At 70.6% G+C, this 50,733-nt stretch carries 54 protein-coding genes (1 of these 54 only partly in view); 35 read left to right on the top strand and 19 right to left on the bottom strand.

Annotated elements, in window-relative coordinates:
- Positions 1–122: 122 nt before the first annotated feature.
- Positions 123–1,928, bottom strand: a complete 1,806-nt coding sequence (locus ACFWQG_RS12580) for an AMP-dependent synthetase/ligase (protein WP_378507943.1) — start codon at positions 1,926–1,928, stop codon at positions 123–125.
- Positions 1,929–2,044: 116 nt separating this feature from the next.
- On the opposite strand from ACFWQG_RS12580, the gene ACFWQG_RS12575 reads away from it, so the two are divergent.
- From ACFWQG_RS12575 to ACFWQG_RS12550, 6 genes are all read left to right on the top strand, one after another.
- A complete protein-coding gene (locus ACFWQG_RS12575) occupies positions 2,045–2,437 on the top strand; it encodes a polyketide cyclase / dehydrase and lipid transport (protein ID WP_378507942.1) in 393 nt (130 codons plus the stop codon).
- A gap of 34 nt (positions 2,438–2,471) precedes the next feature.
- A complete protein-coding gene (locus tag ACFWQG_RS12570) occupies positions 2,472–2,909 on the top strand; it encodes an SRPBCC family protein (RefSeq protein ID WP_378507941.1) in 438 nt (145 codons plus the stop codon).
- A 29-nt stretch (positions 2,910–2,938) separates the two neighbouring features.
- The gene (locus tag ACFWQG_RS12565; protein WP_378507940.1) at positions 2,939–4,183 is read left to right on the top strand and encodes an ArsA family ATPase; all 1,245 of its coding nucleotides are present in this window, start codon (positions 2,939–2,941) and stop codon (positions 4,181–4,183) included.
- Positions 4,180–4,560, top strand: a complete 381-nt coding sequence (locus ACFWQG_RS12560) for a hypothetical protein (protein ID WP_378507939.1) — start codon at positions 4,180–4,182, stop codon at positions 4,558–4,560. The genes ACFWQG_RS12565 and ACFWQG_RS12560 overlap by 4 nt, the downstream gene beginning before the upstream one ends.
- Positions 4,557–5,531, top strand: a complete 975-nt coding sequence (locus ACFWQG_RS12555) for an ROK family protein (protein ID WP_378507938.1) — start codon at positions 4,557–4,559, stop codon at positions 5,529–5,531. The genes ACFWQG_RS12560 and ACFWQG_RS12555 overlap by 4 nt, the downstream gene beginning before the upstream one ends.
- A 96-nt stretch (positions 5,532–5,627) precedes the next feature.
- Positions 5,628–6,329: a lysophospholipid acyltransferase family protein gene (locus tag ACFWQG_RS12550; RefSeq protein WP_378507937.1), complete on the top strand. Its 702-nt coding sequence runs from the start codon at positions 5,628–5,630 to the stop codon at positions 6,327–6,329.
- Between the two features lie 15 nt (positions 6,330–6,344).
- Here the strand turns inward: ACFWQG_RS12550 and ACFWQG_RS12545 are convergent, their stop codons facing one another.
- Positions 6,345–7,649 carry a glycosyltransferase 87 family protein gene (locus ACFWQG_RS12545; protein ID WP_378507936.1) on the bottom strand — a complete coding sequence of 435 codons (1,305 nt, stop codon included), beginning with the start codon at positions 7,647–7,649 and terminating at the stop codon, positions 6,345–6,347.
- Positions 7,650–7,712: 63 nt separating this feature from the next.
- On the opposite strand from ACFWQG_RS12545, the gene ACFWQG_RS12540 reads away from it, so the two are divergent.
- The 3 genes from ACFWQG_RS12540 (at position 7,713) to ACFWQG_RS12530 (ending at position 10,566) form a co-directional block, all read left to right on the top strand.
- A complete protein-coding gene (locus ACFWQG_RS12540; RefSeq protein WP_378507935.1) occupies positions 7,713–8,201 on the top strand; it encodes a polyadenylate-specific 3'-exoribonuclease AS in 489 nt (162 codons plus the stop codon).
- Between the two features lie 81 nt (positions 8,202–8,282).
- Entirely contained in the window at positions 8,283–9,668 is a 1,386-nt protein-coding gene (locus tag ACFWQG_RS12535) for a class II 3-deoxy-7-phosphoheptulonate synthase (RefSeq protein WP_378507934.1), read from the top strand.
- Positions 9,669–9,807: 139 nt separating this feature from the next.
- Positions 9,808–10,566 carry a VOC family protein gene (locus ACFWQG_RS12530; protein ID WP_378507933.1) on the top strand — a complete coding sequence of 253 codons (759 nt, stop codon included), beginning with the start codon at positions 9,808–9,810 and terminating at the stop codon, positions 10,564–10,566.
- A 19-nt stretch (positions 10,567–10,585) separates the two neighbouring features.
- On the opposite strand, the gene ACFWQG_RS12525 is transcribed toward ACFWQG_RS12530, so the two are convergent.
- Together ACFWQG_RS12525 and pknB are read right to left on the bottom strand one after the other, a co-directional pair.
- The gene (locus ACFWQG_RS12525) at positions 10,586–10,987 is read right to left on the bottom strand and encodes a hypothetical protein (protein ID WP_378507932.1); all 402 of its coding nucleotides are present in this window, start codon (positions 10,985–10,987) and stop codon (positions 10,586–10,588) included.
- Positions 10,988–11,053: 66 nt separating this feature from the next.
- Positions 11,054–13,066, bottom strand: a complete 2,013-nt coding sequence (gene pknB, locus ACFWQG_RS12520; protein ID WP_378507931.1) for a Stk1 family PASTA domain-containing Ser/Thr kinase — start codon at positions 13,064–13,066, stop codon at positions 11,054–11,056.
- A gap of 123 nt (positions 13,067–13,189) precedes the next feature.
- On the opposite strand from pknB, the gene ACFWQG_RS12515 reads away from it, so the two are divergent.
- Both ACFWQG_RS12515 and ACFWQG_RS12510 read left to right on the top strand, forming a co-directional pair.
- Positions 13,190–13,555, top strand: a complete 366-nt coding sequence (locus ACFWQG_RS12515) for an Rv2175c family DNA-binding protein (RefSeq protein ID WP_378507930.1) — start codon at positions 13,190–13,192, stop codon at positions 13,553–13,555.
- A 53-nt stretch (positions 13,556–13,608) separates the two neighbouring features.
- Positions 13,609–14,496: an SDR family oxidoreductase gene (locus ACFWQG_RS12510; RefSeq protein ID WP_378507929.1), complete on the top strand. Its 888-nt coding sequence runs from the start codon at positions 13,609–13,611 to the stop codon at positions 14,494–14,496.
- A gap of 18 nt (positions 14,497–14,514) precedes the next feature.
- Here the strand turns inward: ACFWQG_RS12510 and ACFWQG_RS12505 are convergent, their stop codons facing one another.
- The 4 genes from ACFWQG_RS12505 to ACFWQG_RS12490 form a co-directional block, all read right to left on the bottom strand.
- Positions 14,515–15,423, bottom strand: coding sequence for a phytoene/squalene synthase family protein (locus ACFWQG_RS12505; RefSeq protein WP_378507964.1), 909 nt, complete (start codon positions 15,421–15,423; stop codon positions 14,515–14,517).
- A gap of 11 nt (positions 15,424–15,434) precedes the next feature.
- A complete protein-coding gene (locus ACFWQG_RS12500; RefSeq protein WP_378507928.1) occupies positions 15,435–16,988 on the bottom strand; it encodes an alpha-(1->6)-mannopyranosyltransferase A in 1,554 nt (517 codons plus the stop codon).
- A gap of 142 nt (positions 16,989–17,130) precedes the next feature.
- Complete coding sequence (gene crtI / locus ACFWQG_RS12495) at positions 17,131–18,693, bottom strand: phytoene desaturase family protein (RefSeq protein ID WP_378507927.1); 1,563 nt, start codon at positions 18,691–18,693, stop codon at positions 17,131–17,133.
- Positions 18,693–19,781: a polyprenyl synthetase family protein gene (locus tag ACFWQG_RS12490; RefSeq protein WP_378507926.1), complete on the bottom strand. Its 1,089-nt coding sequence runs from the start codon at positions 19,779–19,781 to the stop codon at positions 18,693–18,695. The genes crtI and ACFWQG_RS12490 overlap by 1 nt, the downstream gene beginning before the upstream one ends.
- Before the next feature lie 59 nt (positions 19,782–19,840).
- Between ACFWQG_RS12490 and ACFWQG_RS12485 the strand changes: the two genes are divergently transcribed.
- Positions 19,841–20,818 (top strand): methylenetetrahydrofolate reductase, encoded by a 978-nt coding sequence (locus ACFWQG_RS12485; RefSeq protein ID WP_378507925.1) that lies wholly within the window; start codon positions 19,841–19,843, stop codon positions 20,816–20,818.
- A gap of 12 nt (positions 20,819–20,830) precedes the next feature.
- Here the strand turns inward: ACFWQG_RS12485 and ACFWQG_RS12480 are convergent, their stop codons facing one another.
- A complete protein-coding gene (locus tag ACFWQG_RS12480; RefSeq protein ID WP_378507924.1) occupies positions 20,831–21,301 on the bottom strand; it encodes a MarR family winged helix-turn-helix transcriptional regulator in 471 nt (156 codons plus the stop codon).
- 53 nt (positions 21,302–21,354) lie between these two features.
- Between ACFWQG_RS12480 and ACFWQG_RS12475 the strand changes: the two genes are divergently transcribed.
- Positions 21,355–22,188 carry an alpha/beta fold hydrolase gene (locus ACFWQG_RS12475; protein ID WP_378507923.1) on the top strand — a complete coding sequence of 278 codons (834 nt, stop codon included), beginning with the start codon at positions 21,355–21,357 and terminating at the stop codon, positions 22,186–22,188.
- Between the two features lie 80 nt (positions 22,189–22,268).
- Here the strand turns inward: ACFWQG_RS12475 and zapE are convergent, their stop codons facing one another.
- Complete coding sequence (gene zapE, locus ACFWQG_RS12470; RefSeq protein ID WP_378507922.1) at positions 22,269–23,300, bottom strand: cell division protein ZapE; 1,032 nt, start codon at positions 23,298–23,300, stop codon at positions 22,269–22,271.
- A gap of 98 nt (positions 23,301–23,398) precedes the next feature.
- Between zapE and ACFWQG_RS12465 the strand changes: the two genes are divergently transcribed.
- The 3 genes from ACFWQG_RS12465 to ACFWQG_RS12455 all read left to right on the top strand — a co-directional run bounded on the left by ACFWQG_RS12465 (position 23,399) and on the right by ACFWQG_RS12455 (position 25,898).
- Entirely contained in the window at positions 23,399–23,977 is a 579-nt protein-coding gene (locus ACFWQG_RS12465; RefSeq protein ID WP_378507921.1) for a TetR/AcrR family transcriptional regulator, read from the top strand.
- 79 nt (positions 23,978–24,056) lie between these two features.
- Entirely contained in the window at positions 24,057–25,460 is a 1,404-nt protein-coding gene (locus ACFWQG_RS12460; protein ID WP_378507920.1) for an FAD-binding protein, read from the top strand.
- A 27-nt stretch (positions 25,461–25,487) separates the two neighbouring features.
- Entirely contained in the window at positions 25,488–25,898 is a 411-nt protein-coding gene (locus ACFWQG_RS12455; RefSeq protein ID WP_378507919.1) for a hypothetical protein, read from the top strand.
- Positions 25,899–25,933: 35 nt separating this feature from the next.
- On the opposite strand, the gene ACFWQG_RS12450 is transcribed toward ACFWQG_RS12455, so the two are convergent.
- Together ACFWQG_RS12450 and ACFWQG_RS12445 are read right to left on the bottom strand one after the other, a co-directional pair.
- The gene (locus tag ACFWQG_RS12450) at positions 25,934–27,379 is read right to left on the bottom strand and encodes a carotenoid oxygenase family protein (RefSeq protein WP_378507918.1); all 1,446 of its coding nucleotides are present in this window, start codon (positions 27,377–27,379) and stop codon (positions 25,934–25,936) included.
- 147 nt (positions 27,380–27,526) lie between these two features.
- The gene (locus ACFWQG_RS12445; RefSeq protein ID WP_378507917.1) at positions 27,527–28,408 is read right to left on the bottom strand and encodes an alpha/beta fold hydrolase; all 882 of its coding nucleotides are present in this window, start codon (positions 28,406–28,408) and stop codon (positions 27,527–27,529) included.
- A gap of 116 nt (positions 28,409–28,524) precedes the next feature.
- Between ACFWQG_RS12445 and ACFWQG_RS12440 the strand changes: the two genes are divergently transcribed.
- The 4 genes from ACFWQG_RS12440 (at position 28,525) to ACFWQG_RS12425 (ending at position 30,353) form a co-directional block, all read left to right on the top strand.
- Positions 28,525–29,136 (top strand): TetR family transcriptional regulator, encoded by a 612-nt coding sequence (locus ACFWQG_RS12440; RefSeq protein ID WP_378507916.1) that lies wholly within the window; start codon positions 28,525–28,527, stop codon positions 29,134–29,136.
- 82 nt (positions 29,137–29,218) lie between these two features.
- Entirely contained in the window at positions 29,219–29,410 is a 192-nt protein-coding gene (locus tag ACFWQG_RS12435) for a cold shock domain-containing protein (RefSeq protein ID WP_378507915.1), read from the top strand.
- Positions 29,410–29,985: a DUF2716 domain-containing protein gene (locus ACFWQG_RS12430; protein ID WP_378507914.1), complete on the top strand. Its 576-nt coding sequence runs from the start codon at positions 29,410–29,412 to the stop codon at positions 29,983–29,985. The genes ACFWQG_RS12435 and ACFWQG_RS12430 overlap by 1 nt, the downstream gene beginning before the upstream one ends.
- Before the next feature lie 50 nt (positions 29,986–30,035).
- Positions 30,036–30,353, top strand: a complete 318-nt coding sequence (locus ACFWQG_RS12425) for a hypothetical protein (RefSeq protein WP_378507913.1) — start codon at positions 30,036–30,038, stop codon at positions 30,351–30,353.
- Between the two features lie 66 nt (positions 30,354–30,419).
- Here ACFWQG_RS12425 and ACFWQG_RS12420 read toward each other — a convergent pair whose 3' ends face one another.
- Positions 30,420–31,181 (bottom strand): SDR family oxidoreductase, encoded by a 762-nt coding sequence (locus tag ACFWQG_RS12420; protein WP_378507912.1) that lies wholly within the window; start codon positions 31,179–31,181, stop codon positions 30,420–30,422.
- Between the two features lie 55 nt (positions 31,182–31,236).
- Here ACFWQG_RS12420 and ACFWQG_RS12415 point away from each other — a divergent pair, with 55 nt between their 5' ends.
- Complete coding sequence (locus ACFWQG_RS12415) at positions 31,237–31,590, top strand: winged helix-turn-helix transcriptional regulator (protein ID WP_378507911.1); 354 nt, start codon at positions 31,237–31,239, stop codon at positions 31,588–31,590.
- A gap of 58 nt (positions 31,591–31,648) precedes the next feature.
- On the opposite strand, the gene ACFWQG_RS12410 is transcribed toward ACFWQG_RS12415, so the two are convergent.
- Entirely contained in the window at positions 31,649–32,260 is a 612-nt protein-coding gene (locus ACFWQG_RS12410; protein WP_378507910.1) for a TetR/AcrR family transcriptional regulator, read from the bottom strand.
- A gap of 455 nt (positions 32,261–32,715) precedes the next feature.
- Positions 32,716–33,135, bottom strand: a complete 420-nt coding sequence (locus tag ACFWQG_RS12405) for a hypothetical protein (protein ID WP_378507909.1) — start codon at positions 33,133–33,135, stop codon at positions 32,716–32,718.
- Positions 33,136–33,311: 176 nt separating this feature from the next.
- On the opposite strand from ACFWQG_RS12405, the gene msrA reads away from it, so the two are divergent.
- Together msrA and ACFWQG_RS12395 are read left to right on the top strand one after the other, a co-directional pair.
- Entirely contained in the window at positions 33,312–33,824 is a 513-nt protein-coding gene (gene msrA, locus ACFWQG_RS12400) for a peptide-methionine (S)-S-oxide reductase MsrA (protein ID WP_378507908.1), read from the top strand.
- A 192-nt stretch (positions 33,825–34,016) separates the two neighbouring features.
- Positions 34,017–34,868: an alpha/beta fold hydrolase gene (locus ACFWQG_RS12395; protein WP_378507907.1), complete on the top strand. Its 852-nt coding sequence runs from the start codon at positions 34,017–34,019 to the stop codon at positions 34,866–34,868.
- Here ACFWQG_RS12395 and pip read toward each other — a convergent pair.
- Positions 34,861–35,856, bottom strand: coding sequence for a prolyl aminopeptidase (gene pip / locus ACFWQG_RS12390; protein WP_378507963.1), 996 nt, complete (start codon positions 35,854–35,856; stop codon positions 34,861–34,863). The genes ACFWQG_RS12395 and pip overlap by 8 nt on opposite strands.
- A gap of 150 nt (positions 35,857–36,006) precedes the next feature.
- Here pip and ACFWQG_RS12385 point away from each other — a divergent pair, with 150 nt between their 5' ends.
- Complete coding sequence (locus tag ACFWQG_RS12385) at positions 36,007–36,546, top strand: hypothetical protein (RefSeq protein WP_378507906.1); 540 nt, start codon at positions 36,007–36,009, stop codon at positions 36,544–36,546.
- 11 nt (positions 36,547–36,557) lie between these two features.
- Complete coding sequence (locus tag ACFWQG_RS12380; RefSeq protein ID WP_378507905.1) at positions 36,558–36,977, top strand: hypothetical protein; 420 nt, start codon at positions 36,558–36,560, stop codon at positions 36,975–36,977.
- A 17-nt stretch (positions 36,978–36,994) separates the two neighbouring features.
- Here the strand turns inward: ACFWQG_RS12380 and ACFWQG_RS12375 are convergent, their stop codons facing one another.
- From ACFWQG_RS12375 to ACFWQG_RS12365, 3 genes are all read right to left on the bottom strand, one after another.
- Entirely contained in the window at positions 36,995–37,714 is a 720-nt protein-coding gene (locus tag ACFWQG_RS12375) for an LppM family (lipo)protein (RefSeq protein ID WP_378507904.1), read from the bottom strand.
- A 70-nt stretch (positions 37,715–37,784) separates the two neighbouring features.
- Positions 37,785–39,362, bottom strand: a complete 1,578-nt coding sequence (locus ACFWQG_RS12370; RefSeq protein WP_378507903.1) for a phytoene desaturase family protein — start codon at positions 39,360–39,362, stop codon at positions 37,785–37,787.
- 31 nt (positions 39,363–39,393) lie between these two features.
- A complete protein-coding gene (locus tag ACFWQG_RS12365) occupies positions 39,394–39,984 on the bottom strand; it encodes a GNAT family N-acetyltransferase (RefSeq protein ID WP_378507902.1) in 591 nt (196 codons plus the stop codon).
- A 160-nt stretch (positions 39,985–40,144) separates the two neighbouring features.
- Between ACFWQG_RS12365 and ACFWQG_RS12360 the strand changes: the two genes are divergently transcribed.
- The 10 genes from ACFWQG_RS12360 to murD form a co-directional block, all read left to right on the top strand.
- Positions 40,145–40,546: an SAV_6107 family HEPN domain-containing protein gene (locus tag ACFWQG_RS12360; RefSeq protein ID WP_378507901.1), complete on the top strand. Its 402-nt coding sequence runs from the start codon at positions 40,145–40,147 to the stop codon at positions 40,544–40,546.
- 187 nt (positions 40,547–40,733) lie between these two features.
- Entirely contained in the window at positions 40,734–41,150 is a 417-nt protein-coding gene (locus ACFWQG_RS12355; RefSeq protein ID WP_378507900.1) for a DUF3040 domain-containing protein, read from the top strand.
- Between the two features lie 485 nt (positions 41,151–41,635).
- Positions 41,636–42,067: a division/cell wall cluster transcriptional repressor MraZ gene (gene mraZ / locus ACFWQG_RS12350; protein ID WP_378507899.1), complete on the top strand. Its 432-nt coding sequence runs from the start codon at positions 41,636–41,638 to the stop codon at positions 42,065–42,067.
- Positions 42,068–42,260: 193 nt separating this feature from the next.
- Positions 42,261–43,289, top strand: coding sequence for a 16S rRNA (cytosine(1402)-N(4))-methyltransferase RsmH (gene rsmH / locus ACFWQG_RS12345; RefSeq protein WP_378507898.1), 1,029 nt, complete (start codon positions 42,261–42,263; stop codon positions 43,287–43,289).
- 50 nt (positions 43,290–43,339) lie between these two features.
- Positions 43,340–44,077, top strand: coding sequence for a hypothetical protein (locus tag ACFWQG_RS12340; RefSeq protein ID WP_378507897.1), 738 nt, complete (start codon positions 43,340–43,342; stop codon positions 44,075–44,077).
- A 125-nt stretch (positions 44,078–44,202) separates the two neighbouring features.
- Positions 44,203–45,990 (top strand): peptidoglycan D,D-transpeptidase FtsI family protein, encoded by a 1,788-nt coding sequence (locus ACFWQG_RS12335; RefSeq protein WP_378507962.1) that lies wholly within the window; start codon positions 44,203–44,205, stop codon positions 45,988–45,990.
- A 131-nt stretch (positions 45,991–46,121) separates the two neighbouring features.
- On the top strand, positions 46,122–47,726 hold the full coding sequence (locus ACFWQG_RS12330; protein WP_378507961.1) for a UDP-N-acetylmuramoyl-L-alanyl-D-glutamate--2,6-diaminopimelate ligase: 1,605 nt from the start codon (positions 46,122–46,124) through the stop codon (positions 47,724–47,726).
- Positions 47,723–49,234: a UDP-N-acetylmuramoyl-tripeptide--D-alanyl-D-alanine ligase gene (gene murF, locus ACFWQG_RS12325; protein ID WP_378507896.1), complete on the top strand. Its 1,512-nt coding sequence runs from the start codon at positions 47,723–47,725 to the stop codon at positions 49,232–49,234. Before ACFWQG_RS12330 ends, murF begins: the two co-directional genes overlap by 4 nt.
- Positions 49,231–50,310, top strand: a complete 1,080-nt coding sequence (gene mraY / locus ACFWQG_RS12320; RefSeq protein ID WP_378507895.1) for a phospho-N-acetylmuramoyl-pentapeptide-transferase — start codon at positions 49,231–49,233, stop codon at positions 50,308–50,310. The genes murF and mraY overlap by 4 nt, the downstream gene beginning before the upstream one ends.
- Before the next feature lie 2 nt (positions 50,311–50,312).
- Positions 50,313–50,733: the 5' portion of a UDP-N-acetylmuramoyl-L-alanine--D-glutamate ligase gene (gene murD, locus ACFWQG_RS12315; RefSeq protein WP_378507894.1), read on the top strand. The gene runs 1,031 nt beyond the window's last position; only the first 421 of its 1,452 coding nucleotides appear in the window; the start codon lies at positions 50,313–50,315; the stop codon falls past the right edge of the window.

The following is a 50,733-nucleotide window of genomic DNA, read 5'->3' as shown; positions in this document are numbered from 1 at the left end:
CCCCGAGTCGTTGATCGCGTTGGCGATGCTCAGTCTCGGGGGTGACCCGCCTCGGTTGCCGACTCTGGTGGACCCACGGATGCGTCAGTAGAGCCAAAAATCACGCACGGCGGCGGAGCCGATTAGCCGTAGATGGCCTCGATCTCGGTGCCGCGGTTCTGGTGGATGATGTTGCGCTTGAGCTTGAGCGTCGGGGTGAGCTCGCCGGTCTCCTCGGTGAAGTCGAGCGGCAGGATCCGGTACTTCTTGATCGCCTCGGCATGCGAGACGAGCGTGTTGGCCTCGGCGATCGCGGCGTCCACCTCGGCGACCAGGTCGGGGTCGGCGAGCAGGTCCTCGATGCTGGATCCGGCGGGCTTGCCGTTGCGTTCGACCCAGCCCGGCCACGCCTCCGGGTCGATCGTGATCAGCGCGCCGATGAACGGCTTCTGGTCGCCGACCACCAGCGCCTGGCTGATCAGGGGGTGCGCCCGCAGGTGGTCCTCGAGACCGGCGGGGGCGACGTTCTTGCCGCCCGCGGTGACGATGATCTCCTTCTTCCGGCCCGTGATGGACAGGTAGCCCTCGGTGTCGAGGGAGCCGAGATCGCCGGTGTGGAACCAGCCGTCGACGATGGCCTCCCTCGTCGCGGCCTCGTTCTTCCAGTACTCGGTGAACACCACCGGGCCCTGCAGCAGGATCTCGCCGTCCTCGGCGATCCGGACGGCGTTGCCCGCGAGCGGCTTGCCGACGGTGCCGATCTTCTGGTGGCCGGGGGTGTTGACGGTGATCGCGGCGGTGCTCTCGGTCAGCCCGTAGCCCTCGTAGATCGTGACGCCGAGGCCGCGGAAGAAGTGGCCGAGGCGGGCGCCGAGCGGTGCCCCACCGGAGATGGCGAGCTGGCACTGGCCGCCGAGGGCCGCCTTGAGCTTGCTGTACACCAGCTTGTCGAAGACGGTGTGCTTGAGATTCAGCACGAACCCGGCGCCGCCGGTGTCCTGCGCCTGGCTCCACCGCACGGCCACCTCGGCGGCCAGGTCGAAGATCTTGCCCTTGCCCTCGTTGTGCGCCTTCTGCTGAGCGGTGTTGAAGACCTTCTCGAACACCCGCGGCACCGACAGGATGAAGTCCGGCTTGAACTCGCCGAAGGTGGCGACGATGTTCTTGGTGTCCGAGGTGTGGCCGACGGTCGCGCCCGCGTTGAACGCGGCAAGGCTGACCGCCCGCGCAAGGACGTGGGCCAGCGGCAGGAACATCAGGTTCCGCCTGCCCGGCTGCAGCAGCTCGCCGAACCCGGACGTCGCGATCGCCTGCGACTCGGCGATCAGGTTCGAGTGGGTGAGCATGCAGCCCTTCGGGCGGCCGGTGGTGCCGGAGGTGTAGATCAGCGTCGCCGGGTCGGCTGCCTGCAACGCGGCGGTCCGCGCTCGAACCTCGTCGTCGGCGATCTCGGCGCCGCGTTCGACGAGGGCGGCGACGGCGCCAGCGTCGCCGTCGGCCGGCTCGATGCGCAGGACCGCGCGCAGCGTCGGGAATTCGTCGGTGACCCCGGCGACGGTCTCGGCGTGCTCGGCGGTCTCGACGATCAGCCCGACCGCGGCGGAATCCTCGAGGATCCACCGAACCTGGTCCGCGGACGAGGTCTCGTAGATCGGTACGGTCACCGCGCCCGCCGCCCAGATCGCGAAGTCCAGGATCGGCCACTCGTAGCGGGTCGAGGACATCATCGCGACCCGGTCGCCCGCCCGAACACCGGACGCGACAAGGCCCTTCGCGACCGCGGTGACCTGCTCCGCGACCTCGCTCGCGGTCACGTCGGTCCAGGTGCCGCCCGTCAGCTTCTTGAACACCACCAGGTTCGGTGTCGCGGCGGCGTGGGCGAACACCGCGTCGACCGCGGATCCGTCCGCCGGAACGGCGAAGTTGAGCGGGACACTGAATTCACGCACGTGAGGCCTCCGAACCTGCGAATACTGACGAGTAGGTATTACTCGGGGTCCACTCTAAACCTTGCGGGATGCGACCTGCGCCACGTCCGTGGCGGCCGATATGTGAAGCTGTCCGGGTGAGCAGCATTCAGGTCGCGGACCAGACCTTCATCGCGGCGGCACCCGAACGGGTCGCGGCCTGCCTGTCGGCGCAGGCGAAATGGGGTCGCTGGTGGCCGGATCTGCGCCTGCAGGTGCAGGAGGACCGCGCGGAGAAGGGGATCCGGTGGACCGTTGCCGGCGCGCTGACCGGCACCATGGAGCTCTGGCTCGAGGCCGAACTGGACGGCACGATCGTGCACTACTTCCTGCACGCCGAGCCGGCCGGGGTGCCGCCCGAGAACGTTGCGGCACTGGACCTTGCCGGCATGAACCACGCGCGCAGGCTCGCGGGCAAGGTGGTCACCTTCGAGGCGAAGCGGGAGCTCGAGGCGGGACGCGCCGCGGGAGAGTCCCCGCTGGCCCGGTGACCCCGGAACAGCCATAGGAAAGGAACGTTCCGCCATGGCCGAGAAGACCGAGAGGTCGATCACGATCGCCGCGACAGCGGAGCAGGTGATGGACGTGATCGCGGACCACCGCGCCTACCCGGAGTGGGTGGCGGCCGCGAAGTCCGTCGAGGTCGTCGAGGCCGGTCCGGCAGGGCGGGCCCGCCGGGTTCGCTTCGAGCTGGATGCGGGCATGGTCAAGGACACCTACGTGCTCGAGTTCGCGTGGGCCGCGGACGGTCGATCGGTGTCGTGGGAACTCGTCGAGGGCGAGATCCAGCGGGCGCAGTCCGGGTCGTACACGCTCGAACCGCAGGCCGACGGTTCCACCCTGGTGACGTATCGGCTGACGGTGGACCTGACGATTCCGATGATCGGACTGTTCAAACGCAAGGCGGAGCGGGCGATCACGGACACCGCGCTCACCGAACTGAAGAAGAGAGTGGAGGGCTGACGCCGCGGGAGGACGACGCGCACCCGCGGGTGCGGTTCGTCGTCGGGAAGGGTGGGGTCGGCAAGTCCACGGTGGCGGCGGCAACTGCGCTCGCCTTGGCGCGCACGGGTTCTCGGGTGCTCGTCGTGTCGCTCGACCAGGCTCATTCGCTGTCCGAGGTGCTGGGTGTCCCGCGCAGTCCGGGAACCGCGCAGGACGCGATCCGCGACGTTCCCGGTGTCGGGGCGGTCGGCGCCGTCGAGATCCTCGAACTGGACACCCTCGCCGTGCTGGAGCAGCGGCTCGCGGTCGCGGCGGCGCTGGTGCCGTCCGGGCCCGACCACGACCATGGCTTGACGCTGCCCGAGCCGGAGGAGTTGACCGCGTTGCCCGGCGCGCAGGAATTCGTTGGGCTCGCCGAGGTCACGACGCTGGCGGGGAGCGGCGACTGGGACGAGGTGGTGGTCGACTGCCCGGCCACCGCGGACACCGTGCGGCTGTTGACCGCCGCCGATCTCGTCGCGGACGGCGTCGAGCGGATCTGGCCACGGCACGCGCGCGCCACGATCGGGGCGGGGGCCCAACAGTGGCAGCTGCTGGCGGCGTTGCTTGCGGACTGGCTCGTCGACGCGACGGCACCGATCCGGGCGCTGCTCGGCGACCCGGACCGGGCCGGGGTGCGGTTGGTGGTCGAACCGCGGGCGGTGGCGGTGGCGGAGGCGCGGCGAACCGTGACGGCGCTGGCACTGCTCGGCCTCGAACTTGACGACGTCGTGGTGAACGGTGTTGTCCCGCAGGATGACTCCGCAGGGAGTCGGATCCCGGACTCGGTGGCCGCCGAGTGGTTGGCGCGCAGGGGGGCGGCCCAGGCCGCCGCCCTCACGGGTCTGCGGGCCGCGCTCGCGGACTTACCGGTCCACGTCGTGTCCGACCGCGGTGACGACCCGGTAGGGTGGGACGCTCTCGGCGCCCTCGCCGACGACCTCGCCAAGGCCGCTGTCGGTGCCGCGACGTCGCGGGGCGGGTCCCGGGCCGAACACGGATCGAGTGTCGAACACGAATCGGGGGTGGGGGTGGACTCGGTGTACGCGTTGCGAGTGCCGCTTCCGCTCGTCGACCCGGCGTCAATCACCCTCGGCCGGATGGGCGACGACCTGCTGATCGGCGCGGCCGGGGTGCGTCGACGGATGCCGCTCGCGTCGGTGCTGCGCCGCTGCGAGGCGGTCGGCGCCGACGTCGAGGACGACCGGCTCGTGGTGCGATTCCGCCCCGACCCCGAGGTGTGGCCGCAGTGACCGACGATCACGCGGCCGTGATGGCCGAGTTGCGGGCGTTGGCGACCGCGGCCATGGACCGCATCGAACCGCTACTCGAACGCGCGCTTGAGGTCGCGGCCGCCGTCGCGGAGCCGGACCCCGACGCACCGGCGGACCCGGGCGCCGGGTGCGGCTGGTGCCCGGTGTGCGCGCTCGTCGCGCTGCTCCGCGGCGAATCGCACGAGCTGCTGACACTGGTTGCCGCGCAGGTCGCCGCGCTGCTCACGCTGGTGCGGACGCTCCTCGACGAGCACCGTCCGGAGCCGTCCGAGGAGGGACCGGCCGCCGACCCGACACCGAATCGGCGCGCATTCGTGCCGATTCGGGTGCAGACCCGGGACAATCCCGAGGCATGAGCGAGCACACACCGCGGCCGGGAACCGGCCCGACCATCGGGATCGACGTGGGCGGCACCAGCATTCGCGCCGCGGTGGTCGACGCGGCGGGGCAGGTCCTCGACACCGCGCAGGCCCCGACCTCCCGATCGGTGTCTGCGCTGCAGGACGCCCTCGACCGGACCGTGCGAGAGCTGATGTCCCGCAACGACGTCGACGCGATCGGTCTCGCCGTTGCCGGGTTCGTGTCGGAGGACCGGACGAATCTGCGGTTCGCGCCGCACCTGCCGTGGCTGGACACGCCGGTCGCTCGCGAGCTGAGCGAGCGCGTCGGCCTGCCCGTCGTGCTCGAACACGACGCCAACGCGGCGGCGTGGGCCGAACGCCGGTTCGGCGCGGCGACCGGCGCTGGCACCGTGGTCACGGTGGCGATCGGCACCGGCATCGGTGCCGCGCTGCTGATCGATGGCCGCCTCTACCGCGGCAGCTACGGGGTGGCGCCGGAGCTGGGGCACCTGCAGGTGGTGCCGGACGGCAGACCGTGCTCGTGCGGCAAACGCGGCTGCCTGGAGCGGTACTGCAGCGGAACGGCCCTGGTGGACACCGCGATCGAACTACTCGCCGCGGATCCGTCGGGGTCGACGGTGCTCGCCGCGGAGGTGGCCCGCGACCCGGGGTCGCTGACCGGGCGGCGCATCGCGGGCGCCGCGCGGGACGGCGACCGGGTGGCGATGCTGGCGATCGCCGAGTTCGCGCGGTGGCTCGGCGTCGGCCTGGCCACCGTCGCCGACGTCTTCGACCCCGAGCTGATCGTGATCGCCGGCGGCGTCGCGAGCTCGGCCGGACTGTTCCTCGACGACGCCCGCGAGCACTATGCGCGGACGCTGACCGGTGCCGGGCACCGGCCGCTGGCGCGGATCCGCACCACCCAGCTCGGTGAGGCGGCCGCGATGATCGGTGCGGCCGACCTGGCGCGCTCGGCCCGCCGGTAGCGGCCAGCGGGCCGCGGCGGCACCCGCGGGCGTCCGGTGTGGCCGGTCGCACGGCTCGTCGGTACAGTTCGCGGGACAACAGGCTCGGGAGGCGTCGTGTGGTACTGGCTGTTCAAATACGTCCTTCTCGGGCCGATCCTCATCGCGCTCGGCCGCCCCAGAATTGAAGGGGCGGAGCATCTTCCGCAGACGGGTCCGGCGATCCTGGCGAGCAACCACCAGGCGGTGATGGATTCGTTCTATCTGCCGTTGCGGGCGCCGCGGCGGATCACCTTTCTCGCCAAGAGCGAATACTTCACCGGGACCGGGCTCAAGGGTCGATTCCAGAGGTGGTTCTTCACCGCCGCCGGCCAGGTGCCGATCGACCGCACCGGCGCCGACGCGGCGGCCGATGCTCTCGCGGCGGGCCTGCGGGTGCTCGGTGACGGCCGACTGCTCGGCATCTACCCGGAGGGCACCCGGTCCCCGGACGGGCGGCTGTACAAGGGCAAGACCGGGATGGCCCGCCTTGCCCTCGCCGCGGGGGTGCCGGTGATCCCGGTCGCGATGATCGGGACCGACACCCTCAACCCGATCGGATCGCGGTGGCCGCGGCCGACGAAGATCGTGATCCGGATCGGCGAGCCGATCGACTTCACCCGATTCCACGGGATGGCGGGCAACCGGTTCGTCGAGCGCGCCGTCACCGACGAGGTGATGTACAAGCTGATGAAGCTCTCCGGGCAGGAGTACGTCGACGTCTATGCCGCGGGCCTGCGGTCGGCGCAGGCCCGGCCCGGCGGCGACCGGACCGGGTGACGCCCGACGGCACCGTCAGGCGACCGGGACCGGCGCGGCGGCGGGCCGATCGACCACCGCGGCGGCCGCGACCCGCGGAAGCCGGACGAGCGCGAGCAGCACCAGGGTCGCCACCGCCCACCACACGTACGACGACGCGAGCAGCTGGTCCACCAGCGACCACCCGAGCCCACTGGTGCGGCCCGGCGTGAGCCGCCAGTGCGGCGCGATGACCATCAGCGCGACCCCGCCGAGTGTCCACCCGGTCCACATCGCCCGCTGCCCCGGCGTCAGCGGGCCGCGGCCGAGCGCCAGGTGACCGCACGCCATCAGCAGCGGCACCACCCACACCCAGTGATGCGACCACGACACCGGTGACGCGAGCAGGCCGAGTAGCGCGGTCGCCGACAGCGCGAGCACCGGATGCCCCGCCGACAGCGCCCGACGGATCGCGACCACCGCGACCACAAACAGCACCGCGCAGCACACCAGCCACACCACGGACCGCGCGGACCCCTCCAGCCCGAGGCGGGCCAGCATGCCGGTCAGGGACTGGTTGGCCGGGTACGCGGGCCTGCCGATGCGGTTCGAATCGAGCAGCGTCTCGGTCCAGTACTGCCTGGCGTCGGAGAAGCACAGCACGAAGCCGAGCGCGGTCCCGGCGAGGAACCCGACACCGGTCATCACGGTGGCCCGAATGTCCTTGCGCAGCAGGAAGTACAGCACGAAGACCGCGGGAGTCAGCTTGACCGCCGCGACGAGGCCGACCAGCAGGCCGCGGGGCCACGGCGTGCGCGGCAGCAGGCAGTCCGCCGCCACGGCCGCCATCAGCAGGAGGTTGACCTGCCCGTAGTCGAGGGTGGAGTACACCGGTTCCAGCAGCAGGGCACCGGCGAAGATCGCCGGGACCGTCCACACCGCGACCCGGCGATCGATCACCCCGAGCGTGTGCAGGGTGAGCGCGACGGTCCCCGCGAGCGCGGCCAAGGACAGCGCGGTGAGCACGGCGCTCGCCGCCTCGAGGCTGATCGTCGACAGCGGTCCGAACACGATGGCCGCGAGCGGGGGATAGGTGAACGGCAGCGTCGATCCGAGTGCGGTCGGGGGCATCGCGCCGTACAGGGCGGCGCCGTTCGCGAACGCGGTGCCGCCGAGCCGGTACACGTCCAGGTCGATCCGGTAGTAGGCGCCAAGATCACGCAGGCCCGGCAGCCCGACCAGGTTGTACGCGATGCCCGCGGCCGCAGCGAGGAGGATGCCGATCCGCAGCGTCAGTCCCGCCGGGGTGCCCGCGTCGGGAAACCAGGTCCGGGTCGGCGGTCGCTCGGGGGTCGGCAGCACGTCAGTCCTTCGGGTCGGGGGCGGTCGTGTCACCAGTGTGCCGGGCGCATAGGGTTGCCCGTCGTGCGCTACTTCTACGACTGCGAGTTCATCGAGGATGGTCGCACAATCGACCTGGTCTCGATCGGTGTGGCGGCCGAGGACGGCCGGGAGTTCTATGCCGTGTCGACCGAGTTCGATTCGTCCCGGGCGGGGAAATGGGTGCGCAGCAACGTCCTTCCCAAGCTGCCGCCGCAGACGTCGCCGGTGTGGAAGAGCCGCGATCGGCTGCGTGAGGACCTGCTCAAGTTCCTGATCCCGCGACCCGGCGTGGTTCCCGAGCTGTGGGCATGGGTCGCCGCCTACGATCACGTCGCGTTCTGCCAGCTCTGGGGCGACATGACCGCGCTGCCGCCGTCGCTGCCGCGGTTCACCAGGGAACTCAAGCAGTACTGGGAGGACGCCGGGCGGCCCGCGATCCCGGCCGCACCGACCGACGCCCACGATGCCCTTGCCGATGCCCGGCACAACCTGGCGAAGTTCGAGGCGATCCGTCTCGCGACCCGGCGCTGACCGGGCCGGGCAGCGGTCACGGTAGGGCGTCGATCACACCCGGCCGTGACCGCCCACCCGCGGACCGAATATCCTGGATCGGTGAACTGGACCGTCGACGTGCCGATCGACCGCTTGCCCGAACTCCCGCCGCTGCCGGTGGCGCTCCGACAGAGGCTGGACGAGGCGCTGAGCAAGCCCGCCGCGCAGCAGCCGTCGTGGCCCGCCGACCAGGCGGCCGCGATGCGCACCGTCCTCGAGAGCGTCCCGCCGATCACGGTGGCCAGCGAGGTCGAGGACCTGCAGGCGCAGCTGGCGTCCGTCGCCCGCGGCGAGGCGTTCCTGCTGCAGGGCGGCGACTGCGCGGAAACCTTCGCCGACAACACCGAACCGCACATCAAGGGCAACATCCGCACCCTGCTGCAGATGGCCGTGGTGCTCACCTACGGTGCGTCGCTGCCGGTGGTGAAGGTCGGCCGGATCGCGGGCCAGTACGCCAAGCCGCGGTCCTCGGACACCGACTCCCTCGGCCTGCTGTCCTACCGCGGCGACATGGTCAACTCGCTGGTCGCAGACGAGGCCGTCCGCGTGCATGATCCGTCCCGGCTGGTCCGCGCGTACGCCAACGCCAGCGCCGCGATGAACCTGGTTCGCGCGATCACCGCCGCGGGCGAGGCGGACCTGCACCGGGTGCACGACTGGAACCGCGCGTTCGTCGCCTCGTCCCCGGCCGGTGCCCGGTACGAGGCGCTCGCCGCCGAGATCGATCGGGGCCTGCGGTTCATGGACGCCTGCGGGGTCGTCGACCCGAACCTGCAGTCCGCGAAGATCTTCGCCAGTCACGAGGCCCTCGTCCTCGACTACGAGCGGGCGATGCTGCGTCTCGACGAGACCGGGGATCACCCGAAGCTGTACGACCTGTCGGCGCACTTCCTGTGGATCGGCGACCGCACCCGCCAACTCGACGGCGCGCACATCGCGTTCGCGGAGCTGCTCGCGAACCCGATCGGCCTGAAGATCGGCCCGTCCACGACGCCGGACATGGCCGTCGAGTACGTCGAGCGCCTCGACCCGACAAACAAGCCCGGCCGGTTGACGCTGATCTCCCGGATGGGCAACGGCAAGGTCCGCGAGCTGCTGCCCGCGATCATCGAGAAGGTCCAGGCCACCGGCCATCAGGTGATCTGGCAGTGCGACCCGATGCACGGCAACACCCACGAGTCGTCGACCGGCTACAAGACCCGGCACTTCGACCGGGTCGTCGACGAGGTGCAGGGCTTCTTCGAGGTGCACAACGCGCTCGGCACCCACCCGGGCGGCATCCACGTCGAGCTGACCGGCGAGAACGTCACCGAGTGCCTCGGCGGCGCGCAGGACATCTCCGACGTGGACCTGTCCGGCCGCTACGAGACCGCCTGCGACCCGCGGCTGAACACCCAGCAGTCCCTGGAGCTGGCCTTCCTGGTCGCCGAGATGCTGCGCGGCTGATCCCGCCTCCGCCCGCGTGCGCGGCCCGCCCCGGCCTGGTCCGGGGCGGGCCGCGGTGCGTTCCCCGGTCGAAGGTGTCGCACCCCGCGGCTAGGGTCGCGGTGATCGATGAATCCACACCGAGAGTGAGGCACGCATCATGAAGATCACCGAACCGCAGCTCGGGGCGCCCTGCTGGGCCGAACTGGGCACCACGGACGTGGCGGCGGCGGGCGCCTTCTACGGCGCACTGTTCGGCTGGACCGCGGAGCAGAACCCGAATCCGGAGGCCGGCGGCTACACGATGCAGTTGCTTGGCGGCGACCCGGTCGCGGCGACCAGCCCGCTCCAACAGCAGGGCCAGCCCGTCGGCTGGACGGTGTCGATCGCGGTCGAGGGCGCCGACGCCACCGTCGCGGCGGCCACCGCGGCCGGGGCCACGGTGCTGGCAGGCCCGATGGACGTGTTCGACCTCGGCCGGTTCGCGGTGCTCGCCGACCCGACCGGGGCGGTGATCTCGCTGTGGCAGCCGCGCCGCTTCGCCGGCGCGGCCCGGTTGAACGAGACCGGCGCGCTGTGCTGGATCGAACTGCGCACCCGCGACACCGCCGCCGCGCAGCAGTTCTATACCGAGGTGTTCGGCTGGACCGTGAACGCAGGCGGCGGGTACACCCAGTTCGGGGTGGACGGCGCGGACTTCGGCGGGATGATGGCGATGGGTGCGGACTTCCCGGAGGCAGTCCCGCCGCATTGGGCGCTGTACTTCGGGGTCGACGACGTTGACGCCTCCGCGGCACGGGCCACCGAACTCGGTGGCGCCGTGCACGTGCCGGGCACTGACATCCCCGGCACCGGCCGGTTCGCGATCCTCACCGACCCGCAGGGCGGCGGGTTCGCGATCTACACCCCGGCGACCTGACCGGGGGCGGGGCGACGGCTCAGCTGCCGGTCTCCCACAGCGGGTACACGTAGTGCCCGGGGCCGCCACCCGGCAGTGCCGAACCCGAGACGTTCGGTGCGTTGAACGGCAGCCGCACCAGCTCGTGCGGGTTCCCGTCCCGGTCGGCCTGCCAGCAGCCCGTCAGCACGCCGTGGAACGCGGTGCACACGATGCGGGTGCTCGTCCCGTACGGGGAGGTGAGCCGGTCCTTCGCAACGAACGGGTTCCAGTACTCGGGGTTGTCCGGGGTGAGGAAGTCCTTCGTATCGAACGGCACCGACGGCGACGGGTAATCGGGGATCGGCGGCCAGGCATCGGCGGCGTTCGCCACTCCGGGGGCGGCGACGAGACCCGCGGCGACGACGGCGGTGACGGTGAACGAACGCAGGCGCACGGGCATCGGGACTCCTCCGCTGGGTGTGTCCTTGATGTCGCGGCCGCTGGCCGGCGCGTTACCGGCGCGGGGTCAGGGCAGCGCGGTGAGGGTCACCGTGCTGCCCGGCTCGACGCGGGTTCCGGATCCGGGGGACTGGGTGATCACCAGGGACCGGTCCGAATCGGCCATCTGCCGCACCTGCACGTCGAGGCCCAGCCGGACCAGTTCGTCCCTGGCCGAGCCGACCGAACGGCCAAGCATCGACGGCACCTTCACCCCGGTGGACACGGTCAGCGTCACGCTGGATCCGGCGCCGACGCTGGTGCCCGCCGCCGGGTCGGTGCCGACCACGTCGCCGGCGTCGACCTGCTCGTCGAACACCGTCCGGGTGTCGGCGACGACGATGCCGAGGGCGTCGAGGTCGGCGCGGGCCTGATCGACCGTCCGGCCCCGAAGGTCCGGGATCTCCACCGGCGGCGAGCCCTTGCTGCGCACCACCTTCACCTGCGATCCGACGGGGAGCACCGTCCCCGGGCCGGGGTCGAGCGCCGCGACCGCACCGACCGGTGCCTTCGTGCTGAACGCCTCGCCGCCGTCGACCGGGTCGAACGTCCGCGCCCGCAACTCGTCCTCCACACCGGCGACGTCGGCGCCGACGGCCAGCGCGGGGACCGCGGGCCTGCCGAGCGACACCAGCACCGCGACCGAGCCGTCCCGCGCGATCCGGGCCCCGCCGTCCGGGTCGGTGCCGAGCAGGGTGTCGACGGGGGCGGTGTCGGAGTACTCGCCGCGGATCTCGGTGGACAGCCCGGCCGATTCGATCGCCGCGGTCGCCGCCTCCCGGGTCATCCCGGTGACGGTCGGGACGGACGTGTAGCGCCCCGAGCCGAGCCACCACCCGCCGACGCCGACCGCGACGGTGAGCAGCGCGATCACCGCCACCCAGATCAGCATCGTGCGCCGGGATCGGGCGCGTTCGGCGGGAAAGTCCGGGAACTGGTAGTGGGCCGGGTCGCGATGGTCCCCGCCCGTCTCCGGTTCGGTCGCCTCCCGACGGGTTTCGACGGTGACGACCCGGGTCGGCTGCGGTGCGCCGTGCTCGACGGCGGGATGCGCGGGCGCGGCGGCGGTGAGCGCGGTGGTCGGCGCGGCGGCAGCGACCTCCGTCGGCGCCGCGGATGCTGCGGCGCCCGCGACCTGCCTGGCCGCGCTGAGGTGCTGGGCGGAGCGGCGGGGTGCGGGCACCCGGTACTCGGGCAGGCCGAGGGCGCGGGCCGCGCCGCGCAGCGCGGCCGCCATCTCGCCTGCGTGCGCGTAGCGGTCGTCGGGGTCGCGGGCGGTGGCCTGCAGCACCAGGCGGTCGAACTCCGCGGGCACCCCCGGGATCGCCGAACTCGGCGCAGGGACGTCGGAGTTGATCCGCTGGTAGGCGATCGACAGGGAGGTGTCCCCGGTGAACGGGGTGCGCCCGGTGAGCATCTCGAACAGCAGCACCCCGGTCGCGTACACGTCGCTGCGGGCGTCGGCGTTGCCGGACGTCACCTGCTCCGGCGACAGGTACGCCGCGGTGCCGAGGATCACGCTCGAGGACGTCGCGTTCGACCCCGCGACCGCCCGGACCAGACCGAAGTCGGCGATCTTCACGTCCCCGGCGTCGGAGATCAGCACGTTCTCCGGTTTGACGTCGCGATGCACCAGCCCGGCACGGTGCGCCACGGCGAGGGCGTCGAGCACCGGCCCGGCGACGGCCGTCGCGGCGTGTGGGGGCATCGGGCCGCGTTCGCGCAGCAGTTCGCGGAGCGTGCCGCCCGCGACCAGGTCCATCACCAGGAAGGCGTGCTCGCCGTCGATGCCCTGGTCGTGCACCGCGACCAGGCCGGGATGGCTCAGCCGGGCCACCGCCCGCGCCTCGAACTCGAACCGGGACAGGAACTGCGGATCCTGCGCGAACTTCGGGTCCATCACCTTGATCGCGACGGGCCGATCCAGGCGCAGATCCATGCCGCGATACACCATCGACATGCCGCCGCGCGCGATCGGGGCATCCACCCGATAGCGTCGGTCGAGCAGCTCGCCGATCAGCCGCTGATCACCCGGACCCACCCGCGGATACCTCGTTTCCTCGTCGTCACGATTGACCGCCACCGGAGCGGGCGGATCGCCATCGTCGGCATCGATGGTAGCCAGCGGCGGCGGCCGGTGGCCGCACCCGATACCGTTACCGGTGTGAGTGCCATTCCGTACACCGACGACGTCCTCGATCCCACCGTCTCGCTGCTGCAGTTGCCCGATGTGGCGAAGTGGCTCGGCATCGTCGTCACCAAGGTGCACCAGATGCTGCGCGACGGCGACCTCATCGCGGTGCGCCGCGACGGCATCGTCTCCGTGCCCGAGGCCTTCTTCGCGGACGGCGGTGTTGTTCGGCTGCTGCCCGGGCTGCTGATGGTGCTCCGCGACGGCGGCTACACCGACGCCGAGATCCTGCGCTGGCTGTTCACCGAGGACGAGACGCTGCCGGGGACGCCGATCGCTGCCATGCACACCGACGCGGCCCGTGAGGTGGTGCGCCGGGCGCAGGCCATGGCGTTCTGACACCGACCCGCGTTCACGACCGATCGGCGCCGCCGCCGACGTAGCCTGGGGTCATGACTGGTCCGGCGGGCAAGGCCGTGTTGATCACCGGTGGCGCGCGCGGGGTCGGTGCGGAGCTGGCCCGGCGGCTGCACCGCCGCGGCGCCCGCCTGATCCTCGCCGACCTCGACGAGGCGCCGCTGCACGACCTCGCCGCCGAGCTCGGGGACCGGGTCGTTGCCGTGGTCGCCGACGTCACCGACCTGCCGTCGATGGAGGCCGCGGTCGCGGTGGGCGTCGACGCGTTCGGCGGCATCGACATCGTGGTCGCCAACGCGGGGATCGCCAGCTACGGATCCGTCCTTGCGGTGGACCCGGCGGCGTTCCGGCGGGTCATCGACGTCAACGTCGTCGGCGTGTTTCACACCGTCCGCGCCGCCCTGCCGTCGATCATCGAGCGCCGGGGATACGTCCTGGTGGTGTCGTCGCTCGCCGCCTACACCTCGGCGCCGGGGCTGGCCGCGTATCACGCGTCGAAGGCGGGCGTGGAGTACTTCGCGAACACGCTGCGGCTTGAGGTCGCGCACCGCGGCGTCGATGTCGGGTCCGCGCACATGGCGTGGATCGACACCCCGCTGGTGCGGGACGCGAAGGCGGACCTCGGCGCGTTCCGGCGGATGCTCGACGCCCTCCCCGGCCCGCTCGGGTCGACCACATCGGTGCAGGCCTGCGGGGCACGGTTCGAGCGGGGCATCGACCGCCGCGCCACCCACATCGACGTCCCCGGCTGGGTCGGCGTGCTGCGCTGGCTGCGCCCGCTGGTGCGGACCCGGCTCGCCGAACGCGACCTGCGCAGGCTCACCCCGACCCTGCTGCCGGAGATGGACGCCGAGGTCGCCGCGCTGGGCAGGTCGGTCAGTGCCCGCACCCGCGCGCTCGGCGACGGGCACACCGCCGGGTAGCCGCGGGCGCGCCGCCGGTCAGAGCAGCGCGCGGGCCACGATCGCGGCCCGACGCCGCCGCGGCACCAGCGCCCGCCGGTCCAGCACCCGGTAGCCGCCGCGTTCGATCTCGTCGAGGATCGCCGCGTACAACTCGAACGCGGCGACCAGCCCCGGCCGCACCCGCGGGGCGAGCATCGCCAGCCCGGGCTCGGCGAGCCGGTACCAGTGCCGGTTGACGGCCACCAGATGCGCGAGGGCGCGCGCGATCCGCGGGTCCGATCGCCCCGACGCGCGGCAGGTCTGCAGCAGCGGCGCGTCAACGCCGAACGCGGCGAGCTCATCGGTCGGCAGGTACAGCCGCCCCCGGTCGAGGTCCTCGCCGACGTCGCGGAGGAAGTTCGTCAACTGGAACGCCTCGCCGAGGGCAGCCGCGGCCGGTTCGGCGTCGGCGCGGTCGGTGACGGTGCCGAGGATCGGCAGCATCTGCAGACCGATCGCGGCGGCGGACCCGCGCATGTAGCCGCGCAGCTCGGTCAGCGTCCGGTAGCTGGCACGGAACCCCGGAGCGCCGGGCACGTCCATCCGCATCGACGCGAGGAACACCGCGAAGTTGGCCGGGTCGATCCGGTACCGGCGGATGGTGTCGGCGACGGCGAGCACCACCGGCCGCGCACCCGCCGGCGATCCGGCCAGCGCACGGGTGAGTTCCGCCTCGACGGCGTCGATCTCGGCCAGGCAGTCGGCGGGTGGACGTCCCGCCAGCGCGTCGACGTCGACGATGTCGTCGACGGTGCGCGCGAAGCCGTACAGCGCGTGCACCGCAGGCCGGTCCCGGCGCGGCAGCAGGCGGGTCGCGAGGTGGTAGCTCCTGCCGTGTTCCGCGCTGAGCCGTCGGCAGTGGCGGTAGGCCGCGGCGAGGTCGCCGTCGCGCGGCGGGACGGACACGGTGGTCACGGTCAGTCGTGGGCCGCGGTGGCCAGCGGCGCCGCGGCGGGCGCACGCCCGGACCGCAGCCGCAGCGGGTCCACGGTGACCAGCGACCGCGCCGCGACGACCGCGGCGAACGTCGCGAGCAGCACGTGCGGCAGCGAGTACAGGCCGATCGACCCGTCCGGATTGAACATCAGCATCAGCCAGGTGGACAGGCCGACGAGCACCATCAGCGTCGTCGTCGACATCGCGAAACCGGCGGCGATCGCCAGCGGCCACGAGTAGTACCAGGGCAGCGCGGCGGGGGAGAGCAGCACGATCACGACCAGCGCGACGAGGATGCCGAGCACCGCCTGTCGCGGCGTTCTGCGGAACCGCCACCACACGGCGACCAGCGCGACGACCATCACCAGCGCGGAGACCGCGCGGGTGACCTCGAGCACCGGGCCGAGCCGCAGCCCGGTGAACCAGGACGTGGTGACCGTGATGACGTGCGCGACGATCGTCGGCACCGACAGCCAGTTGATGATCTTCGCCGACCCCTGCAGCGCGGTCAGCCAGCCCAGACCCACCCCGGCGACCGCGGAGCACACCGCGAACACCGCGACGAAGACCCCGAACCCGGCGCCGGCGGTGCGGGCGAACGACGCGAGCGGTGCCGGGGCGGGCCTGCCCTCGGCCTCGGCGCGTTCGCGTTCGTGGATCATCCAGATCCACACCACGAACGGCAGCGCGATCCCGGCCATCGCCTTCACCGCGACGCCGAGCGCGATCACCGCGATGCCCGCGAGATGCTTGCGGTCCAGCGCGAGGGTGATGCCCGCGACCATCAACCCGACCATCAGCAGCTCGTTGTGGACGCCGCCGACCAGGTGGATCAGCACCAGCGGGTTCAGGACGGCCAGCCACAGCGCGGTCGCCGGGTCGCCGCCGAGCTGGCGGGCCAGCCGCGGCAACGCCCACATCATCAGCGCGAGGCCGGGCAGCATCGTCAGCCGCAGCAGCATCGTCCCGGCGATCACGTTGTCGCCGCTGATCGCGGTGATGCCCTGCCCGAGCAGCAGCGAGACCGGACCGTATGGCGCGGTGGTCGTGGTCCACACGTTGCTGACGTTGTCGAGCAGCAGGCCGGGGTTGGCGACCGGGCCGACGGCGTACGGGTCGAACCCGTCGCGCAGCAGCGCGCCCTGCGCGAGGTAGGAGTAGGCGTCGCGACTGAACAGCGGCACCGACAGCAGCAGCGGCGCGGTCTGCGCGGCGATCACCCAGCGCAGCTCGCCGACCTCGACGAGCCCGGCGCGCACGTTCCTGCCGATCCGCACCCACGCCGCGACCATCAGCAGCACGCCGATCCACACGATGATCGTGGACAGGATGAAGCCGTGCCCAAACCGCAGCCACGACAGGTACATCGCCTCGAGCAACGGGTCGCTGCGGCGGACGGCGCCGGAACCGAAACCGCCGAACAGGATCATGATCGCGCCGAGGACGCCGAGGACGGTGGCATGACCGGCGTCGCTGCGCAGGAACGCGGCGACCGACCGCGGACGCGCGCCGGGCACGGGGGTGGGGGACGGCATCGGTTGCGGGTCCTCCCCTGATCGTGTGATGACGCTGCGGTGGCCCGGTCGGGTCACCGCGGCGGCGCGGTGGACCGGTGTCGGCGACCCAGTTTAGTGGTTCCGGCCGCGGACCCGGGCAACGAGCCCGCGGTGATGCTGTTCACCTGCCGTTCGCCGCCCGGACGGGCGCCCGGCCGAGGACCCGTTCGGCGGCGAGCCTGCCGGACAGCAGCACCGTCGGCACCCCCACCCCCGGGGTGGTCCCGGACCCGGCGAGGACCACGTTCTCGGCGCCGGTATCGAGGTTGCCGCGCCGGAACGGCCCGGTCTGCACGAACAGGTGCGCGGGACCGAACGGCGACCCGTCCGCCATTCCGCGGGCCGCCCAGGTGTGCGGTGTGTCGACGACGTCGACCCGGAAGTGGTCGACGATGCCGCGGTAGCCGCGCCGCTCCAGCACCGTGAGCAGCTCCCGGACGTACGGGTCGCCGAGCGCGGGCCAGTCCAGCGGCGCGCTGCGCAGGTTCGGGCACGGCGCCAGCACCGACAGCGGCTCGTGGTCGATACCGTCGCGGACCAGCCGCAGCCCCGGGTCGGTGCACGCGGGCCGGGTCAGCAGCAGCGACGGATCGCTCATCAGCCTGCCCCGCCCGCGGCGCGCGGTGATCTCGGTGAAGGTGCGGTCCCATGCGGCGCCGAAGTCGATGGTGTGGTGGCCGCTGTCGGCCCAGGTCCGCGTCACCGACGTCGGGATGGTGCCGTGCGCGACGACCGCCGACGGCGAGTGCCGCACCGGGCGGCGGGGGAGGCGGCGCCGCGGCAGCAGCGCCTCACCGGATCCGAGGTCGGCGGTGACCACGACGACGTCGGCGTCGATCACGGCGCCGTCCGCGGTCCGCACCGCCGTGGCGCGGCCGCCGTCGTGGTCGATGCCGGTGACCTCGACGGCGAGGCGCACCGTCCCGCCCGCCGCGGTGAGCGCCGCCGCCATCGTCTCCGCGACCCGGTGCATCCCACCGTCCGGGAACCACACCCCCATCGAGGTGTCCATGTGCGCGATCGCGCCGTACACCCCGAGCGCCCGCGCAGGCGCGACCCCGGCGTACAGCGCCTGGAACGTGAAGATCCGCTGCAGCCGCGGGTCGTTGACGTGGTGCGCGACCGCGGGGCCGAGCCTGCCGAATCCGCCGTTGCGCAGCAGCGTCCACAGGTCGCGGCGCGCGGCGCCGGTGCGGACCAGGTCGAGCGGGGAGTCGAAGTTGGCGTCCATGAAGCTGTCGAAGTCGGCGGTGAAGATCGTCGCCAGCCACTCCCGCAGCCTGCGGTACCGGACGGCCTCCTCCGGGCCAGCGACGCGGGTGATCTCGGCGGCCATCGCGTCCGGGTCGGCGAACACGCGGAGCGCGGTGCCGTCCGCGAACCGGGCGTGATACGACGGGTCCAGTCGGCGCAGGCGCAGCGGCGGGGTGAGCGTCTCGGCCCGCGCGCCGACCGCCGCGAGGGCGTCGTCCACCAGTTCCGGCATCGTGAGCACCGTCGCGCCGTTGTCGATCTGGTATCCCGGTCCGGCATGGACGCCGACCCGGCCGCCGACCGTGGTGTCCCGTTCCAGGACGGTCACCTGGCGGCCGGCGCCGCGCAGGTGCAGCGCGGCCGCCAACCCGGACAGCCCCGCGCCGATCACCACCACCCGGTCCGTCGGCCCGGGCACCGCGCGCACCATCAGGCGCTGCGGCGGCCCACCGCGACCGCCATCTCCCGCAGGCGGGTCTTGCCGTCGGCCGTCGCCGACGACGCGTCCAGCGCACGCAGCCCGGTCGCGGTCAGGTCGTCGATCCTGGCCTGCACGGCCGCGACGGCCCCGAGGTCGGTGATCACCTGACGCATCCGGTGCACCTGGTCGTCGTTGAGGTCGGCGCCGATGCCGCGCCGCAGAAAGTCTGCGGTGCCGGGGTCGGATGCGTCCGCCCGCACCAGCGCCTCCGCGAACAGCACCGTCCGCTTGCCCTCCCGCAGGTCGTCGCCGGACGGCTTGCCGGTGACCTCGGGGTCGCCGAATACCCCGAGCAGGTCGTCTTGCAACTGGAACGCGATCCCGATGTCGGTGCCGAACTCGCGGTACGCGGCGACCAGCGCGTCGTCGGCCCCGGCGAGCGCGGCACCGAGGTGCAGGGGACGTTCGATGGTGTAGGCGGCGGTCTTGTACCGGTTGATGCGCAGGGCCGCCGCCACCGACTCGTCGCCGGTCACCTCGGTGGTCACGTCGAGGTACTGGCCGCCGAGCACCTCGGTGCGCATCGCCGACCACACCGTCGCGATCCGGGCCTGCGCGGCGGCGTCGACGCCGGACTCGCGGATCAGGTCGTCCGCCCAGGCCAGCGCCAGGTCGCCGAGCAGGATCGCGACGGACTCCCCGTACTTCGCGGGGTCGCCCGCCCAGCCGCCCGCCCGGTGCCGGTTCGCGAACTCCACGTGCAGGGTGGGGAAGCCGCGGCGGGTCGCGGACGAGTCGATGATGTCGTCGTGCACCAGCGCGCACGCCTGCACCAGTTCCAGGGCCGAGCAGACCCGCAGCACCGCGTCCGCCTCCGGTCCGTCGGGGTCGCCGCCCGCGCCGAGCCAGCCGGTCCACGCGAACGCCGGGCGCACCCGCTTGCCGCCGCGCAGCACGAACGCCTCGAGCGCGGCCGCGGCGTCGGAGTAGGTGCCGCCGACACCGTCGGTGACGGTGCGCCGGGAGGCGAAGAAGGTGCGCAGCACCGACTCGACGGCCGCCGGGAGTGAGGTGGTCGAGTCGGGAGGGGTGCTCATGACCGCCACCCTATCGGTCACAGGTGAAGGCACCGGCGGGGCGCTGAGCTCCCGCCCCTATGATTGGAGCCGTGACTTTTGATGCCGTCAGGGGGCGGGCCAGCGAGGGATGGGTGACACACACCCCGTCGATCGTCGACCGCATCGGCGCCGCGGGCGGCCGAATCCCGTTCTCCGTCGAGTTCTCCCCGCCGCGCGACGCCGACGCGGAGGCGCGGCTGTGGCGGGCGGTCCGCGAGTTCGAGCGGATGGGCCCGGCGTTCGTGTCGATGACCTACGGTGCGGGCGGCTCCACTCGCGACCGCACCGTCCGCGTCACCGGCGAACTGGCGGAGGAGACCACGCTGCTCCCGGTGGCGCACCTGACCGCGGTCGGGCACAGCGTCGACGAGCTGCGCACCATGTGCGGCGCGTACGCGGACCGCGGCATCAGCAACATCCTGGTCCTGCGCGGGGACCCGCCGGGGGACCCGCTCGGTGAGTGGGTCAAGCACCCCGACGGCGTCGAGTACGCCGAGGACCTGGTCCGGTTGGTGCGCGACATGGGCGACTTCCACGTCGGTGTTGCGTCGTTCCCGGAGGGGCACTACCGCGCCCCGGACCTCGACCACGACACCCGGTACCTGGTGCAGAAGCTGCGGTCGGGCGCCGAGTACTCGATCACCCAGATGTTCTTCGAGGTCGACGACTACCTGCGGCTGCGGGATCGGGTCGCGAAGTTCGACGCCGAGCAGGCGGCGAAGCCGATCATCCCGGAGATCATGCCGATCACGTCGCTGCGGTCGGCGCGTCGCAGCCTTGAGTTGTCCGGGTCGAAACTGCCTGCGGCACTGGAGGAGCGGCTGACGAGGGCCGCTGGCGATGGGCCGGAGGAGAACCGGGCCGCGGTGCGGGAGGTCGGTATCGAGGTGGCGACGGAGCTCGCCGAGCGGCTGATCTCCGAGGGCGCCCCGTGCCTGCACTTCATCACCCTGAACTTCGCGCGGGCCACCCGTGAGGTGCTCACCAACCTGGGGCTCGCGAGCCACGCCGCGTAGCCGGGCGGCGGCTCAGCCGCCGCGACCTACACCGGCGTCCCGTGCATCGGCCGGGCCGTGTGGTGTGCGGGGGAGTGCGCGGAGGAGGTGGGTGAGGATGTCGCCGACGTCGGCGACCTCACGGTCGGGGAGCTGCCCGAAAAGCTGGTGAGCCCAGGCTTCGCGGAGCGTGGCGATTTTCTCGCCGATGGCGGCACCCTCGGTGGTCAGGGTCAACCGCTTGGCTCGGCCGTCGTCGGGGTCGGGTTCGCGAGTGATGAGCCGCTTCTCCTCAAGTGTCTCGGCGACCTGGGTCATGCGCCTGGGTGACGACTCGAGGTGATCGGCGACCACGCTCGGCCGGAGCGGTCCGTGTTCCCGCAGACAGGTGATTGCCCGCGCTTCGGTGGCGGTGACGCCGAGCATGGCGCTGCCCTGGTCGGCTGCGGCCGTCATGCGCATGCCCAGGATGGTCAAGAGGTCGAGTACGTCAGTGCGGTTCATGTCGTTTCCTAGATAATTTCCATTAGTAAGTATACGGTTTCTGGGTGCCTAGTATGTCGCTACCCACTCACGACCTGTTCTACGAGGAACGCGGAATCGGTTCTCCGGTACTGCTGCTCGGTGGTTCCGGGGAGCCGATGATCGCCTGGGAGTTCAGCGGCCTGATCGACGCTCTTGTCGCGGTCGGGCACCGGGTGATCTGGTTCGCCGCGCGCGGAGTGCAGCCGTCGGGATGCCCCCCGCTGCCCTGGTCGCTGGACGCGATGGCCGACGACGCGCTGCAGCTGCTCGACCACCTGGAGATTGCGCGGGCCACCGTCATCGGCTACTCGCTCGGCGGCTTCACCGCGGAACGAATGGCCCGCCGCGCACCGGCCAGGATCGATGGTGCGGTGCTGATGGCCAGTGCAGGCGGGGCCGACGGCACTATCCGCAATGCCGTCATCGACGCCGAGAACGCCTTCGCCGAACGTGCCGGGGAAGTTCCCCGGCCCTTCAGTCGCCTGATGACGTTGCTGACGGCGCTCGGCGGGGCCGAGCTGGCCGACTCCGAGAAGGTCGCCCAGTGGTGGAAGCTCCTGGCTCATCAGGGGGATCAGTGGGCGCCGCCGCATGGCGAGGTGGGTCAGGCGCAGGTGGCGTTGGACTGGAAGGACGCCGGTGGAACGGTCGGCGCACCGTGGCCAGCCGAGGTGCGGGCGGCGCTGGTCTACTTCGACCACGATCCGCTCTTCCCCGCCCACGAGTCGACCGCTACTGCACGACATTTGGGCGCGAACACCGAGATCGTGACGGTAGCGAACGCGGGTCATGCCGGGCTGCTGACCCGGCCCGACGAGACGGTCGCGGCGTTGAGTGGGTTGCTGGCCCGGTGGCGCACCGGGTAGGCCGCATGTGTCGGGTCCGCTGCCGGTGCTTCCGGCTATTCCTCTGCCATATCCCGTAGTGTCCGGCCGCCGGCCGATTCTTACGGTCGCCTCGAAATTGTGGTTGCCCGCGCCTGCCGACATCCGTCGACCGGCTCCGGTTCTGCCGCGTCGAGCTCGACGCGGCGAAGCTGCCCGAGCCGGCTGGTGATTCGTTCGATGTCGGCGGGCAGTTGTGCGCCGCCAGTGAGGGCCCGTAGGGGCGTCGTGGCGAGGAACGCGGCGGTGACGTCGCGGTCGTACAGCACGTCGACGACATTGGCGAACCGCTGTGTCGGCTCCCGTCCCGCCGAGCGCAGGTCCGGCACGCCGCCAATCACCCACCGGCGCCAGTCCCGGGTCAGCGCGAGGTAATCGGAGGGGGCGGTGGCTTTCTCGCACAGTTCGGCGAAGTCGATCCACAACCAGCCGTCCGCCGCGCGGCGGACCCGCATCGGGTGCCCGGCCGGCGTGAGGGTCGTGTGCTCATCCGGTCCCGGCGCGTGCAGCCCGAGGTGTTCGACCTGCTCGGGGGTGCCGGGGTGGAGCCACCACCCGGCGGCAAACCCCACGTCGTGGCCGGCGGTGATCCGGTAGTCGACGGGTCCGTCGACGGCGATGATCGTCAGGTTGCGCTCGAGCACCTCAATGGTGGGAACGAAGTCGTCATGGAAGAGGGGATTGGGCAGCAACTCCCGGGGCGGGTAGTTCGAGGTTACAACGATCCGGATCTCCCGGCGGAGGAGCGCGGGAAGCAGGCGGCCGAGGAACCTGCCGTCGGCGGGGTCGTGGACGTGGAACTCGTCGAAGCACACCACCTCCACCTCGCCGAGCAGATCCGCCAGGGCCGCGTCCAGGTCGTTGCGGTGCCTGCGAATGGCCAGGTGCAGGTCGCGGAAGAACTCGTGGAAGTGAATCCGCATCTTCCGATCGGTCGGCAGCGCGGCGAAGTACGCCGCCATCAACCAGCTCTTGCCCCGACCGACGGGGCCCCACAGGTACAGGTTCCGGTCGTCGGCGGCGAGGGCGGCCGCGGCACGTCGCTGCGCGTCATCGAGCGCGAAGCCCAATTCTGCTGCGGTCGACACAAACACGGATTCATCCACCCGGAGTGAACGGCGCGACTGGGGAGATTTGCGGGTCCAACGCATGCCGAAACTCTAGCAACGTAGAGTATTGAGAGGATGGAGACATGGCTCACCGTCGCTCCCGCCGAGATCTCATCTGCGAGGCCGCGCTCGACCTCGCCGCCGACGGCGGCAACCACGCGCTCACCCACCAGGGAATCGACGCGCGCCTCGGGCTCGCTCGCGGCTCGACCTCGTACTACTACCGGACCCGGCGCGCCCTGGTGTCGGCCGCGATCACGCGCCTGGCGACCCGATCCCGCGAGCACTTCGCCGATGCCGCCTCGTCGGATCCGCCGCGGACAACCGAGGAGGCGGGGCGGGTCATCGCGGACCACCTCGAGACGCTGCTGGTCGACCGTCGCAGGGACGTGCTGGCCCGGTACGCGCTCGCCGTCGACGCCGCGGGTGACGAGGAGCTCCGCGCGGGGCTGGCGTCGTGCCTGTTCTCGCTTCCCGCGGCGACGGCACTCATGGGCGCCCTCGGGGCACGCGATCCGGCGGTCGCAGCGCGCGACCTGATCAGCCTGCTCGAGGGACTGGTATTCGACTGCACCTTCGGGGCCCGTGCCCTCGCCCCCTGCGTCGATGACCGCCGCGCGACGATCCGGCTGTGGCTGGACACGCTCGTCGCGAGCCGGTGACGATCGCCAACGCGGGCCCGGCCAATCGAATCTCCGCCCCTCGCACCAGGTGTCCGATCCGGCCGCTCGATCCAGTGCGGTGACTAGTGTGGACCGAGTGACTGTGACGACCGAGCACAACTCCGTACGCCGTTCCCTGAGCGGGTGGGGTCGCTGTGCGGCGACACCGGCAGATGTGCTCGCCACCCCGGACCTCGATGTGATCGCCCGTGCAGTGCGTACCGTGGGTCCGCGCGGTGTCATCGCCCGCGGTCTCGGTCGCAGCTACGGTGACCCCGCGCAGAACGCGGGCGGACTCGTGGTGGACATGACCGCCCTCGACCGCATTCACCGCATCGACCCGGACTCGGGCATCGTCGACGTCGACGCCGGAGTCAGCCTCGACACCCTGATGCGTGCCGTTCTGCCCCACGGACTCTGGGTTCCTGTGCTGCCCGGGACCAGGCAGGTCACGATCGGCGGTGCGATCGGTGCCGACATCCACGGCAAGAACCACCACTCGCACGGCAGCTTCGGCAACCATGTCGACGAACTCGACCTGCTCACCGCCGACGGAACGATCCGCACCCTCACCCCCTCGGGGGATGACCGCGACCTGTTCTGGGCCACGATCGGCGGAATGGGCCTGACCGGCATCGTCGTTCGCGCGCGAGTGCGGATGAAGCACACCGAGACCGCGTACTTCATCGCCGACCACGACCGCACCGCGAACCTCGACGAAACGATGGAACTGCTGACCGGCGGCTCCGACGAGGGATACGACTACTCGATGTCGGTGCCCGACACGATCTCCACCGGCCCGAAGTTGGGGCGCGCCGGCTTCACCCGCGGCTCGCTCGCGACCCTGGACCAGCTCCCGCCGAAGCTTCGCCGGGACCCGTTGCGATTCAACGCCCCACAGCTGTTCACCGTCCCGGACCTCTTTCCGAGCGGGATGGTCAACAGGGTCACCACGCGCATCGCGGCGGAGGCCGCGTATCGGATGTACCCCCGCCATGGCCGGGGCGCGATCCAGAACCTGACGCAGTTCTACCATCCACTGGATCTGCTCGGGGAGTGGAACCGGGCATACGGCCCGGGCGGTTTTCTGCAGTACCAGTTCTCGGTGCCGTTCGGTGCAGAGGCCCAGTTCGCCGACATCATCCGAATGATCGCCGAGTCCGGACATCGCTCGTTCCTCAACGTGTTCAAGCGTATGGGTGACGGCAACCCGGCCCCGCTGTCCTGGCCGCGGCCGGGCTACATGCTCAGTCTCGACTTCCCGACCCGCGACGGACTGGGCAGGTTGTGCGACGAACTCGACGATCGGGTCCTCGACCTCGGCGGCAGGCTCTACTTCGCCAAGGACTCCCGCAGCACTCCCGACCGCATCGCCCGCATGTATCCGCGACTCGACGAATGGCGGGCGATCAGGGACCGCATCGACCCCGGCCGGGTGTTCGTCTCCGACCTCGCGCGCAGGCTCCGGCTGGTCTCCGGGTAGCCGATCCATTGTGGCAAGCTGGCGGCCATGACGGCACCGGGGATACATCAGCAGGACGATTCGGCCGAGCGGGTGGTGTCCCACGTCATCGGCGTCGGACGAATCGTGTGGGGCGTCACCACCGCAATCGCGTCGAGGCAGGTCTACACCGCGTTGGGCATGTCCTACCCCGGCAGTGATCGGGGCGTGTGGATCAAGGCATTTGGTGTGCGCGACATCGTGTTGGGTGCAGCCGCGTTGCATCCGGATGCCACGGTGCGTCGGGCGAACCTGCGTGCCGGGATCGCGATGGATCTGATCGACGCTGTCGTGGTTGCCGACGCCGCGCGCCGCGGACTGCCTCGGAAGGCCGCGCTGGTCGGTATTGCGCTCGCCGGGGGGACGGCCGCATTCGCGGCCGTCGGTCCCCGGCTGGTCAATGCTCGACGCCGGTGGTAGTTCCCTGCGTTGTCGGACCACGAGGCATGGATTCCTCAGTGCGGTTCCTGGATCCAGTTGCCGTGGAAGCCGGCCGGAATGCGTTGAGGTAGACGCACAGTTGCCACATCCTCAAGGCTCTGGGCATCGAGAATCCGCAAGTCAGTGACGTTCTCGGCCAGGTCGGTCACGAGACCCATCACGATGCCGTCGCCCTCCGGCGCCGAGGGCGAGGACGGGACGAAACTGAATTCACCAACCGCAGAATGGCTACCGAAGTCGCGCTGTACGGCGATCCCGGCAGCGGTGTTCGTTCGGAACAGTCGGTGTTCCCCGGACACATCATCCGTGCCGCCCACGGCCCAGCCGTGCTGGAAGGCGCTCGCGGCGCACCGGTCGTCGATTCGTGGGAACTCCATGTGTTCCTCTGCGAGGCGGTCACGCCGGAGAGACCCGGTCCGTTGATCGATCTGCCACCGTTCCAGCCGCGGCAGCCCCTCGGTTGGGCCTAGGGGGTCGGCGTCGAAGACTCTGTCGTGAACTACCAGGTCGATTGCCAGCCCACGATCGTCATTGTGGGCGTTCATCGGGTGGAACACGTAGCAGGGCTGGTCGAGTTCTACCCAGGTGACCGTCGTCGGATCCTGCGACGATCGCGGCAGCAGACCGACTCGTGCGGGATAGTTTCGGTTCCATCGATAGGGGAAGCGCCCAGCGGGTATTCGCGGCATCCGGTTCATCATCACCGGGGGAACACGCACGTTGCCGACGATCGCACTCAGCGCCAGCTGGGCAAGCGGACGCAGCGGGCGGGGCACACCAACCTGGGCAGCCGACCGCGGATCGAACGTGACGGGTAGGTCGTACAGCACAACGTAGTCCCGAGTCAGCGAGAATGCGTGCATCATGGGGCTGCCCTGGACCGGGACCGCCATCTTGCATCGAAGGCGGCCATCTGGACCGATCACGGTGTACTGCACGGTGTTTCCGCGCCCGAAGTGGTAGGAAACGGCGTGCAACTCTCCGGTGTCCGGATCGAGCACCGGGTGTCCGGTGTAGCCCCCGCGCACGGTTCCGTCGAAGTCGCAGACGTCGATTGTCTCGAGGTCGCTCGACAATTCTGCGCAGGCAGTTCCTCCTTCGACAAGTGCCAACGTCCGGCCCGCGAACCCGATTACGTTTGTGTTCGCAGAAGGGCCGTGGAGCGGCGACCTCCCGTGCTCGTCCGGGGCCGTCCGCTTCAACAGTCGCGAAGTCACTTCCGAGTCGACCCAGCGATTGCGGTACCAGAGTGCGTCACCATTACTCAACCGAATGCCGTGGACCATCCCGTCGCCGGTGAACCAGTTGTACTCGTCGGGTGAAACGTCGGCGACAGGATTCGGCCCATTCCGTAGGTACCGTCCGTCAAGCCAGTCGGGGATCACGCCTCGAACGTCGAGATTGTATTCGACCAGTTCCTGTCGAACCGGGGCGTACCGATCCGCGATGAAGTTTCCCATGTCGTCCTCCCCTGCCCACTTGGACCGAGATTGTCGCAGAGGCGCCTGGAGTGATGCATCACCTCGACCGTGTGCCGCGGCCCGATGCTCGCCGGACCGCCGCCGCGGGCAGGGGTGGCACCGGGCGGCACCACAACCACCGGTGATTCAGGATCGGATCGGGTCGTGACTGTCGGTGAAGGCCAGGAAGCGCGGAATGACCTGATCCGGGTTCGCCCACATCAGGTCGTGCCCGACGCCCGGGTAGATCTCGGTCTCGACCGACGGAATGGTGGCGTTGGCGCGGGCGGCGCCCGCTTCGGGATCGGCGACGACCGTGTCGGCGCCGAAGAGCACCAGCGTCGGCACCGCGATGGCGGCCAGTTGATCGTCGGTGAACGTGCGGTCCCACGGCATCGCCATCCGGTACTTCACGGCCGCCATCGCGACGGCGAACTCGTCGTCGGACATCTCGAAGCCGGGCATCAGCCACTTGTTGAGCTTGCGCATCCGCTCGGGGGTCGGTCGCATTCCCGCCGCCAGGAACTTCAGTAGCAGACCCCAACTCGGCTTGGCGAAGGTCGCGGCGCTCGGTTCGAGCATGGTCAGGCTCGCGAGACGGTCGGAGCGATACACCGCGACCGCCCCGGCCAGCCAGGCGCCAAGCGAGTTGCCCGCGAGGTGGACGCGATCCGCGCCGAGCCCGTCGACCACCTCCGCCATCCACGTCGCCACGTCCCGCGCGTCGCGCAGCGGCGCGGTCTGCACGCACCGGCCCGCCCACCCGATCACGTCCGGGGTGTACACGACGTGGTCGCGGGCCAGGTCCTCGATGAACCGAAACCACGCCAGCCCGTTACCGCCGATACCGGGCAGCAACACGATCGGCGTCCCCTCGCCGCTGCCCGACCTGCGCACCCGCGTCGTCCCGAACGATGTCTCAACATCGACGGTCGTCGACGGCACCGGCCACTTCGCGGCCGCGGTGTCGTAGGCGCGCAGGAACTCGTTCTTCGCGTTCTCGTTGGTGAATCGCCCGATCTTCGGCACGTTCCCTCCTTGCTGGCTTTGTTGATATGAACGTACCACGGTTATGGTTTGTTCGTACCATAACCGTGGTACGTGGAGCCATCGTCAGGTCGACGGCGGGGAAGGCGGACAGTCCGGTGCCACGATTGGCCGACCATGAAGCGCGGCGACGCCAGATCACCGACGCCGTCCGGCGCGTCATGGTCCGCGGCGGACTGGAGTCCGTCACCTTTCACACCGTCGCCGCGGAGGCGGGGATCTCGGTCCGGCTGGTCCAGTACTACTTCGGCACCAAGAGGGACTTCCTCCTGGCCACCCACCGCTCGGTGATGGAGGATGCCGGCGCCCGCTTCATGCAGAGCTGGACGGCGCTCGGCGCGGACGCCACCCCTCGCGAGGCGATCCGCGCCGTCCTCACCGAACTGCTTCCCCTCGACGACCGGCGCCGCGAGGAGGTGTACGTGCTCGGCGCCTTCGGGTGGGCGGCGATCACCGGCGCAGGCATCACCGCCGAGGAGACCTTCGCCGCGCCACGCGCATTGACCACGATCGTCGCCGACCAACTCCGGCGAGCCCGGCCTGCCGGAGCGCCGACTCAGGGGAACCCCGAGCTCGACGCCGAACTCGTGCTGATGGCAACCGGCGGACTCGCCCAGGGCATGCTGCAGGGGTACGGCACCCCGCAATCGGCGGTCGACCTCGTCGACCATCTCCTCGATCGAGTACTGGGGAGCGCCGCCGGCGCATAGACGCCCGACCGAGCGGGATTCGTTCCGGCTTCCGGCGTTTCGGGCCGTCATTGTGTGCCGAGGGCGTGAGATCGTCATGGTCGTGGAACTGACGAGGGGAACGGTGCGGGAGTGGCACGCCGAGCGGGGATGGGGCGTGCTGGACTCCCCGGCCACCCCCGGCGGATGCTGGGCCCACTACAGCAACATCGACGGGACCGGATTCCGCGCGTTGACCGTCGGCGCGACAGTCGATCTCGACTGGAGTTGGCGGAGCAGGAGGTTCCCCCACTGATGAGGCGCACGCTCGACTTCGGAAGCCCGCTGCCGCCCGGCTGGACCGAGTTGCGGGACCAAGATCGCTACTGGGATCTGTTCACCGACCGGTTCGGGTTCCGGCCGGGCGTCACCGCATCGTCCTGGCCGGCGATCGCCGAACCGACACCCTCCATCACGTTCGACCTCACGGCACCGGCGGAGATCGCGGGCGCCTGGTCGAGCCGATTCGACGCGGTGAACGCGGAGGCGCTGCGCTGCTTCGTCACCGAGTTCGCCGAGGATCCGACGTTCGTGGTGTTGGACTGGCAACACACCTGCTACCGGCTCGACGCGGCGGTCCACGCCTCGACCCGCGACACCGAGTGGCGGGTTCCCGTCTACCCCGACGGCGACTACTACATCTTCCTGCGCGACGACCTCAGCGAGGGGACGTTCGGACACCCCTGGGAGCAGACCCTGTGCGTGTACGGTGAGCGCCTACTCGGATCCCTTGCGCGCACCCTCGCGACGTGGCTGCCCGTCAAACGAGTCGACGGCAGGCCGCCGGATCTCGCGGCGCGCAACCGGTCTACACCTTCGGGCTCGCGGTAGCAGCTCTGCCTCCAGTGGGAACGGCGGTATTCGTCGGTACGCTCGCGGGCATGGGTGGGGACGCGTTGCTGTTGCTCGTCACGATCGGCCCGATAGTGCTGCTCGGGTGGGCCGCGATTCGTGCGAAGGACCGCGGCCTCGGGGGGTCGTTCGTCGGGCCGTTTCAGGAGATGTTCGATCCGGGTGCGGCGCGAGCCCAGATCGTCGTCGAGCAGATGGCGGAACTGCCGGACCCCTCGGATTCCGGCGATCCGGACACCGACGAGGACCTGCCCTACACTGTGGTGTACGAGGATGTTCGGCTGCACATCAAGCCGGGCCAGCAGCGACGGCGCGGCGGTGGCGGAGCCAGCAGTCGTGCCGAGTGAGCATCCATCGTGTAGCCCCGAACGCCGACCCCGACGCGGACAGCCGAGGGTGAGCTGAGGAAGCGGTCAGATGGCTGGCGTCGAGAGGTAGTCGAGTCCGCCGACGTAGACCGTATGTCCCGTGGCGTCGCTGCTGAGTGTGGCATCTGCGACTGCGCGGGCGAACTCCTCGACCGTGGGCAGTGGTCCGTGATGCCGGCGTGCCTCGACTGCGTCACTGTTCCGGCGTTCGAGTAGCCGCACGATGATCGTCCCGTCGATCATGTCGCCCGACACGACGATGAGCTCAACTCCGCGGTCGGAGAGCATCGGGATCATGCTCCGCAACGCGTCTTCCCCCGCTCGCTTGCTCTCGGCGATCGGTTCGTACTCAGCCGGCACGGGTTTGCGGCCATGAAAGTGCGCCTGATGACTGGTCACGAAGACGATCCGAGACCCGGACGGCATGAGCGGCAACGCCAACTGAACGAGCCTGACCTGCGCATCACGATTGATCCTCATCGGATAGTCCGGCCCCGCATTGAGTTCGAGCCCGCCGGACGCGTTCAGGACCAGCACGTCCAGGCGTCCGAACTCTTCCGCCACCTCGGCGATCAGCCGATTCGCTGCGGCTTCGTTGGACAGGTCGCCGCCGGCGACCGACGCCGTCCCTCCAGTGTGGGCAATGTCGTCGGCTAGCGCCTGCGCGCGCTTGAACTTCTCTCGATAGTTGATGATCACGTGGTCGCCGGCGGTCGCGAGTGCCCGTGCGGTCTCGGCGCCGATCCCTCGCGATGCTCCCGTGACCAGTGCGATCCGCCGACCGGTTGGGTCCACGACCTCGTTCATGACGCCCCCTCGCGCTCCAAACGCTTCTGATTTCGAACCACTATGATGGTTCGAAATGAGAAGCACAAGAGAACCGGAGCGGTCCCGACAGTTGAGTGAGCCCTCCGCACAACCGATACTCGCGGCGATGGAACTTCTTGGGCAGCGCTGGATCTTGCGGGCACTCTGGGAGCTCGAGCCCGGGCCGTTGGGCTTCCTGGAACTGCGCAGACGAATGGGAAACTGCTCGTCCAGCACGCTTTCGGAGCGACTGCAACAGCTGCAGAATGCCGGGATAGTCGAGAAGCGGGTCGACAAGACCTATGAGTTGAGCAGCGCGGGTATCGAGCTCGGTGCCGCCCTGCAGCAGGTCTGGGGCTGGTCCGAGCGTTGGTCGGCCCACCTGGTCACCTGCTCAGCCCTGGACTGAGGTTCCGTTCGACGATCGCTCACCCGGATCCTGACAAGGCCCTGTCTCAGAAGTGGTGTTAGGCAGCGATCAAGGAAGGCAACACTGTCGCGACGACTGAGGCGGTGAACTCTGCCATCGGTTCCTGCGGGTGCTCGGGACCGTAGAACTGCTCGAGGAAGGCCCGTAGATAGCAGGCGCCGGCGATGGACGATGCGGCCCCGTTGATCGGGGCGCCAGCAACGATGGTGCCGGTGCGTTGCTCGTTCTGAAGGAATCGGGCCACGGAGGCCGGGAGAAGCGCCGGGCCTGCCCCTTGTGCCATGACGGCGGTTCGGTGGCGGTCGAGGAGTTTGGCGTCGGAGAACAGGGACGCGCCGATCGCGAACGTCTGCCGATAGAACGCCGTGATCTGCTCGATCGTCGCTACCAACCTGCCCTCGAGGGTGTTGGCGTCGCCGGGGGTGCGATCGGTGCGGGTGAGGATGTCGACGGCGGGAACCCGCTCACGCAGCACGCTCAGAAATAGGTCGACTTTGTCGTCGAAGAGCTTGTAAATCATCGCCTCTGAGTAACCGGCGACCGCCGCGATCTCCTTGGTTGTTGCCCGGGCAAGCCCTCGGTCCCGCATGGTGCTGGCGGCTGCATCCAGGATCCGGTCGCGCGCGGTAGGTACTGCGTTGTCGGGCATGTCCCGACGGTAGCTTACGCTCTTGGTTAGTGAGTACCCACTAACCAAGGAGTCTGCATGCTGGTGATCGCGATCGACGTCCTCCTCGTTCTCTGCGTCCTCCTCACCACATGGTTCGTCGGATACGTGGTCTATCGCCTGGTGACGGACCAGTAGAGCCGGGATCGCCAGGCGCCTGCTCGATCGTCCCAGCGGCGGGATAGGCATCGCCAAACGCGGCCGCCATGAGACATTCGGAGTCGCGTGCCCAGTTCAATGGGCGACGGGGGCGCGAGCGGATATGTCTGACGCGCAGTAGGCACGGCTCGGCAAGCTTCCCGTCCGTCGCACCGCCGCCGTCCTCTTCGCCGCGATCGGTCTGTCGGGACTGCCTCACTCTGCCCCGCGAGTGAACTGAGGTGGGGCAGTCCCCATTCGTCATCCAGAAGAGGTGTCAGTCGCGCCGAGCATGCAGCCTAGGCCGCACGGCGCGCGGCGCCCCTCAGTCGGCGAGCCACCGGCTCGAGCAGGCCGATCGCGACCACGACCTGCCCCAGCATCAACGCGAGGGGCAGCGCAATGAGCTCCCATCCGGTGGAGGGAAACACCATCGCCCACACGATGATTCCGATAGCCAGGGCCCAGGTGAGTAGCTGCCCCACCGCCATCGCAGTGCCTGGCCAGCCGTGGCTGGCGCGCCGGACGAGAATTGCCACACCGGCCGCTGCTCCCACCAACGAAGCCAGCAGCCCGAGGATCGTCGGATATACGACCATCACCACGAACCGCTCGTCGAGATCGACTTGACCCTCGAGCGCTATGGCCAGCGCGGTGCACAGCCATATCGAGACGGTGCAGAGAACCGTGACGAACGAGGCGATTGTCAGGGTCTTCATCGGGGGAACCTAGCGCAGGCGAGTGCCGTTGATCGGCGAGGGGCGGTGTACGGGACAGGGCTCGGATAGGTTTGTGCGAGCGGGTATCTACGAATGCCAGGCCAGCAGCGAAGCCTGTCGAGGAAGCGAGGGGCGGGGTCGTGGACCTGTCTGGCATTGATCGGGGAGGAGTAGGGATGGCCGACGCGCGGAAGGCAATTCTGGCTGGCGGATGCTTCTGGGGCATGGAGGACTTGATCCGCAAGCAGTCGGGCGTGGTGTCACCGCGAGTCGGCTACACCGGAGGGCATAACGACCGTCCCACCTATCGCAATCATCCAGGTCACGCTGAGGCGGTGGAGATCACCTACGATCCCGCGCGAACCGATTATCGAGTTCTGCTCGAGTTCTTCTTTCAGATCCACGATCCCACGACGGAGAACCGTCAAGGCAACGACATCGGGACCGCATACCGTTCGGCGATCTTCTATCTCGACGACGATCAAAAGCGCATCGCCCTGGGCACGATTGTCGATGTGGACGACTCACGTCGATGGCCAGGCAAGGTCGTGACCGAGGTGACCCCGGCCAGCACATTCTGGGAAGCGGAGGACGAGCACCAGAACTATCTGCAGCACTACCCGGACGGGTACACCTGCCACTTTCCGAGACCGCACTGGAAGCTTCCGGACGGCCGAGCCAGCGCGTAGCCGCGACTCAGGTACCGAAATGCGAAGTGCCCTGACGTCGCTCATCCCGGTCAGTGCCAGCTGAGCCCTGCGTGCTCGTGTCGTGGGCAGGGCCGGCCGCGCTGGGTGTAGGTGGTGTACCAGGGGTCCGGGAGCGCCCAAGTCCTCTCCTACACGCGACCGGCAAACTGCAACGTGTTCTAGTGTCGTGGGATGGACGTGACATACGAGGGGACCAAGAGGGAGATCACCACCGACAAGGGGGTGCTGCGCTACCACGAAGCGGGCGAGGGGCCGCCGTTGCTGTTGCTGCACGGCTCCGGCATCGGGGTCAGCGGGTGGCGGAACTACCGGGGAAACCTGGAGGTGTTCGCCGAGCACTTCCACTGCTATGTCCTCGAATTCCCCGGATTCGGCGTGAGCGATCCCGTTGCTGGCCATCCGGTGCTGACCGCGGGGTCGTCGGTGATCCGCTTCATGGACGCACTCGGCATCGACTCCGCCGCGATGATCGGCAATTCGATGGGCGGAGTCGTCGGCGTCAACGTGGCCATGAAGCACCCCGAGCGGGTGAGCAAGCTCGTCACCATTGGCGGGGTGGGGCCGAACATCTTCAGCCAGAACCCGAGTGAGGGAACTCGTCTGCTGCAGGACTTCGCCGACGGACCGAGTCGCGAGAAGTTGGTCCGCTGGCTCGAGTGCATGGTGTACGACCGGTCCGTGGTCACCGAGGAGCGGATCGAGGAACGCTGGGAGACGGCCAACGATCCGGCATCGCACGCGACGTTGGCCGCGATGTACGGCTCCAAGGCTTTCGAGGCGCAGCAGCAGGCGATGGCCAGTTCCGGCCTACCGCCCTACTGGTCGATGATGGGCAAGGTGGCGTGCCCGACGCTGCTGACGTGGGGGCGCGATGACCGGCAGTGCCCGCCGGATATGCCGATGATCCCGATGCGGCTGATCCCGAACGCCGAGTTGCACGTCTTCCCGAACTGTGGGCACTGGGTGATGATCGAAGCCAAGGAGGGATTCGAGCGGGTCGCCCTCGAGTTCCTGCTCAGGTGAGCTGACATCGAACTGCCGGCCGGCCCGAGGCGGTGGGGTTCGTCCTCGCGAAAGAGTTGATCGCTTCGACGAACTCGCTGATGAAACTCCCCCCGCCGTGGCCGGCATCGTCGACGACGACGAGCCGGCTGCCGTCCCATCGGCGGGAAAGCTCCCATGCGGTGTCGAGCGGGCCGGACACGTCGTATCGGCCGTGCACGAGGACCGCGGGGATCCCGGCGAGCCGCGTCATGCCGTCGATCAGTTGGTTCTCGCGCAGGAAGTGATCGTTGCCCCAATAGTGGGTGACCAGGCGCGCGAACACCATCCGGAAGGCGGGGTCCTGGTACCTGCGGGATGGCGTCCATCCGGGAGCGAGCGAGATGTGGGTGTCCTCCCACGCGCACCAGCGTAGCGCTGCGTGCTCGCGAACAGCGGCGTCGGGATGGGCGAGCAGGCGCGCGTAGGCCGCGGCGAGGTTGCCTCCTCGCTCGCCCTCCGGGACCGGCTCGATAAACCGCTGCCACTCCCGTGGAAAGATGCGCCGCATGTCGCGGGTGATCCACTCGACTTCCATGCGTCTACCCGAGGTGATCGCACCGAACGCCATCCCGATCACCCGATCGGGATGCGCTTGCCCGTAGGCCAACCCGAGGCAGACGCCCCAGGACGCACCGGCGACGACCCATCTTTCGATTCCGAGGTGTTCTCGAAGACGCTCGATGTCGGCGATGAGATGACCGGTCGTGTTCGTGGAGAGGTCGGTGGCCGGATCGTCGGCACGGGGTGTGCTGCGCCCGCAGCCACGCTGGTCGAACAACACCGCACGAAACGCGGTCGGGTCGAAGAACCTGCGCATTCCCACGGTGCACCCGGATCCCGGACCTCCGTGGAGATAGAGGAGGGGAAGACCCGTCGAGATGCCGATGGTCTCCCAGTACACCGAGTTGCCGTCAGTCACCGCGAGGTGCCCCGAGTCGGACGGTTCGATCGCTGGGAACAGGTCCATTCGGCCGAGTCTGTCATGGCATGCGCACCGACCGAGTTCCCCGCGGCGTCCCGTTCGGTCAACGCCATCAATCCGGCCGGGGAGTGACCGCGCGAGTACGCTGGCACTGCACCAGGGTCGGGGTCCGGTCCACCGCGGGAGGCTCACGCCATGCGCCGTGTAGCAGTTCATCGTTCGTTCCTCGCCCGCGCCGCGGCGTCCGCGGCCGTGCTCGCGATCCCGCTGGGCTCGTCCGCCGCAGCGACAGCGGGCCCGCCGCCGGAAGCAGCACCGGCGACCACGGTGTTCCAGGTGCCGATCCGCTTCCTCACCGGATGCGTGGGCAGCATGTTCCCGTGCTTCACCCTGCCGCCGCCGACGACGGTGATACCGACCGCGACGCCTGGCGGATCGGGCGTCGTGACCTTCGCGGCGGAGCCTGCGGCGGACTGGTCCTACTGCTACGACATGACGGTGCATTGGCGGAACCTCACCACCGGCGCCGCGGGCTCCACGACCCTCCGGCTCGTGGAGCGGGACTACACCCGCGACCCGGAACCGGGGGACTGGTGCCGCTATGCCCCCGCGACCGCGTCCACCGGGAGCGGCACGGTCGCCGCGCTCGCCGACGTCGCCACCGTTGTCCCGTACGGTCCGTGGGGGTACAAGATCCTGGTCAACCCGGGTGCTGGCACCCTTCAGGTCCCCTGAGGGAGGTCCCGATGATCGAGGTCGTCCGCCGATTCGTCGCCTGCGCCGCCATCGGGGCCTGTTCGGTGCTGACGCCGGTGACCGCAGCCGCCACCGCGGTCACCGTTCCGTTCCAGATCAACCCGGCACCGTTCGGGAACCCGTACGGCAGCCTCGATGTGCCCACGATCCGCTGTGTGGCCGTCGTCGGTGAACAGCCGGGGACGGTGCGGATCACCGGCCCAGATGAGGGCTGGTGGAAGTGCCTGCGCCCCGGCGATGTGCAGTGGCTGAACCTGTCGAGCGGAGCCGCCGGGTCCGCCCCGATGTCGACCGGAGCCGACGGATACCCGGAGGCGGTCCTGCCGACCGGTCCAGGGCGGGTCGTCCTCGTCGCCACGAGCGGCGCGGGCCCATACACCCCGGGCGTCGCGACCGTCCACGTCCCGTAGCAGACCCGCCGGGACGGTCAGTCCCCCTGGATCTTCGCCTTGTTGGCGCCGTCCCCGCGCAGGTAGCGCGGCGAGGTGTCGCGCATCCGGTAGGCCATCACACCGACGATCAGCGCGACACCGAGGGTGACGCCGCCGACGATGCCCGCCCAGCCCGCGAAACCGCGGGTGCTGGGGTCCTGGTAGCGGACCTCGGCGCGGAGGGTGTTGACCTCGCCGGGGGCGAGCTTCCAGGTGACGACCGAATCGCCGTCCCTGGTGCCGTTGGTGGTGGCGACGCGGGCCGGGAACGCGACACTGATCTGCACGTCGCTGCTCTCCGGCACCGCCTTGAGGTCGGCCTTGCCGTCGAGCACCACCACGTCGCCCGCGCGCTGGAAGTTCAGCTGCACCGACGACCCGACCTGGCTGGACATCGACCCGAGCTGCTGGACCTCGCCGAACGTCAGGTCGGTGAAGAACACCTGGGAGCCGACGAAGCCGTCCTGCTTGTACTCCTGGACCCGGACCTTGCCGATCAGCGAATCCGGCGTGGTGAGCTCGGGGCCCTTGTCCTGATCACTGGTGGGGACGGTGGCCGCGACGAGCTGCCCGGACACCCGGTCGTCGGCGGACACCCCCATCGACACCTGCACGCGGAGGCAGCCGGTGAGCAGGGGGACGGCCAGCAGCAGCAGTGCGGTCACCGCCGCCAGGCGGGTGCGGGGGCGTCGATCACGGGTTCGGGTCGTCAGCACCTGGACATGGTGCCAGCCCGGCCCGGACGCGCGAGCGGCGGCACGCCGTCGGTGCGGCTCGGGTCGGACGTCACCTGGGCAGGAGCCGGCGCAACCGGCCGAATCGGCCGTCGGACAACGCCACCCGCGCGGCGCTGCGCCCGCTGGACCCGGATACCCCGCCGCCGGGATGGGTGGACGCCCCGGTCAGGTACATCCCGGTCGCGCCCGGCACCCGGTGGCCGGACAGTTCGGGCAGCGGACGCCACAGGAACATCTGGTCGAGCGACATCTCCACATGCATCACATTGCCTCCGATCAGGCCCAGTTCCGACTCCAGGTCGGCCGGGGTCTGTACCAGGGTGTGCCGGATCGTGGACGCGAAGCCCGGCGCCAGCCGGTCGATCTCGCCGACGATCCGGGTGCCCTCGGACTCGGCGAGGTCGGACCACCGCCTGCCGCCGCTGAGCCGGTACGGATGCCACTGCGACCACAGCGTCGCCTGGTGCTCACCGGGCGGGCACAGGCTCGGGTCGAGGCCGCTGAACGTCATCGCGAGGACCGCCGGGGTCGGCGGCAACTCCCCGGCGAGCGCCGCGCCGTGCGCCAGCCGCAGCTGCGCACGGTCCGACACCAGCAGCTGCAGGCCCGACGTCACGGTCGTGTCCGCGGGGGCGCTCGGATACTGCGGCAGCGCGTCGGTGCCGAGCCGCACGACCATGCCGATCCCCGGGCCGACGCGGATCCGTCGCCGCCAGTCCGCGATCCGGGTGGCGTCGAATCCGCCGGCCTCGAGCAGGTCCAGGGTCGTCAGGATGTGGCAGCCCGCGATCACCGTCCTCGAGCGCACCACGTGCCCCTGCTCGGTGCGGGTCAGCCAGCCGTCGCCGTCCCGGCGCAGTTCCGCGACCGCGTCCCCGAGCCGGATCGTCGCGCCGTCGGACGCCAGCCGGGACGCCAGCGCCGCGGTCAGCGCGCCGCTGCCGCCGATCGCGCGGCCCGGCGGCAGGGTGTGCATGAGGGCAGCGAACCCGACCATCGGCGCGGTGCCCGGCTCGGACATCGGCGGCCCCGACTGGGCGCCGAACCAGGCCAGCGCGGCCCGGAGCCGCTCATCGTCGAACCAGTCGTCGAGCAGGGCGTCCCCGGACGCGAGGAACTCCCGGGACAGGGTGGCCGGGCCGGGGCCCCGGTCGACGCCCCCGAACGCGCGGGCCAGCCTGCCGCCGGTCGGCGGGGCGCCGAACGCCCGCATCACCGCGGCGGTCCGCGGACCCCACACCCCGACGAACCGGCGATACGCGTCGGCATCCCGCGGCGAGCACGCGGCCGCGATCGAGTCGCAGGTGGCGTCTAGGTCGCGGTGAAACACGATGCCGGGCCGCGGGTCTCCTTGCGGGGCGGGCGCGAACGCCCACGGGTCGCAGTCCAGGTAGCGCAGCCCGTGCGCGGCGAGGTCGAGTTCCTCGATGATGCCGGTGTGCCGGATCATGATGTGCGCCGACGAGCCGCGGTCCACCCGGTGCCCCGGGAACCGTTCGACCGTCGAGACGGCGCCGCCGAGTTCGGTGTCCCGTTCGAGCACCTCCACGGACCACCCGGCCCTGGCGAGGTAGCACGCCGAAACGAGCGCATTGTGTCCGGAACCCACCACCACCGCGTCGATCACGCCGCCCAGGTTAGCGATGGGCGCCGACAGGTCAGAGCGGGAGCGGGCGGCCGAGGACGGCGAACGGCCTGCTGTCCCCGGTAAACCGGAAGTGCCGCACGACATCGGTGAAGCCGATCCGGCGGTACAGGCGCCAGGCGCGGTTGTCCTCGTCCGGCACCTCGGGCGTCGACAGCAGCACCCGCGCCTCGGGGCGGCCGCTGAGCAGCCGGTCGAGCAGGGCGGCGCCGGTGCCGTGCCCCTGCGCGCGGGGGGAGACGTGCAGCTCGGTCAGTTCGAAGTAGTCGCCGAGGACGGACTCGATCGTGCCGGGGTCGGTGCCGGACCGCCGCATCCCCTCCCGGACCTGCTGCTGCCACCACTGGTGGGGGGCGCCGCGGTAGCCGTAGGCGATGCCCACCATCGCCTCGGCCCCGGAGGGGTCCGGCGCGAACGCGGCGATCCCGCACCACCCGGCCCGTGCGGTGTGCTCGGCCCACATCGGTGCCCGGTGGACGTCGGTGCCCCTCGGGTAGCCCATGGCCTCGACGTAGATGGACAGGGCCTGGGGCAAGCGGGCGCGCAGATCGGCGGCGGACAGCTCGACCAGGCGGGGTGCGGGGGTGGTGACGACCGGACTCACCCTCTCTCTTGACTCCGTGTCGGTGGGGGCGGTTATATTGTGAAGGTCGAACGAATGTTCGATATCGGCAATCCGGTGGAGCGCGAGGGAAGCGCGCTCCACCGGACTGCACGACAGGCGGTTGTGGGAGTGATCCGGTGACACTGGGGAGGTGTTCGGGATGGCTGTTCGGGTGAGCCTGCTCGACCGGGCGGACGCGTTGTTGGCGGAGGCGGGCCGATCCCGCGACCCGTCGGACCGATTCCGGGCGGCGTACCTGGCCGCGCTGCGGGGTGCCGGTGCCGCCCTTGCCGGGCGCACGCCACGATGCCGGTCCCGGAGCGCCTGGGTGTTGCTCAGTCGGGCCGACCCGGAACTGGCGGGCTGGGCGGACTACTTCGCGGCGCACTCGGAGACCCGGGCGGCGATCGAGGCGGGCATCTCGCGCACCGTCACCGCCGCGGAGGCCGATCGCTTCCACTCCGAGGTGTCCCGGTTCCTGACGGCGGTCGAGGACCGGCTCGCGGCGGTAGGGGCGCTCGCCGGCCGGGGTGACGGGAGTCTCGCCCGCGCGTCGGCGTGAGTCCGGGCGCGGCTGTCCACCAGGGCATCTGCGGGCCCGGGGGGAAACTCGGACAACTCGTCCTCGGAGTAGGTGGTACGCGGTCACGTGTACTCGTATCATTGACGGCAGGTAGCCGCGACCGTCGGCAACCGGTCGAGTCGACCCACGATTCGACCGCCACCATGATGTGCCGGGGGAGGTAGCCGTGCCACTCTCCGAGCACGAGCAGCGGATGCTCGATCAGATCGAGAGCGCTCTCTACGCCGAAGACCCTAAGTTCGCCTCCTCTGTGAGGGGAGGCCGTATGCATGCGGCCTCGAGCAAGAGTCGGATGCAGGCGGGGGCGCTCTTTGTCCTCGGACTCGTTCTCCTGGTTGCGGGCATCCCGCTCGCAACCATCGTGGGCAATGTGTTTCTGATCGTCAGTCTGCTCGGCTTCCTAGTGATGTTTGGAGCCGGAGTCCTGTTCCTTCGGGGATCGGGTCCGGGAGTGAAGGCTGGGTCGGGGGAGAAGTCCGGGCCCACATCGGCGACCGGTAAGCCTTCGGGCGGTCGCCGGAGCGGCGGCGGATTCTCGTCCCGCATGGAAGATCGATTCAAGAAGCGGTTCGAGCAGGAGTAGTCCTCCCGCCCGCCCGCAACGCCTAAGGCGCGACACCAGGTGGTGTCGCGCCTTTGTCGTCGGTGCCCGTGTTTTTATCGGTGCGGTTGTCGTCCGGTGCCCGGGGTGGCGCCCCACCGCCCGGCAGGGCGATCCCCACTCGGCCCCACCGCGTTCGCCCGGGGCGCGTGGCGGTGCCCGTCCGAGGTTGGAATCGGCGCCCGTCCTGGGGATTTCACCGTTGCGGCGACCGCGATGCCGTCGCATTCCCGGTCGTGGTGGAGGACACACGAAGCTTCCCCCACGCTCCGCCACGGTCATGACCTGCATTGACACCATCGCGGTGGCAAGGCGCGCCGACCGCGCAGCTTGAAAGTGGGGGAAAGTGGGGTAACGTGGTGCGCACTGGTTCGCCACGGTGAATCACAGAGTGAGGCCGTTCGTTTTTCGGAACATCCGGTTCTGCGGAACCGGGGATTCCCGTGAGACGCAGGGGAGGTGTCGAGATGTTTCTCGGTACCTACACGCCGAAGCTCGACGACAAGGGGCGGCTGACGTTGCCCGCGAAGTATCGCGATGCGCTGGCGGGAGGTCTGATGGTCACGAAAGGGCAGGACCACAGCCTCGCGGTGTATCCGCGAGAGGAGTTCACGGCGCTCGCCCGACGGGCCGCAGCTGCGTCACGGAGCAACCCGGAGGCCCGGGCCTTCGTCCGCGCGCTCGCGGCGGGGGCCGACGAACAGCACCCCGACGCGCAGGGGCGCATCACCCTGTCCGGTGACCACCGGCGCTACGCGGGCCTGACAAAGGACTGCGTGGTCGTCGGCTCCGTCGACTTCCTGGAGATCTGGGACGCCCAGGCGTGGCGCACCTACTCCGAGGACAACGAAGAAACGTACTCCCAAGCCAGATCCGAGTCCCTGAGCGACATCCTGTAGCCGCCATTCGTCATCGGCGGATGCCGCGAGGCCTCTGCCCGACGCCGACCCTGACGCACTTCCCCAGCGCCAGGTCCGGTGGATCGGACAGAGACCTCGCGGCACCCGCCCCCACCTCGACACTCGATCGGACCCCGATCGCAGCCACGACCGACGAGCAGAGAACACCGAACAGGACCGCAAGGGAGAACGCGTGGACGACGAAGCGAACCCCGCGGCCGATCCCGGCCACACCTCAGGGCAGGAGTTCGGCCACGTCCCCGTGATGCTCACTCGCGCAGTAGAACTCCTCGGCCCCGCGATCACCCGCGAGAGCGCCGACGGCAGCGGCGCGGTGATGATCGACGCGACCCTCGGGCTCGGTGGGCACTCCGAGCACTTCCTCCGGACCTACCCCGGGCTGCACCTGATCGGCCTCGACCGCGACCCGGCAGCCCTGGAGATCGCGGGCGGTCGCCTTGCCCCGTTCGGTGATCGAGTCACGTTGGTGCACACCAGGTACGACGGCATCGCCGACGCCCTCGAGACCGCCGGATACGACCAGGTCGAGTCGGTTGCCGCGATCCTGTTCGATCTCGGGGTGTCCTCGATGCAGCTCGACGAGGCCGACCGTGGCTTCGCGTACTCGGTGGACGCGCCGCTGGACATGCGGATGGATCCGACGCGGGGCCAGACGGCAGCCGACATCCTCAACACGTACAGCCACGGTGAACTGGCCCGGGTGCTCAGCACCTACGGCGAGGAGCGGTTCGCCGGGCGGATCGCGTCGGAAGTGGTGCGGCGCAGGAAGACCGAACCATTCACCACCAGCGCCCAGCTCGTCGAGGTGCTCTACGCGTCGATTCCCGCCGCGACCCGGCGCACCGGCGGACACCCGGGCAAGCGCACGTTCCAGGCCCTGCGGGTGGAGGTCAACGGCGAACTCGACTCGCTGCGGGCCGCGATCCCGGCCGCGCTGGATGCGCTCACCGTCGGCGGTCGGGTGCTGTTCATGTCCTACCAGTCCCTCGAGGACCGGCTGGTCAAGCAGGAACTCACCCCGCGCACCAAGTCCCGGAGCCCGGAGGGGCTGCCCGTTGAATTGCCGGGCATGGGACCGGAGTTCGAGTCGCATACCCGCGGCGCCGAACGCGCGAGCGAGCAGGAGATCGAGGAGAACCCGCGTTCGGCGCCGGTGCGTGTGCGCTGCGTCGAACGGATTTCGAGGAGGGCGACGGCATGACAGTTCCCGTGCGATCGACTGCCGTGCGAGAGCGGGGCAGGACCGACACCATGCGTCCCCGCGCGGGCGGGCGCGCGCCGGCCACCACCGGTGACCGCACCCCGACCCGCCCCACCGGAGGAAGCCGGTCGACCGCCGCGCAACGGGCGTACGCCAAGCGCAGCCAGCGGGCCGAGATCACCGCACCGGTCGTCCGCACGACCCGGGGGTCGCTGACCGCGCGGATCCCGTTCGTGGCCCTGGTCATCGGTTTGCTGTCGGTCGGGCTGGCGATCACGCTGCTGCTGACGACAAGGGCGGCCGAGGACTCGTACAAGCTCAGCGCGGCGAAGGCGCACAATCAGGAACTGGTTGAGCGGAAGGCGGCCCTGGAACGGGATGTCCGCGTTGCGAACTCGGCTCCCGAGCTGGCCAGGAAGGCCGCCCAGCAGGGCATGATCCCGGCCAAGGAGGTGGCCCGACTGGTCGTGGCCGCGGACGGCACCGTCACCGTCGTCGGCGAACCGAAGCCGGCGACCGGCACCCCGGTGACGCCGCCGCCCGCGCCCGCCGCTGCGACCACCCCGCTCCGCGGAAGCGGTGTCGCCGCCGCGAACCTTCCCCCGGTCGGATCCCGGGCGACCACGCCGGAGCCCGCCGCCGCGCCGGCAGGACCGGGCGTCGCCGTTGCCCCGGCACCTGCCGCCACGCCGCAGCCGGTCAATCCTCGGCAACCGGTGGCGGAGCAGGAACAATTGGTCCCCATGGAGCGAGGAGAACAGGCAGGTAACCAGGGCGGTCCGCAGTGAGCGGAGGTCGCCCCTCCCAACCCCGTCGCGCAGCTTCTGGCGGCGGGGTTCGCCGTTCGGGCGGCGCCGCCCGCCGACCGGCGGGCCGTCCGCGTCGGCCAGCAACCGGGGACCGGGCGAACTACCTGTTCCGGCACCGCATCGGCCGGGTCGTGATGTTCGGGGTGCTTGGTCTCGCCGTGCTGCAGCTGCTGTGGATCCAGGGCATTCAGGCGCCGCGGCTGTCCGCGGAGGCGGCCGATCAGCGCTCGACCACCCTCATCGACCCCGCAACCCGGGGCGCGATCACCGACCGCAACGGCAAGCCGATCGCGTTCACGATGGAGGCGAAGGCACTGACCTTTCAGCCGCCGAAGGTCCGCAAGGAACTCGAGGAGGCCGCGAAGAAGAAGGGGGAGGAGCCGAAGGTCAACGACCGGCTCGCCGCCATCGCGAAGGGCATCCACGACCGGCTCGGTGACGCAGCACCGGAGAGGGACGTGCTCGCCAAGCTCAAGAGCAACAAGACCTTCGAATACCTCGCGCGCGGGGTCGACCCGGACGTGGCCGCGAAGATCGCCGACGAGTTCCCGGAGGTCGGCCTGGAGCGGCAGGACATCCGGGAGTACCCGGGCGGTGCGCTCGCCGCGAACCTCGTCGGCGCCACCGGCTGGAACGGGCACGGCCTCCTCGGGCTCGAGGACTCGATGGACTCCACCCTCGCCGGGACGGACGGGTCGCAGACCTACGACCGCGGATCGGACGGCGCGGTGATCCCCGGCAGCTGGCGCGACAAGCAGCCCGCCGTCGACGGCTCCGGGGTCGAGTTGACCATCGACGCGGACCTGCAGTTCTACGTGCAGCAGCAGGCGCAGCTCGCGAAGGACCTGTCCGGCGCGAAGAACGCGTCGGTGGTGGTCCAGGACTCGCACACCGGCGAGGTCCTCGCGATGGCCAACGACAACACATTCGACCCGTCGATCGGCGTCGGCAACAACATCGACCGGGAGATGGGCAACCCGTCGGTCAGTACCCCCTTCGAACCCGGATCGGTGAACAAGATCATCACCGCCGCCGCCGCGATCGAGGACGGCCTGACCACCCCCGACGAGGTGCTCCAGGTGCCGGGCACGATCCAGATGTCCGGGGTGTCGGTGAAGGACGCGTGGGATCACGGCGTCGTCCCGTACACCACCACCGGGGTGTTCGGGAAGTCCTCCAACGTCGGAACGCTGATGCTCGCGCAGCGGGTCGGGGAGGACCGATTCGCGGAGATGTTGACCAAGTTTGGGCTCGGGCAGCGCACCGAGGTCGGGCTGCCCGGGGAGAGCGCGGGCAGCGTCCCCAGCCGCGACCAGTGGTCGGGCGGCACGTTCGCGAACCTGCCGATCGGTCAGGGCCTGTCGATGACGCTGCTGCAGATGACGGGGATCTACCAGGCGATCGCCAACGACGGCGTGCGGATCCCGCCGCGGATCGTCCGCGCCACCATCGACGCGGACGGCAACCGCACCCCCCTCGAGCATCCGGAGGGCATCGAGGTGGTCAGCGAGCAGACCGCGACCACGGTCCGCGACATGTTCCGTTCGGTCACCCAGCGGGACCCGATGGGCTACCAGCAGGGCACCGGCGTCGGGGCCGCCGTCGAGGGATACCAGGTCAGCGGGAAGACGGGCACCGCGCAGCAGGTCGACCCGAACTGCCAGTGCTACTCGAACTCGAACTACTGGATCACGTTCGCCGGGATCGCCCCCGCCGACAATCCGCGGTTCGTGATCGGGATCATGCTCGACGCTCCGGTCCGCAGCGCCGACGGGTCCGGCGGCCAGTCCGCCGCGCCGCTGTTCCACAACATTGCCGCCTGGATGCTGCAGCGCGACAAGATCCCGCTGTCCGCGGACCCCGGCCGACGGTTGGTGCTGCAGGCCGACTGACCGACCCCGTCCCACCGCCGCCGGATACCCGGTCGAATCTGTGTTTCCCCGGCCACGCCGGTAACGTGACACGTCGGTTCACGGCCGACACGACCGTACCGATCGCCCACCGAACGCTCGAGAGGAGTCACCTGCCCGTGCACGGGAGCAACGACAGCGCCGAGGCAGGGTCGACGGCTGCGGCACCGGGATCACGCCCCGGGCACCCCCCGCGCACCGCGGTGACGACGCTCGCGGACCTCGTCGGGGCCCGGCTGCACCGGAACGACGCGGCCGCCGACCCGGTCGTCGTCACCGGCATCGACCTGCGGGCGCAGGAGATTCGGCCCGGTGACCTGTTCGCGGCGCTCCCGGGAACCCACGCGCACGGCGCCGATTTCGCCGCCGCCGCTGCCGAGCGGGGGGCCGTCGCCGTCCTCACCGACCCGGCGGGCCTCGATCGGATCGCGCGGGCCGGCATCCCGCTGCCGGTGCTGGTGCATCCGGACCCGCGCGCGGTGCTCGGCGCCGTCTCGGCCGCCGTCTACGGCACCCCGTCGCAGCGGCTGCGGATCGTCGGCATCACCGGCACCTCCGGGAAGACCACCACCTCGTACCTCGTCGAGGCAGGCCTGACCGCGGCCGGACGCCGCCCGGGCCTGGTCGGAACCATCGAGACCCGGATCGACGGCCGCCGGGTGCCCAGCGCCCTGACCACACCGGAGGCGCCGCAACTGCAGGCGCTGTTCGCGGTGATGCTCGAACGCGGCATCGACACCGTGGTGATGGAGGTGTCGAGCCACGCCCTCGCGCTCGGGCGGGTCGACGGCACCGCGTTCGCGGTCGGCGCCTTCACCAACCTGTCGCAGGACCACCTCGACTTCCACCGCGACCTCGACGACTACTTCGGCGCGAAGGCCCGCCTGTTCGACCCGGCGTCGACCGTGCACGCCGCCCGCGCGGTGGTGTGCGTCGACGACGAGTGGGGCAACCGGATGGCCGCGGTCGCCGGACCCGGCACGGTCACCGTCGGCACCCGCGGCGACGGCACCGCCGGATGGACCGCCTCGGACATCAGCACCGGCGCCGACGGCGGCCAGCGGTTCACCGTCAGCACGCCGGACGGCCGCGCGATGACCGCGACGCTGCGGCTGCCCGGCCGCTACAACGTCGCGAACGCGCTGCTCGCGCTCGCGATCCTGCACGAATGCGGCGTCGAACCGGAGGACGCGATCCGCGGCCTCGCCGCCGTCGACGTGCCGGGCCGGGTGCAGCGCATCGACCGTGGCCAGCCGTTCCTCGCGGTCGTCGACTACGCGCACAAGCCCGCCGCACTTGAGGCCGTCATCGCCACCCTCCGCGGGCAGAGCGACGGCAGGCTCGCCGTCGTCGTCGGCGCGGGCGGCGACCGCGACCACGGCAAGCGTCGGCTGATGGGCGAGGCCGCCGCCGCTGGCGCCGACCTGGCGGTGATCACCGACGACAACCCCCGCAGCGAGGACCCGGCCGCGATCCGGGCGGCACTGCTCGACGGCGCCCGGGCGGTCCCCGCGGACCGGCGCGGCGAGGTCAGGGAGATCGGCGACCGGGCCGCGGCGATCGCCGCCGCCGTCGACTGGGCGGGCGCCGGTGACGTCGTGCTCGTCGCGGGCAAGGGACACGAGATCGGACAGGAGATTGGTGGGGTGAAGTACCCATTCGACGACCGCGAGGTCCTCGCGAATGCCATCGACCGCGTGACGGGGGCCAGCCGATGATCGCGCTGTCCCTGCGGCGCATCGCCGAGATCGTCGGCGGCACCCTGCACGACGTCCCCGACCCGGACGCCGTCGTCACCGGCACCGTCGAGTTCGACTCACGGAAGGTCACCGCGGGCGGACTGTTCCTCGCGCTGCCCGGCGCCCGCGCCGACGGCCACGACCACGCGGCTGCGGCGATCGACGCCGGTGCGGCCGCGGTCCTCGCCGCCCGCCCGGTCGGGGTGCCCGCGATTGTCGTCGAGCCGCTCGGTCCGTCGGGCAGCAACGCGATGGCCCTCGAGCACGACACCGACGGCTCCGGTGCCGCGGTCCTCGGCGCGCTCGGCGCGCTCGCCGGCGCCGTCACCGCCGAGCTGCCCGACCTGACCGTCGTCGGGGTCACCGGCTCGTCCGGCAAGACGTCCACCAAGGATTTGCTCGCCGCGGTCCTGGCCCCGCTCGGATCGGTGGTCGCGCCGCCCGGCTCGTTCAACAACGAACTCGGGCATCCGTGGACGGCGCTGCGCGTGGACGCCGACACCCGGTTCCTGGTGCTGGAGCTGTCCGCCCGCGGCGTCGGGCACATCGCGCACCTGGCGGCGACGGTGCCGCCGCGGATCGGTGTCGTCCTCAACGTCGGGACCGCGCACCTCGGCGAGTTCGGCTCCCAGCAGGCGATCGCGGTCGCGAAGGGGGAACTGGTCGAGGCGCTGCCCGCCGCCGCCGACGGCGGTGTCGCGGTCCTCAACGCCGACGACCCGCTGGTCGCGGCGATGGCCACCCGGACCCGCGCCCGGGTCGTCACGGTCGGGCAGTCGGCGTCCGCCGACGTGCGGGCCGTCGACATCCGCCTCGACGATCAGGCGCGCGCCGAGTTCACGCTGATCGCCCCGCAGGGCAGCGTCCGCATCGCGCTCGGCGTGCACGGCGAGCACCAGGTCGGCAACGCGCTCGCCGCCGCCGCCGTCGCCCTCGAGTGCGGGGCGGGCATCGAGCAGGTCGCGGCCGCGCTCGGCGCCGCCCGCGCCGTGTCGGCGAAGCGGATGGACGTGCGCACCCGCGCCGACGGCGTCACCATCGTCAACGACTCCTACAACGCCAACCCCGACTCGATGCGGGCCGCGCTCAAGGCCCTCGCGTCGATGAGCCGGGCCGGTGCCGAGCGCCGCCGCACCTGGGCGGTGCTCGGCGAGATGGCCGAACTCGGCGCCGACACCGTCGTCGAGCACGACGCGATCGGCCGGTTCCTGGTCCGCCTCGACGTGACGAAGCTGATCGTCGTCGGTGACGGGCGACCGTCGCACGGCCTGCACCAGGGCGCCGTGATGGAGGGTTCGTGGGGCGACGAGTCGACCCTGGTGCCCGACGCCGACGCGGCGATCGAGATCCTGCGCCGCGAGGTGCGGCCCGGCGACATCGTGCTGGTGAAGGCGTCCCAGTCGGTGGGGCTGTGGACGGTCGCCGAGGCACTGCTGGCCGATCCGGCGGTTGATGTTCACGAGACGAGCGAGGAGCACGACCGGTGAGACAGATTCTCTTCGCGGGCGGCATCGCGTTGGCGGTGTCGATCCTGCTGACCCCGGTGCTGATCAAGATGTTCTCCCGGCAGGGCTTCGGGCAGGAGATCCGGGTCGAGGGGCCGGCCAGCCACCAGGCCAAGCGCGGCACCCCGACGATGGGCGGCGTCGCGATCATCATCGGCCTGTGGGCCGGCTACTGGGGGTCGCACCTGATCGGGATCGGGTACAACGCCGAGGGGCCGACCGCGTCCGCGCTGCTGGTGCTCGGGCTGACCACGGTCCTCGCGGGCGTCGGCTTCCTCGACGACTTCATCAAGATCCGCAAGCAACGCAACCTCGGCCTGAACAAGACCGCGAAGCTGGCCGGTCAGCTGATCGCGGCCGTGCTGTTCGCGATCCTCGCGCTGCAGTTCCGCAACGACGACGGCCTCACCCCGGGCAGCACGCAGCTGTCCTACGTGCGGGACATCGCGACCGTGTCGATGGGCTCGATCGTGTTCATCCTGTTCGTGTACCTGCTGGTCAGCGCCTGGTCGAACGCGGTGAACCTGACCGACGGCCTGGACGGCCTCGCCGCCGGGTCGATGACGATGGTGCTCGGCGCCTACACGGTGATCACGTTCTGGCAGTACCGCAACGCCTGCGCCACCAACCCCGGCAAGGGCTGCTACGACGTCCGCGACCCCCTCGATCTGGCGCTGATCTGCGCGGCCGCCGCCGGTGCCTGCATCGGCTTCCTGTGGTGGAACGCGGCGCCGGCGAAGATCTTCATGGGCGACACCGGGTCGCTCGCCCTCGGCGGCCTGCTCGCCGGCCTGTCCATCGTCACCCGCACCGAGCTGCTGATGGTCGTCGTCGGCGCGCTGTTCGTCGCGGAGGCCGCGTCGGTGGTGATCCAGGTCGCGGTGTTCCGGTCCAGCAGGCGCCGGGTGTTCCGGATGGCGCCGTTCCACCACCACTTCGAGCTCGGTGGCTGGGCCGAGACCACCGTGATCATCCGGTTCTGGCTGCTCGCGGCGATCGCGTCTGCGGTCGGGCTCGCACTGTTCTACAGCGAGTACCTCGCGGTGGTCGGGGACTGACGGTGAAGGTGGAGTTGTCGCGGCTGCGCGACGCACCGGTCCTCGTCACCGGCGCGGGCATCTCCGGGCGCGCGCTGATCGCCCCCCTGCGCGATCTCGGCGCCGAGGTCACCCTCACCGACGGCAACGCGGACGCGCTCGCGGCAGCCGCGGCCGAACACGCGGTCGCGACCGTCACACCCGACGAGGCCGTCGCCGCGGCCGCCGACTTCGCGCAGGTGATCACCAGCCCCGGCTGGCGCGCCGATTCCCCGGTGCTCGCCGCCGCGGCTGGCGCCGGGGTCCCGATCTGGGGCGACGTCGAATTCGCGTGGCGGATCGACCGGGCCGAGATCTACGGTCCGCCCCGCCGGTGGCTGGTGGTGACCGGAACCAACGGCAAGACCACCACCACCTCGATGCTCGAGTCGATCCTGCGGGCCG

The sequence above is a fragment of the Rhodococcus sp. NPDC058532 genome (assembly GCF_042719255.1).
Classification (GTDB): Bacteria; Actinomycetota; Actinomycetes; order Mycobacteriales; family Mycobacteriaceae; genus Rhodococcus_G.
The sequence above is the reverse complement of the archived record's forward strand: the minus strand, read 5'-3'. Positions and strand labels throughout refer to the sequence as shown.

What these genes read in the sequence shown, in the direction of transcription:
- ACFWQG_RS12570 (WP_378507941.1), top strand. Translation starts at nt 2,472, where the DNA reads ATGGCCGAGAAGACCGAGAGGTCGATCACGATCGCCGCGACAGCGGAG.
- ACFWQG_RS12555 (WP_378507938.1), top strand. Translation starts at nt 4,557, where the DNA reads ATGAGCGAGCACACACCGCGGCCGGGAACCGGCCCGACCATCGGGATC.
- ACFWQG_RS12530 (WP_378507933.1), top strand. Translation starts at nt 9,808, where the DNA reads ATGAAGATCACCGAACCGCAGCTCGGGGCGCCCTGCTGGGCCGAACTG.
- ACFWQG_RS12525 (WP_378507932.1), bottom strand. Translation starts at nt 10,987, where the DNA reads ATGCCCGTGCGCCTGCGTTCGTTCACCGTCACCGCCGTCGTCGCCGCG.
- ACFWQG_RS12510 (WP_378507929.1), top strand. Translation starts at nt 13,609, where the DNA reads ATGACTGGTCCGGCGGGCAAGGCCGTGTTGATCACCGGTGGCGCGCGC.
- ACFWQG_RS12500 (WP_378507928.1), bottom strand. Translation starts at nt 16,988, where the DNA reads ATGCCGTCCCCCACCCCCGTGCCCGGCGCGCGTCCGCGGTCGGTCGCC.
- crtI (WP_378507927.1), bottom strand. Translation starts at nt 18,693, where the DNA reads ATGGTGCGCGCGGTGCCCGGGCCGACGGACCGGGTGGTGGTGATCGGC.
- ACFWQG_RS12490 (WP_378507926.1), bottom strand. Translation starts at nt 19,781, where the DNA reads ATGAGCACCCCTCCCGACTCGACCACCTCACTCCCGGCGGCCGTCGAG.
- ACFWQG_RS12485 (WP_378507925.1), top strand. Translation starts at nt 19,841, where the DNA reads ATGATTGGAGCCGTGACTTTTGATGCCGTCAGGGGGCGGGCCAGCGAG.
- ACFWQG_RS12480 (WP_378507924.1), bottom strand. Translation starts at nt 21,301, where the DNA reads ATGAACCGCACTGACGTACTCGACCTCTTGACCATCCTGGGCATGCGC.
- ACFWQG_RS12475 (WP_378507923.1), top strand. Translation starts at nt 21,355, where the DNA reads ATGTCGCTACCCACTCACGACCTGTTCTACGAGGAACGCGGAATCGGT.
- ACFWQG_RS12465 (WP_378507921.1), top strand. Translation starts at nt 23,399, where the DNA reads ATGGCTCACCGTCGCTCCCGCCGAGATCTCATCTGCGAGGCCGCGCTC.
- ACFWQG_RS12455 (WP_378507919.1), top strand. Translation starts at nt 25,488, where the DNA reads ATGACGGCACCGGGGATACATCAGCAGGACGATTCGGCCGAGCGGGTG.
- ACFWQG_RS12450 (WP_378507918.1), bottom strand. Translation starts at nt 27,379, where the DNA reads ATGGGAAACTTCATCGCGGATCGGTACGCCCCGGTTCGACAGGAACTG.
- ACFWQG_RS12430 (WP_378507914.1), top strand. Translation starts at nt 29,410, where the DNA reads ATGAGGCGCACGCTCGACTTCGGAAGCCCGCTGCCGCCCGGCTGGACC.
- ACFWQG_RS12425 (WP_378507913.1), top strand. Translation starts at nt 30,036, where the DNA reads ATGGGTGGGGACGCGTTGCTGTTGCTCGTCACGATCGGCCCGATAGTG.
- ACFWQG_RS12420 (WP_378507912.1), bottom strand. Translation starts at nt 31,181, where the DNA reads ATGAACGAGGTCGTGGACCCAACCGGTCGGCGGATCGCACTGGTCACG.
- ACFWQG_RS12415 (WP_378507911.1), top strand. Translation starts at nt 31,237, where the DNA reads ATGAGAAGCACAAGAGAACCGGAGCGGTCCCGACAGTTGAGTGAGCCC.
- ACFWQG_RS12410 (WP_378507910.1), bottom strand. Translation starts at nt 32,260, where the DNA reads ATGCCCGACAACGCAGTACCTACCGCGCGCGACCGGATCCTGGATGCA.
- ACFWQG_RS12405 (WP_378507909.1), bottom strand. Translation starts at nt 33,135, where the DNA reads ATGAAGACCCTGACAATCGCCTCGTTCGTCACGGTTCTCTGCACCGTC.
- msrA (WP_378507908.1), top strand. Translation starts at nt 33,312, where the DNA reads ATGGCCGACGCGCGGAAGGCAATTCTGGCTGGCGGATGCTTCTGGGGC.
- ACFWQG_RS12395 (WP_378507907.1), top strand. Translation starts at nt 34,017, where the DNA reads ATGGACGTGACATACGAGGGGACCAAGAGGGAGATCACCACCGACAAG.
- pip (WP_378507963.1), bottom strand. Translation starts at nt 35,856, where the DNA reads ATGGACCTGTTCCCAGCGATCGAACCGTCCGACTCGGGGCACCTCGCG.
- ACFWQG_RS12385 (WP_378507906.1), top strand. Translation starts at nt 36,007, where the DNA reads ATGCGCCGTGTAGCAGTTCATCGTTCGTTCCTCGCCCGCGCCGCGGCG.
- ACFWQG_RS12380 (WP_378507905.1), top strand. Translation starts at nt 36,558, where the DNA reads ATGATCGAGGTCGTCCGCCGATTCGTCGCCTGCGCCGCCATCGGGGCC.
- ACFWQG_RS12360 (WP_378507901.1), top strand. Translation starts at nt 40,145, where the DNA reads ATGGCTGTTCGGGTGAGCCTGCTCGACCGGGCGGACGCGTTGTTGGCG.
- mraZ (WP_378507899.1), top strand. Translation starts at nt 41,636, where the DNA reads ATGTTTCTCGGTACCTACACGCCGAAGCTCGACGACAAGGGGCGGCTG.
- ACFWQG_RS12340 (WP_378507897.1), top strand. Translation starts at nt 43,340, where the DNA reads ATGCGTCCCCGCGCGGGCGGGCGCGCGCCGGCCACCACCGGTGACCGC.
- murF (WP_378507896.1), top strand. Translation starts at nt 47,723, where the DNA reads ATGATCGCGCTGTCCCTGCGGCGCATCGCCGAGATCGTCGGCGGCACC.